Genomic DNA, 57,671 nt, shown 5'->3' with positions numbered 1-57,671 from the left:
CGTTTTTCATCCCTGAACTTCGTCTGGATCTGAAAGACCGTCAGCGGAAGTTTCTTATAGGATTTCACTTCATCCCGGATGAGTGAGGTAACCACTTCTTCATGAGTTGGGCCTAGAGCCAATTGACGATCATGTCGATCCTTAAGCCTGAAAAGTTCAGCTCCGTACGAAGACCATCGCCCTGACTCTTCCCAAAGCCCGGACGGCTGCAACGTCGGCATGAATATTTCAACTGCATCAATTGCCTCCATCTCTTCCCTTATGATGCTTTCAATCTTCCGAATCACTTTTTTTGCGAGCGGAAGAAAAGAATAAACACCACTCATATGTTGGCGGATATATCCTGCCCGGAGCAGAAGTTGATGGGAAATGATATCCGCATCCGTCGGTATTTCACGCATAGTCGGGATGAATGTCCGTGATTGTTTCATGAAGATTTCACCTCGAATTTCTATAATGAACTATATTATTAAAAAAAGAATCGTTGTATGTCATTCCAAGTAACGACGAGCATAAGAACCATCAGTAACATGATGCCAACAAAATGAACCATGCCCTCTTTCTGTTTGTCGATAGGTTTCCCTCGGACTCCTTCAAATAGGAAGAAGAGCAATCTTCCGCCGTCCAATGCAGGCAGCGGCAACAGATTCATGATTCCCAAGTTAATGCTTAACACGGCGGCCCAGTTCATAAGGGAAAACACACCCCATTGAGCGACCTCCTCTGTCGCTTTGTAAATGCCGACAGGTCCGCTTAATGCATCAATTGTAAACTTACCGGTGACGAGCATGCCGAGAAGTTCGAATATCCTTTTCATCCAGCTAAAGGTCTGCTCCGCGCCAAAAGCAAATGCTTTCAATGCATTCTTTTCAACTGGACTTTCATACATGACACCAATCTGACCGAATTCATCTCCATCTTTGACCACTTTCTCAGGAACGACCGCCATTGTCACCATTTCTCCGTTCCTCTCAACCTTCATTTGAAGGTTTTTGCCAGGATTTTTCTGAATGGTCTCGGTAAATTCCTGCCAGCTTTCAATCGATTTACCGTCCACTTCCTTGACGAAATCTCCAGCTTCCATACCCGCTGCGTAAGCAGCGCTATTACTGATAACTTCCTTAATGATCGGCTCATTTGTAGGGATGCCATGCAAAAGACCAATTGCCAAAAAGATGAAGAAAGCGAGGATGAAATTGAATAGAGGTCCTGCAAAAATAGCCATCGCCCGGCTGCCCAACGACTTCGAATCGAATTGGCGATCATAAGGCGCAATTAGCGTCTCCTGACCTTTTTCATAGATGACAGCATTTCGGGAAATTCTATATTTCACAAGATTCCCGTCCTCATCATATCCTTCGATGAAAAGTTCCTTACTTAAATCGGCAGCTTCCGTTTCCAAAAACAAGACATTCGGATTGGATACATCGCGGTTTAAATAAATCTTTTCGATTTCATCGTCATTATTCAGAATGACGCCTACCCGGTATCCGGGCTGTAATTCGACAGTGTCGAAATCCTCGCCAGCCATTCTTACATACCCGCCAAGCGGAAGGATACGGATCGTATAAAGAGTCTCCTTTTTCCGTATGGCAAGTATTTTCGGACCGAACCCAATTGCAAATTCACGTACCATGATGCCGGCTTTTTTCGCGAAAAGGAAATGCCCTAATTCATGAAAAAAAACAAGAGAGCCGAATATGATAATAAAAGCTATAACGGTTTCCATTAAAAACCACCTTAACTGGCCTCACCGGCCGATTTATGAAATACTTATTTCACCATATCATACACCATTTTACGGGTGCTTGAATCAGTTTCTAAAATCGTTTCCAAATCCGGAGATGAAATCGATTGATGATTGTCCATCATCCGTTCAACAATTTCCTCGATTTGAAGGAAAGGTATTCTGCCTTGCATGAACAGTTGGACAGCCACTTCATTTGCGGCATTCATCACTGTCGGCATCGTTCCGCCTTGCCTGCCTGCTTCGTAGGCGAGGGCGAGGGCTTTGAAACGGTTGAAATCCATCTTCTCAAAATGGAGTGTTCCAATTTCCTCTAGACGGAGCGGCTTGGCGTTTTGCATCGGAATCCGATCCGGATACGTCATCGCGTATTGGATCGGCACCCTCATGTCAGGAGAGCCGAGCTGTGCCATGACACTCGTGTCTTCGAATTCAACCATTGAATGGATAATGCTTTCCTTGTGTAATAAACATTCAATCCTGTCATACGGCATATTGAATAAATGATGAGCTTCAATCACTTCAAGCCCTTTGTTCATCATTGTAGCGGAATCGATCGTCAACTTATTGCCCATGGACCAATTCGGATGAGCCAACGCCTGCTGTACAGTAACGCCTTGCAATTGATCCCTTGACAGATCTCTGAAACTTCCGCCGGAAGCCGTCAGAATAAGCCGGGAAACCCGTTTGGGATTCTCGCCATTCATGGATTGGAATAGCGCTGAATGTTCACTGTCAACAGGTAGAAGCGCAACGTTCCTCTTTCTGGCTTCTTCCATGACAATGTCTCCCGCGGCTACGAGCGTCTCTTTGTTTGAAATGGCAATCGTGATGCCTTGCCGGATGGCTTCCATAGTCGGTTCCAGACCTACGCTCCCGATAACTGCATTGACGAGCATGTCTGCGCCAGTCTGCGCTGCTACAGCAACTAGACCTTCCTTGCCATGCACAAAACGCGTTTCCGGAAATTCCGATTGCAATGATTCTGCATCTTCTTTCCGCATCACAGATACGAGTTCCGGGCGGAATTGTGCCGTGATTTCCCTTACTTTCGGTATATTCATCCCGGCTGAAAAAGATACGAGTTTAAATTGCTCTTTGTTTGATTGAATAATATCGAGAGTCTGAGTGCCGATTGATCCCGTCGCACCGAGCAGACTAATTTTCTTCGTCATAATATGAATAACTTCCTTTCCATCAACCGACTAGGTGTAAAAAATGAATGAGCGGCAACACGAAAAGGAGACTATCGAAACGATCAAGAATTCCTCCATGTCCCGGCAACAGATTCCCGGAATCTTTCACATTGAAATGCCTCTTCAACGCTGACTCGACCAAATCCCCTAACTGTCCGACAATCGAAGCGATGATCGTTACGATGACCAACATTAAGAATGATGGCGCTAATGGATAAAAGATTTGGAAGACGCAAGCAAACAAGACGGCAAATGCGATGCCTCCGATAAACCCTTCAACTGTCTTATTCGGAGAGATATCCGGCCATAGTTTCCGTTTACCAATCTTCCTGCCAATAAAATATGCACCTGAGTCAGTTGTCCAAATTACTAGAAGTGCATAAAAAACATACTCAAACCCATAAAAACGGGTTTCAATCAAATAATAAAATCCGATGCCAACGTATAATGCACTAAATGCTGTAAACGCTGCATGATCGAATGTAAATCTATTTTTAGAGATGACTGTATAAATCAATAAAATAAGAATGAGTGCAAACATCATTTCAATTTTCGAATAGCCGATCCACTGCTCTACTTCAGCAGTCCATTTTGATGGCAGTAATAATATCGCGAGTGCAATCCAGACGGTAATACCTTCGAAAGAAAATATCCGAATATCTTTCATGCGCAGCAATTCATATAACCCGATTGAGGCAATAATATAAATGGCGATAGTAAATGGGAGCCCACCGATGATAACGAGCGGGAAAAATATGGCCAATGCGGCGATCGCTGTAATAATTCTCTGTTTCAATCTCCTTTATCCCCTTCCACACTTCCAAATCTTCGATTGCGCATTTGGAATTCTTCGATTGCGCTTAACATGCACGACTCATCGAAGTCCGGCCAGAGAACCTCTGTAAAGGAAAATTCCGAATAAGCTAGCTGCCAAAGCATGAAATTCGACAATCGCACTTCTCCACTCGTCCTGATGAGCAAGTCAGGTTCGGGCAAGTGTGATGTCATGAGATGTGATCCGATCAGTGATTCGTCAATCTCATTGACTGTTATTTGATTGTCGACAGCCATTTTGGCGATTTCTTTCACTGCCTCCACCATTTCCAGACGGCTGCCATAATTCATTGCGAAATTCAGGACAAGTCCATCATTGCTTGAAGTGGCTTCTATCGCTTTTACGATTGCCTCTTTGGTATGTGGCGGAAGGGCATCGAAATTCCCGATCATTTCAACCTTTACGTTCTGTTCGATCAGTTCAGGCAAGTACGTTGTCAGGAACTCACCGGGCAGTTTCATCAAAAAGTCGATCTCCATTTTTGGTCGCTTCCAGTTTTCAGTCGAAAATGCGTACAATGTCAAGACTTCGATACCAATTTCATTTGCAATCCGGGTAATTTTCCGGACGGTCTTCATTCCTTCATGATGGCCCGCAATCCGCGGTAAACTGCGTCGTCTTGCCCATCTGCCGTTTCCATCCATTATGATGGCGACGTGTGAAGGTATTGTTCTACTTTTGACTTTCGTAAGCCTGTCGGAAATTGATGGTTGGTTTTCTACAGTTTTTTTCCGTAACAGTTTATCTAGCATTCCGTTTCCTCCACTCGCCTGCTATTTGAGCAAGTACCTAGTCTATCGTATCAAATCGGCCGATAAATTTCATTTAAAACAGTTAAAAATTAGAGTTTGTGCTCTTTTAGATTATGCTTGTTGTGTAGTGAATTATTTATCATTCTGGAAAGTGAATGAAATACGGTCAGAAAAAAAGACGTCCTGAAAGTAGGACGCCCCAATGTATAGAAAGTTCTTCGATCAGATTTCCATGATTTCATTTTCTTTATCTTTTGCAAGCTCATCAATTTTAACGATGTAGGAATCAGTCAACTTCTGGATTTCTTCACCTTCACGGCGTAGTTCGTCCTCAGTGATGTCCCCATCTTTTTCAAGCTTTTTCAACTCATCATTAGCATCCCGGCGTACGTTGCGGATTGCAATCTTAGAGTCTTCTGCTTCTTTTTTGACTTCCTTCACCAATTCCTTGCGTCGCTCTTCCGTCAAAGCAGGTACTGCCAAACGGATGACAGATCCATCATTGGAAGGAGTGATACCGATATCCGATTTCAATATCGCCTTTTCAATATCACCTAAAGTCGTCTTATCATACGGCTGGATGACCATCAGTCTCGCCTCTGGCACAGAGATGCCTGCCATTTGGTTCAATGGCGTCGGAGCTCCGTAATAAAGTACTGAAATCCGATCAAGCAATGAAGCATTTGCACGTCCTGCCCGGATGGAAGCAAGCTGTCTCGAGAAAGACCCGATCGCTTTGTCCATTCTTTCCTTCGTTTGATCCATTACCGCTTTCGGCATTTACCCATTCCTCCTGACAACCGTACCGATTGGTTCACCAAGCACGGCCTTTTTAATATTTCCATTATCCATAATTGAGAATACTACGAGAGGGATATCATTGTCCATACATAGGGTTGAAGCAGTGGAATCCATGACTTCAAGGCCTTGGCTGATAACTTCCAAGTACGTCAATTCCGTGTATTTAACTGCGGTCTCATCTTTTAATGGATCCGCTGAATAGACGCCGTCAACATTGTTTTTCGCCATCAAGATGACGTCCGCTTCGATTTCAGCCGCTCTAAGTGCAGCTGTCGTATCCGTTGAGAAATAAGGATTCCCTGTTCCAGCGGCAAAAATGACGACCCGCTTTTTCTCAAGATGGCGAATCGCTTTCCTACGGATATATGGCTCAGCCACTTGCCGCATATCGATCGATGACGATACACGTGTTTCTACGTCTAACTTTTCAAGAGCGTCTTGAAGAGCCAATGAATTCATGACCGTGGCAAGCATACCCATATAATCCGCAGTTGTCCGGTCCATCCCCATCTCACTGCCAATTTTACCACGCCATATGTTTCCTCCACCAACTACGACCGCAACTTCCACACCAAGGTCAACAACTTCTTTCACTTGTACTGCGACTGTCTTGATGATTTCCGGTGATAGACCATAGCCTTTTTCACCCGCAAGTGCCTCGCCGCTAAGCTTCAAAACAATTCTTTTATATTTTGGGACGCCCATATGTACCCTCCGTCTACTGTGTTTTCTCGAAAAATAGGGAACACAATGTTGTGTCCCCTAATTGTTCTTTTATCTGATCAGTTGCCTTTTACTTGGCTCATGACTTCATCAGCAAAGTTGTCTTCGCGTTTTTCAATTCCTTCACCGACAGCATAACGGACGAATTCTTTCAGAGTTCCGCCAGTCGACTTAACGAAATCACGTACTTTTTGATCGGAGTTTTTAACGAATGCTTGGTCAAGAACACAAATATCTTCGAAATATTTTCCAAGACGTCCTTCAACCATTTTCGCAACGATGTTTTCTGGCTTGCCTTCATTCAATGCTTGTTCAGTAAGGACTTTACGCTCGCGCTCAACTTCGTCTTCTGAAACCTCATCACGTGAGATGTATTGTGGATTCATAGCTGCGATGTGCATTGCAACATCTTTAGCAGCTTCGGAGTCAGTAGTGCCTTCAAGGATTGTAAGAACCGCAATGCGGCCGCCCATATGAAGATAAGGACCGAATGCATCGTTGTCTGTTTTTGTTTTCAATTCAAAGCGGCGGAGAGTGATTTTCTCACCGATTTTAGCAACTGCATTGGAAATGTGGTCAGCGACTGAAAGGCCGTTTTCCATTTTCGATTCAGATGCTTCTTCTACAGTTGCCGGTTTTGTTGCTAAAAGGTGTTCGCCAAGTTCTTTTACAAGAGCTTGGAACGCTTCGTTTTTCGCAACGAAGTCCGTTTCAGCGTTCACTTCGAAAATGACAGCGTCGTTACCTTTCACGATGATGTCTGTTGTACCTTCAGCAGCGATGCGGTCAGCTTTTTTAGCTGCGCTTGATAGACCTTTTTCACGAAGGAAGTCTACCGCCGCGTCCATATCACCATTTACTTCAGTAAGTGCTTTTTTGCAGTCCATCATACCTGCGCCTGTTTTTTCGCGCAGTTCTTTTACCATTTGTGCTGTAATTGCCATTGTTAGTTCCTCCTGTATGAGTGATTTGAGACGACACCTTTAAAAAAGACGATAAGGGGTTGGCCGCTTATCGTCTGTTCTATTACTACTATTACTCTGCAGCTGCCGTTTCAGTCGCTTCTTCAGATACTTCTTCATCAGCGCCTTGTCTTGATTCGATCAATGCATCTGCCATTTTGCTAGTAAGTAGACGAACCGCACGGATTGCATCGTCATTCGCAGGAATGACATAGTCGATTTCGTCCGGATCACAGTTCGTATCAACAATACCGACGAGTGGAATGTTCAATTTGATTGCTTCCGCCACAGCGATGCGCTCTTTACGAGGGTCAACAACGAAGATGACGTCTGGCAATGATTTCATATCACGGATACCGCCTAGGAATTTCACAAGACGATCGTGTTCTTTTCGTAGTTCAGATACTTCTTTCTTAGGAAGTACATCGAATGTACCGTCTTCTTCCATCGTTTCGATCTTTTTCATACGTGCAACACGTTTTTGGATCGTACCGAAGTTTGTAAGTGTACCACCAAGCCAACGTTGGTTGATGTAGTACATTCCTGCGCGCTCAGCTTCTTCTTTGATTGCATCTTGTGCTTGCTTCTTAGTTCCAACGAAAAGAACTTTCCCGCCATCTGCACCTACTTGACGCATGAAGTCATAAGCTTCTTCAAGTTTTTTCACCGTCTTTTGAAGATCGATGATGTATATTCCGTTACGCTCTACGAAAATATACTTTTTCATTTTCGGGTTCCAACGACGAGTTTGGTGTCCGAAATGTACACCTGCTTCAAGCAGTTGTTTCATTGAGATTACTGACATTTGTTTTTCCTCCAATTTGGTTATATTCCTCCGTATGTCTCATGTGATGGAATGACCTGTCGGCACCTGTTCCCATCATCCACATACGTGTGTAGTAACACCATTTGATAATATACCATACTGATAATTCGATTGCAACTCACTTCACCTGAATTTAAGAAGCAATTCCACTTCAGTCTTCCCTTTGCCAAGCCTTTTTGCGATTTCCTCGATCGACTTTCCGTTATCATGCATACGGATCGCAAGCGTCCGATCATCCAATCCGGATTCTTCTATTACCTGTACGGCAAGACTGTCCTTGTTCAAAGTTGGCGCTGCCTGATAGGATTTCAACGCGGCTTTCAATGGGTAGCCCGGCGTCTTAATGGGAAACGTCTTCATATCAGGCGACTGGGTGGGATCTTCTGTTGGACGATCTACACGTGCAGTCTCCCTAAGACTCCTGCCTTCCTCCTGCTTGTCGATGATGTTGATGAGGCGATCATTTTCCTCTTTCAATTCGGATAAGTAAGCACCGATCGCATCGTCCATTTCCGCCATCAGTTTATGCTGTTTCTTTTCCAAGTTGTTGAATTTGGAAACTTTCATGTACAGCAACGCTATGAAATAAAAGCCAATCACTTGTAAGATGAATAAAAATAATAAAAATACCGTTTGCATACTAGTTATCCTGTAAAGTCGACAAACGAACCTTTATAAGGATGCGTAGTCTTCTTTTCCTCTGCATTATGTTGTTGTTCCTTATCAGTACGGTCATGCTCCTGATTTTTCCCTTTTGCGTCTTTATCCGCTTTGGCATACTTCTCGGAATGACGGACACTTTCCCTGTTCTTCAATGTCTCTTTTTCAGTTTGAAGCTGTGCCTGTTCCTGGTTAAGCTGTGATTGTTGCTGTTTTTGTTCTGCCATCTTTCCCGCATCGAACGTTTTAGGGATTGCTATTTGGAGTTCGATTCCTTTTAGGCTCATAAAATCCCTCCATCGACAATTTCCGGCAACAGCAATTTCCGTAGTTTGAAAAGTGCTTTTGAATGGATTTGCGAAATTCTTGATGTTGATAAGCTGAGGATTTCCCCAATTTCCGTCAACGTCATTTCATCTGTGTAAAACAGATTCAAAACCAGCTGTTCGTTATGATTGAGTTCTTTTATTTTCAATGCCAAATCACCGACAAGCTCTCCCATGACAATCTGCTGTTCAGGAGTACGTTCATGATCGTCCTTTATAATAAAGGATTTCTGTCCTTCCTCTTCATCATCATTCATACGCTCATCTATGGATAAAACATTAGAAAAATAGTGTTCCTGCACAGTCTGATAGACTTCATCGACAGAAACCCCTAGATGGTCCGCTATCTCTTCAGGCGTAGCATGGCGCTGCAGGTTCTGCTCCAATTTCGAGATCTCTTCCTCAAGCTTCTTCGATCTCTCACGGGAAGAACGCGGCAACCAGTCTTCTTTCCGCAAACCGTCGATGATCGATCCGCGGATCCTGAACGAAGCATACGTATCAAATTTCAAGTCCCTGCCCGGATCGAATTTCGTCAAAGCGTCAAATAGCCCTTGAAGTCCCAGGCTCATGATTTCATCCCGCGAAACATTGCGTGGCAAACCTGAGCCGATTCGCTGTACATGGTAATTTACGAGAGGCGTATACTTTCTGACCAGTTTGTCACCGGCATCGGGATCCCGATCATTCAACCATAGTTTCCAACATGCATCTTCTTCCGTCAGACCCTCTTTTGACATCGAATCCCTCACTTTCCATGATGTTTCCGTTAAAAATAAAGAATTTGTATGATTTCTATTATAGCAAATTTCGACAAAAAATAGCGACTGAATCGTTCAGTCGCCTCGCTGCCTCTATTCCCTTGAATAACATTTTAAATTTCTTTCGTTCCCAAATTGACTGTCCGGATGCTCAATGCGCTAGTCATCGGGTCGAACTCGATTGTCCGCCCGCTGGAACCGCCTGTATCCTCCGCTATGATCGGAATGGAAAGTCGGGCAAGCTCCTTTTTGACAGCTTCGACGTTCCGGGGACCGATGCGGATGGAATCACTGGAGCCGAACTGAAACATTTGGGAGCCTCCCGCAATTTTAGCCTTTAAGGATAGCGGGCGAACCCCTTCCGCTTTTAACAGTTCCATTAATGAATAAATGCCTGTGTCTGCAAACTTTGCCGCATTTAATCGGTCAGACCTTCCTAGACTCGAATCGGGAAGCATTACATGAAGTAGTCCTGCAATCTTCTTCGTTTCGTCATAAAGCACGACTCCGACGCACGATCCTAAACCGGATGTCCGGATTGAATTTGGCGCATGCACCAAATTCATATCGGCGATTCCGACCCTGATAATCGTTTTGCCTATGCCCATCTTACAGCACACCCAACGACCGGAAAATCGTTATATATGATTCTGGATCGGGAAGTAGAAAGAAATGTCCATCCACGCTCGAATTTCCGTTATCGCCTTGCTCTTCAATGCGCGTATCGATGACGATGACCTCATCGCTATAATGGGACACTTCAATAAGACCAAAGCTGACAATGGCTCCAACCATATCTACACTTAATGACGGAACTGTCGGATGGACTTTCAATCCTGTGAAATCCGATAATGCCGCTAAATAGGAACCTGATAAAATATTCCCAAGCTCTTGCATTGCCGATATGCCCATCTCAGGAATCGGTGTCTTAGAGAAGTCGAAATCTTCATCGCCGATCAATCTACGGATGAACTGGTTTGCGGAATCGATCGGCAGGACGAAGAACATGCTGCCGGATAGGTCACCTTGAATTCTGAGGTAGATGCCTGCCACGATTCGTTCGGCTCCGCCTGCCAAATCAAACATTTCATCAAAGGAGACGAGTGAAACTTTAGGAACATGCATTTCAATCTTCCTGCTGAGCAATTGCGAAAGGGAGGTTGCTGCATGAGCTGCACCAATATTGCCTATTTCCTTCAAGACGTCGAGATGCATATCTGTAATCTCGTGATCAGATTTCATCAGTAGTCACTCTTTTCACAGGATGGAGCACTTTTTCGAGATTCAGCATGACCAGTAGCCGCTTATCCATTTTGGCCACTCCCGAAATGAATTCCGATTCGATCGATCCGACGACATCGGGCTGAGGCTCAATCGAATTGACCGGAATATCGATCACATCGTTCGCAGCATCAACGATAAGCCCAACTTCAAATTCCTCTAATGAAACAATGATAATCCTGCTAGTGTCATCAAGTGGCTTCACTTCCATGCCGAAACGTTCCCGCAGATCGACAATCGGAGTGACAACTCCTCTTAAGTTAATGACGCCTTTAATATAGGATGGTGTTTTCGGAACTCTCGTAATCGATATAAGTTTCTCAATCGACTCGACAACGTCTACTCCAACGGCATATTCCTTATCCATCAACTGGAACACGATCACTTTCATTTCTTTAGTACTTTCACTTACTTCAGCCATTGCTTTCCCCTCCAGCCTACTTGATCAATGCATTGCAATCCACGATAAGCGCAACTTGTCCGTTCCCTAATATTGTAGCTCCAGAAATAGCGAATACGCTCTGAAGATAATTGCCAAGTGATTTCAATACGATCTCTTGCTGCCCGATAAATGAATCTACGACGAGGCCAGCCATCTTATCGCCTTTACGGACAATAACTACAGATTGGTATTCTTCCTTCTCCTGCGAACCATCCATTTCGAAAATCCCTTTTAAGTTGACGAGCGGAACGATGCTTCCCCTGAAATCAATCACTTTCTGATTATGCGCATTCAAGATGTCGGAAGTTTGAATGATCGCAGTTTCGATGATCGAGGAGAGCGGGATTGCATAAATATCCTTGTCCAAGTTGACAAGCATTACCGAAATAATGGACAACGTTAGTGGCAGCTGCACTTGGAAAAGAGAGCCTTGCCCTTCCTTGGAGTCGATCGTTATATAGCCGCCAAGTGATTCAATTGTACTTTTCACGACATCGAGACCGACACCGCGGCCAGATACATCGGTAATTTTTTCTGCAGTGGAAAACCCGGATGCCAAAACGAGTTCAGCAATCTGCCGATCCGTCAGCGTGGCAGCTATTTCTTCAGTTACAACGCCTCTTTCAAGTGCCTTTTGCAGAACCCGTTCCTTGTTGATGCCTGCACCATCATCTTCCAGCTCAATGAATACATGATTACCGGAATGATACGCCCTCAATGTGACAGTGCCTTCCTCAGGCTTGCCTTTAGCAAGTCGTTCTGCCGGACTCTCTATACCGTGATCCAATGCATTTCGGATCAAATGGACGAGAGGATCCCCGATTTCATCGATTACCGTTCTGTCCAGTTCAGTTTCGGCTCCGATGATTTCAAGATTAATCTTTTTATCTAGATCCCGTGCCAGCTGACGTACCATTTTCGGGAAGCGGTTGAATACAGTCTCTACGGGAATCATACGCATGTTCAGGATTATATTTTGAAGATCTCCGGAAACTCGGGTCATCCTCTCGACAGTTTCATTCAAGTCGGGATTATGTAATTCACTTGCAATCGATTGCAAACGTCCCCTGTCAATAACCAGCTCTTCGAAAAGATTCATGAGAATGTCCAACCGGTCAATATTGACCCGGATTGTCTTGTTCGCATTATGTGCATTCGTTGCTCGTCGTCCTTTTTGAGGGACGGCAATAGCTTTCCCAGTTTCCTTCGCGGTTTTCGCAACAGAAACGGCCTCAGTCTCAACAGGTGTCTCCTTAAGCAGGGATACGCCCATAACCGGATGGATATCGACCCGATCCACTTCAGAAACTTTCATCACTTTTGCTTCTAGTGAACTTGCTTCTTCTTTAGAGATTAGAACTATAGTGAATACTTCATCAAAATCCTCATTTTCCAACTGTTCAACAGAAGGTTTTGACTTAACGATTTCTCCTGATTTTTCAAGGATCTCGAAAACCATGAATACTCTTGCTGCCTTAAGTAAGCAGTCTTCCCGCAGTGTAACGGATATTTCATATGCATGGAAACCTTGTTCCTGCGATTGGCCGATCACCGTCATTTCATAATCATCGTAGTGAAGCGCCGGAGTATATTGTTGCAACGGCTCGATCGCCATTGTGGAGGCAGCCGTCTCCATTTCCGGTGCAATAACGGCTGATTGTCCAGTCTCTATGCGGTTCAATGCAGTGACAAGCTCTAGTACATCCTTCTTCCCTGTACCGCCTGCTTCTATATCCATCACCATTTCTTCCAAATAATCGACAGCTTTAAAAACGATGTCGAGAATTTCGGTCGAAACGCTGATTTTCGAGTTTCGGATTGCATCCAGAACATTTTCCATTTTATGTGTCAAGTCAGCGATGTCTTCGTATCCCATCGTTGCAGACATTCCTTTCAACGTATGTGCTGAACGGAATACTTCATTGACAATAGCCAGATCGTCGGGATTTTTTTCAAGTTCCAATAAGTGTTCATTGCAAGCTTGAAGATGTTCTTTACTCTCTTCAAGAAACATTTCAAGGTATTGATTTGTATCCATCATGACGCCCCCTCAAGAATGTAAGATTTCCGTAATTGCTGCCGCAATGCTCTGCACATCAACGATGCGATCGGCGAGACCGGCTTCTTTAATCGCTTTCGGCATTCCATAGACGACAGACGTCTTTTCGGATTCAGCAATCGTAATCGTAAAACAAGCCGATTTCAGTTGTTTCATCCCTTCCGTACCGTCTTGCCCCATCCCCGTCATGATGGCCGTTACATATTGCAGCTCCTGCATGGATGCAGCAGACTCCAACAGTATGTCTACAGACGGCCGATGACCCATTCGGGGTGAATCCGCGGCGTCGAGCCGGACGCAAAAACCAGCAGGGCACCTTTCAAATTTCAAATGCTTTCCGCCAGGTGCAATATAAGCAACACCTTTAAGAAGAGCTTCTCCATCCTCGGCTTCCTTCACCCTTATTTCGCTTAAGCCGTCCAATCGCTGGGCCAATGATTTCGTAAATCCAGGCGGCATATGCTGAACGACCAAAATTGGTGCATTTATATCAGACGGCAGTCGTGTAAGCACTTCCTGCAGTGCCCGTGGACCCCCTGTCGATGTACCTATTATAACAAAAGTCTCCATCCCTTTGTGAATCTTTTTGGCATGCAATGAATCTATTTGAGAGAGCATTGAATCAGAAGACCCGATTTTCTTTTCATTGATAGATTGTTTTTTCTTAAAATGCTTCTCGGCCTGTGGTACTGGTTGTTTTAGGAGATTGGAAATTCTGACTTTTGCAGCTGCAAATACTTTTTCGACAATCTCCTGTTCCACTTCATGCAAATTAAGTGAAATGGGTCCGCCAGGCTTGGCGACAAAATCCACGGCACCATAATCCATGGCGATCATCGTATTTTCTGCCCCAATTTCAGTCGTGCTTGAGAGCATTACAACGGGGGTAGGATGCTGTTCCATGATTTGCCTCAATGCCTCTAGCCCGTTCATGACCGGCATCTCAATATCCATCGTGATGACATCCGGTTGAAGTTCCACAGCTTTGGCAACGGCATCTTTCCCGTTGCGCGCTATTCCTATCACTTCAAGCAACGGATGCTTTGAAAGCATGTCTGTAATCAATTTTCGCATAAACGCGGAATCATCAACGACAAGCACTTTTTTCACAGTGCCGAATCCCAAATCATTCACGCCCTTTCAAGAAAATCCCCTTCAACTTTTGAAGGAATCCGGTTCCTTGTTTTTCCTCAGCCTGATCCACTTTTACAAATTCGTCGGCAATTGCTGCCATTCGCTTTGAAATAAGAGCATTGGGATAGAGCAATATAAAGGGTTTTTGCGCGACCACCGCTTTATGAACAGCCGCGTCTTCCGGTAAAAACCCTAAAATGAATGTGTCTTTATCAAGGAATTTCCTCATTGCATATTGCAGTCGTGTCACCGCGTCATTGCCGTCATCGAGCTTTGACACCCGATTACTAACAATGCTGAATTTCTTATCCGGGTCCTGTAGACAGATGAACTTCATCATCGAATAGGCATCAGTAATTGAAGTGGGTTCTGTTGTGGAAATGACGATCACTTCATCCACCGCAATGATCAGTTCGATTGAGCGCTGTGTCGCACCCGCCCCCATATCAAAAAGGATGAAGTCATACTCTTTTTGAAGCTGTTCGAAAGCGGCCAGCAATCGTTCAAACATATCCTCGGACCAATCGAGAACAGAATCCAATCCCGATCCTCCTGAAATGAATGTAAGCCCATCCTCATCTGAGTTTATGACATTTTCCAATCGTTGTTGGCCCGTCAAATAATCCTTCAAACTGTGTTGGGGAGCAGCGCCGAGTAAAATATGGATGTTTCCCATGCCGATATCCATATCGACGACGATGACTTTCTTTCCTTTCAAACGTAAAGAATGGGCGAAATTCGTGGAGAAGTTCGACTTGCCCACCCCACCTTTTCCACTGACAATCGCAACCGATTTTGCCAATTCACCCTGCACCTTCAACATCTTCATTCGAAGTGCTTCCGCTTGGTCACGCATGTTCAGCACCTGCCAATAACAATGTGAGCATTCTTTCGAGATCTGCCTCAGTAAGATCTTCCGGCACTTCCTGTCCATCTGTGTAATAAGCAGTGCCGATGCCGTATTCTTTCATTAGATTGAACATCGGGCCAATCGATCCCGTTTCATCCACTTTCGTAAAGATGAATTTCTTAATCGGAAAAGAAGTAAATTTGTCGATAATTGTCCTCATATCCTCTTCCTTTGAAGTCACAGACAAGACGAGGAATGATTCCATGTCCAACGTGAAATCGATCAGACGTTTCAAATCATCTACAAATTTGATTTCTTTATAATTACGGCCAGCTGTATCGATAAAGATCAAGTCACGATCTTGCATTTTTCTGATGGCTTCTTCAAAGTCCTTGCTATTATAGGCGATTTCAACTGGCGCCTGTAATAGATTCGCATACGTGCGCAATTGTTCTATTGCAGCAATCCGATAGGTGTCAGTTGTTATGAAGCCAATCTTCTTTTTATCTTCCAAAAGGGCCCTAGCCGCAATCTTAGCAATCGTTGTCGTCTTTCCAACCCCGGTCGGACCAAGTACATTAATATATTTTTTGGTAGTTGAAATGCCGCCGAAAGGTAAGTCTGAGAATTCTTTCGTTAAGAACGTCTTTGCTAGTTCCACTTGTTCCTCTGTTGAAAAATCTTTCTTTTCCTCTTTCATCAACGTGAAAATTTCATTTCCAATTTGAAGAGTCAGCTGTTCCGACAACTCCTGTTTCTCTAAAAAAGTGAGCAACGGTTTGAGCTCATCCGGGAAATTGGCGAATGAAGCAGACTGTTTCATTTCCTGAAGAAGTCTTTTCATCTCATTCATTTCTTTCCTTATTTCTGCGTCCTGCTTGAGGTCTACAACCTCGGCAGTCTGTTTCGGTATAAATGATGTTGTTGACTGAGTGAAGGAAGGTTCATCAAAACCGGCAACGACTTCAACCGACTTCTTTTGAAAAAAGCCGAGAAACCCTTTGGAGGTGACGACATTTGAGCTAAGGATGACAGCTTCATCCCCGAAATCAGCTCTCACCTTCTTCATCGCCTCCACCATCGTATCGGCTGTATATTTCTTCATTTTCATCAGATTTCCACCACCCCGACACTTTGGACTTCAATTGAAGCTTCAAGCTCATTGTAAGATAATACAGGTATTTGCGGGAAGTACCGCTCCGTAATTTGCCTTAAGTACATCCTGATTGCCGGCGAGCAGAGAATGACAGGTGATTGGTCCATCAGCGCCACCCTTTCGACCTCTCTTGCGATCGATTCCAATATTTCTTGGGAATGGGACGGGTCAATCGACAAATAATTGCCTTGCTCGGTCTGCTGGATATGATCCGCTATCAATTTCTCGACTTTACCTGATACGGTCAATACTTTCAAAGCTTCTACCCCGGTCGAGTATTGACCGGTGATTTGTCTTGCAAGCGATTGCCTTACATATTCCGTCAGCAAATCGACATCCGATGAGTACTTCGAATAATCGGCAAGCGTCTCGAAAATAATCGGCAAGTTGCGGATCGAGACATTTTCATTCAATAATTTCGCCAACACTTTTTGGATTTCACCTATTGAGAGAGGCGTAGGTGTAAGTTCATCGACCAGGATTGGATACGTCTCACGAACATGATCGACGAGCTGTTTCGTTTCTTGGCGTCCAATCAGGTCGGCTGCATTCGCACGGATCACTTCAGTGAGATGGGTCGAGACAACGCTTGGTGGATCGACGACTGTATAGCCCATAATTTCGGCATCTTCTTTAACGTCTTCAGTAATCCACTTCGCGGGAAGGCCGAATGACGGCTCAATCGTATCGATTCCAACAATCGAATCATCACCCCCCGGACTCATTGCGAGATAATGGTCAAGAAGCAGTTCGCCTCTTGCCAGCTCATTTCCCTTTATCTTGATACGATATTCATTCGGTTGCAGCTGGATATTGTCCCGGATCCGGACGACCGGAATGACGAGCCCCAACTCAAGTGCAAGCTGCCTTCTGATCATGACGACCCTGTCCAGTAAATCCCCGCCTTGCTGGGCGTCGACTAAAGGGATGAGCCCGTAGCCGAATTCGAACTCGATCGGATCGACATTCAATAGGTTGACTACATTTTCCGGACTCTTCATCCCTTCCGTTTCAACTTCTTCTTCCATTTCCAGCAATTCGGTAGGGTCTTCCTCAGGTTGACGTGACATGATGTATGCACCTAAAACCAGAAGTGCTGCAATTGGAATCGTAAGGATGTCATTGATTGGCGTAAACAGCCCTAACAGGAAGACGGTTATTGCTGCAATATAGAGCAACTTCGGTTGGCCTAACAGCTGTCTCGTTATATCCGTACCAAGATTCCCTTCGGATGCTGCACGCGTTACGACAATCCCTGTAGCTGTCGAGATGAGTAAAGCCGGTATTTGGGAAACGATTCCATCTCCGACGGTCAATTTGGAGAATTTCGTCGCAGCCTCGGCAAATGGCAAATCCATCTGTGCGACACCGATAATCATCCCTACAAGTAGGTTGATGATGACGATGATGATTCCGGCGATGGCATCTCCTTTAACAAATTTCGTTGCTCCATCCATCGCGCCATAGAAGTCAGCTTCATTGCTCACCTTTTCACGGCGCATCCTTGCTTCTGTCTCAGAAATCATTCCTGCGTTCAAATCGGCATCGATACTCATCTGCTTACCTGGCATTGCATCTAACGTAAAACGGGCTGCCACTTCAGAAACCCGCTCCGATCCCTTCGTTATGACGATGAACTGGATGATGATTAAAATGACAAAGACAACAAGACCGACGACGATATTTCCGCCGGTTACAAATGTACCGAATGTGTCGACAACCCCGCCTGCATCCCCTTGTGAAAGAATTGCACGGGTCGTTGAAACGTTCAAACCTAGACGGAAAAGCGTCAGTAATAAAAGCAACGAAGGAAATATCGAAAATTGCAATGCTTCCTGCATATTCATCGATGTCAAAAGGACCATTAATGCAAGTGTTATATTGATAATGATAAGAAAGCTTAAAAGCCAAGGCGGTAATGGGATGACGAGCATGGCAACAATCATAATGACCGCTGCCAATACTCCGATATCTCTAAATTGCATGCCATCCCCTCTTTCTCTAATTGTAATCATGCCAAGGCGTGGGTACGCCCGCAGATTTACCTTGCATTAGCAAGTTATATTTTCCGTTGTATTCGATAAACGTATGCCAATATTTCAGCGACCGTCTTAAAGAACTGATCAGGAATACGATCCCCGATCTCTACATCGTCGTACAGTGACCTTGCCAATGGACGATTTTCAACCATGACAATATTGTGCTCCTTCGCAATCAGCTTTATCTTTTGTGCGATGAAGTCTGCCCCCTTCGCAATAACGACGGGTGCGTCCATCTTTTCATCGTCATATTTCAAGGCGATGGCAAAGTGGGTCGGATTCGTGATAACGACATCCGCCTGCGGCACTTCCTGCATCATCCTTCGCATCGCCATTTCTCTTTGGCGCTGTTTGATGCGCGACTTGATGATCGGATCACCTTCCGTATTTTTATATTCATCTTTAATATCCTGTTTGGACATCCGCAAGTTTTTCTCGTAATCAAACTTTTGATAAAAATAGTCCAATACCGAAATGAATAACAGAACGAAGGAGGCGACGATGCCCATTAAAGCTACCAATTGTCCGACTGTCACCAATGTGTCATGGGGTGTCTTGAAAGCTAGACCTAACACTTTTTCGATGTTCGTCATGAGAAGGAATGTCGTCACTGAACCGATAAAAGATATTTTCAACAAAGATTTCAATAATTCAACGATTGCACGAATGGAGAATATCCTTTTCAACCCTTTAATTGGATCTATCTTTTTCAAGTCGAATTTCAAAGGTTCCGCAGTAAACAGCAATCCGAACTGCATCAGGTTTCCCACTATACCCGCAATGACTGCAACGGCCATTATCGGCAAGAGGATATATGCCATTTGAACAATCATATTTATGTAAAGAATCATCGTTTGATCGATATCCAATGCCTTGATTGAAACGGATTCTGTAAATGAATGTGTAAAGAACACAAAAAATCGATCACGCATGAAGCCGGCTGCGACAAAAAGGAACAGGAATACGAAGAGAAGGACAACTGCAGTTGTAACATCCTGGCTCTTTAATACCTGTCCTTTCTTGCGGGAGTCGAGTCGTTTCTTCGGAGTGGCCTTTTCTGTCTTTTCGCCTGCAAAGAACTGTAAATCTAAACGAATCATCCGTCAGCCACCTCCTAAGATGATCATCAAATCCCTCATTGCCGACATCATCAGTTCAAACAATTTTCTCATCATCGCAATCATGACCGTGAACATCGTCACAAGGACGAGGAAACTGACACCGATTTTAATGGGAAATCCGACAACGAAAATATTTAGTTGCGGAACCGTCCTCGCTGTTATACCTAAAGCTAGATCAACAAGAAACAAGGTTGCTACAATCGGTACGGACATTTGGAATGCAATGGCAAACGTCATTGCAAATGTCCTTATGACGAAATCGATTAGCCGTTCATCACCAAATGCCGGCCAAAGCATGTCAAGCGGTATGAAGCGATAACTGTAAAAGATGCCGTCAAGGAGCATATGATGGCCATTCAATGTCAATAACAGTAAAATGGCGAGGGCATTAAAAAATTGACCTAGCAAAGGCGACTGGGCCCCAGTTTGCGGGTCGATGACGTTTGCAATGGCAAAGCCCATCTGGAAATCGATAAAGCCGCCGGCAATCTGGATTGCCGACATGACGATATAGGCGATGATACCGATGAAGATGCCTGTAAGAGCTTCCTTTATCACAAGAAGTATGTATGTGCCATCAATTTCAATTCCTGGAGCATCGACTGTATACACCATCATCCATGCCAATAATGCGGCAAAGACAATCCTATGCGTTGTCGGGATCGCACGGTAAGAAAACAAAGGGACAGTTACGATAAAGGCGGTCACTCTTGTCAAAATGAGCAAGTACGCAGCCAAGGAAGGAATCAGTTCTTCCATTCCATCACCCTATATACCGAACTAGATTATCGAAAATGTCTGTCGCGAACGCCGTGACCCTGGCCAACATCCAAGGACCGAAAAAGATAAGCGCTACAAGGACGGCAATAATTTTCGGCACAAATGCCAATGTCTGCTCCTGGATTTGTGTCGTCGCCTGGAAAATACTGACGACCAAGCCGGAAACCAATGCTACAATCAACAGCGGACCGGAAGTTAATAAAATGACCCAAACCGCCCGCTCAGCTATCGCTATGACTACTTCGCCTGTCATTACTTATCACTCCTAAACTGTTAAATTGCCGATTTCCGAAAGGGAGATGACAGGTTACGTTTATTACTTACTAGCTAAAAACTCTGCAATAATGACTTGACGATAAGATACCATCCATCGACTAGGACGAATAATAGAATCTTAAATGGCAGAGAAATCATGACCGGCGGCAACATCATCATCCCCATGGACATGAGAATACTCGCAACGATCATGTCAATGACAAGAAACGGGATGAAAATCATGAAACCCATTTGGAATGCGGTCTTAATCTCACTTAACGCGAAAGCCGGCACTAACATTGTCAACGGAATATCTTCCAACGTTTCAGGACGCTCCGCTTGGTTGTACCGCAGGAATAACTCCAAATCTTTCTGCCGTGTGTGTTTGCTCATGAACTCTTTGAATGGCAAACTTGCCTGTTCATATGCTTCCTCGAGTGTAATTTCTTCAGCAAATAGAGGTGTAAGGGCTGTTTCATTCACCTGTTGGAAAGTAGGTGCCATGACAAAGAATGTCAAAAACAGAGCAAGCCCGACAATAACCTGGTTTGGTGGCATTTGCTGCGTTGCTAGTGCAGTCCTGACAAAAGATAAAACAATGACAATCCGGGCAAATGACGTCATAAGAATGAGGATTGCCGGTGCTAGCGATAGGACTGTTAGGAGGAGAAGCATTTTGATGGATGTCGATACATTTGTCGGGTTGCTGTCCGAAAAAAACTGGACGAAATCATTCATCTTTTCTGCTCTCCTTTTCTGCCAATCGGTTCAAATGCTTTTTCCTCTCCGCCTTCAATTCATCTAATCTGGAAGTGAACATTTTTTTAAAATCGGCGGGTTGCTCGCTATCTTCCGATGAGTCCCCTTTGCCTAGAGGAAGCATCGTCAGCAATTTATTCAAAGCGCTTGGAGGTGAAGGATGATCATCATCATCGAAATAACTTTCCAATGCTGCGATCTCTTCCGGGTCTGTAATCTCTTTCAGCAGCCTAACTTCGTCCCCTACGCCTATTAAATAATAAGATTCTCCGATAACGACCAATTGAATGGATTTCTGCTGTCCTAACGAAAGACCCCCGACATTTTTCATTAATCGATGCTGGTTAAACATTCGGTTCTTCCGGTTAATGAACTTTAATAAGGCGAGTAGAAGGCCGGCTACAAAGAGCAACGCCAAAAGTGTTTTTACATAATCCCACCAAGACAAGCCGACAGCTGCCCCGTCTTGCGTACGGTCGGCAGCTGGCTCGTCTTCCTCAATTACATTTGTAATCTCTTCACCACTGTCCTTATCTTTTCCATACCAATCAGATACAGATTTGGTTGGATTGTCTTCTGCATACGTCACTATAGGCAAAGAGCTGATAAGGACGACTGCCAGCAGGAAAATTGATGAAAACTTTTGCAAAACTGATAAATTCATAAGTCAACCTATTGCTTTTGTGATCGCTTCAACAACACGATCAGCCTGGAACGGCTTCACAATGAAGTCCTTTGCTCCAGCTTGAATTGCATCGATGACCATCGCTTGCTGTCCCATTGCCGAGCACATAATGATTGTAGCTGACGGGTCCTTTTCTTTAATGGCTTTCAACGCCGCAATACCGTCCATTTCTGGCATCGTAATATCCATCGTTACGAGATCCGGTTTTAATTCCATATACTTTTCAACAGCTTGCGCACCATCGGCAGCTTCACCGACTACTTCAAAATTGTTCTTTGTCAAAATATCTTTGATCATCATGCGCATGAAAGCTGCATCATCCACTATTAAAATACGTTTACCCATTCTCATGACCTCCCGGATCTTATCTTAAATTATTCAATCGTTCTGTCTGGCTCAAAATATCCGTTATCCGTACGCCGAAGTTCTCATCAATTACGACGACTTCCCCTTTAGCGATATGGCGGTTATTTACTAAAATATCGACCGGCTCTCCCGCCAGCTTATCCAATTCTATGATGGACCCGCTAGACATTTCAAGGATTTCTTTAACCGAACGTTTCGTCCTTCCAAGTTCCACAGTCACTTGCAAAGGGATATCCAGCAACATATTCAAGTTGTTCGTCTCGGCTTGATTTAAGGAAGGACCTTCAAAGTTCGCGAAACGGGCTTGCTGTACGTGTACAGGTGGTTGTTGCTGCCTTTGTGGCATCTGCTGCTGAACCGGCTGTTCGTAATGAGGCTGTTCATAAGCAGGAGGGGCAAACTGTTGGGATGCACTATCCCCATAGCTGTAACTAGAATGGTCCTCTTGCGGAAATTCAGGCTGCCGCATTTCCTGTTTGGATGGTGCCGGTCTGGCCGGCGCTTCCATTGTAACAGCAGCTTCCTCCTCTGCCCCCATGCCCATAAGCGACGCAACAAGGTTTTTTCCGAATTGAAGCGGGAACAACTGCATAATGTTTGAATCGATTAAATTTCCTACTTTTAACTCAAAGGAAACTTTAATCATCATTTCATCTTTCGGAATCTTATCGATGCTTTCCTCATTTTCCATATTCATCAAGTCTATTGATGGAGGGGAGATATCGACTTTCTTATTGAAAACAGTGGACATCGACGTAGCCGCCGATCCCATCATTTGATTCATCGCTTCCTGTACAGCACTTAGATGGATCTCATTCAATTCTTCATTTGGGGCCATTCCATCCCCGCCCAACATAAGATCAGCGATGATTGCGGCATCACTTTGTTTAATGACGAGGAGATTGGTGCCATTTAAGCCTTCCGTATATTCCACTTGGATTGCTACATACGGATGAACGAATTCTGTCTCCAGCATACTACGGTCCACTACAGAGATTGCGGGAGTGGTAATTTCCACTTTCTGTCCAAGCAATGAGGAGAGGGCTGTTGCAGAGCTGCCGAAGGAAATGTTCCCGACTTCTCCTAATGCATCTTTTTCCATTTCACTTAATTGGTCGTCAAAATTCTGATGTTCAGAGGACGATGTTGCTGTTTCTTCCGTACGAATCGGTTCTCCGCGCAGCAACGCTTCGATTTCTTCCTGTGAAAGCACATTATCACTCATCATCTTCATCCCCTCCGTTCAATATATCGATTATTTGTACAGCCATCCTGTTTCGAAGATGACCAGGCTGTGCTGTGAATTTTGGTATGTCTCCCACTTTGACAATCAATGGGTCTTCGATTTTCCGGTCAAGGGAAATGACATCCCCTACTTGAAGATACAAGAAATCCTCGACCGACATGGAACCTTTCCCCAACTCAGTTGTAAGCGGCAAACTTGCTTGTTTCAGCCGCTTTTCCAAAATGATGCTTTGTTCAGGCGTCGGCTCCTTTTTATTGGTCTGCATCCAATAACGGACCGATAAATTCGGAACAATCGGCTCCAGAACGACATGCGGAATGCATATGTTGATCATGCCGCTGGATTCCCCGATCACGATGTTGAATGAAATGACGACGACTGTCTCATTCGGTGAAATCATTTGAAGGAATTGCGGGTTCACTTCCATTTCTGATAGGAACGGATCGATTTCAATGATCCCCGACCAAGCCTCCCGTAGATTATCAAATGACCGTTCGAATAGATTCGTCAATATCTTCGTTTCGATTTCGGTCATATTATCCACTTTTCCGGGACCTTCACCTACTCCGCCCATCATTCGGTCAAGCATTGAATACGCGACGTTCGGATTGACTTCCATAATGATATTCCCTTCAAGCGGCGGCACTTCGAAAATATTTAGCAATGTCATATTCGGAATGGATCTGATGAACTCCTCGAATGGGATTTGATCGACCGAAGCGACATTTATGTGGATGTACGTGCGCAATTGTGCGGAAAAATAAGTCGTCAATAATCTCGCAAAATTTTCATGGATCCGCGTCAAGCTACGGATCTGATCTTTTGAGAAGCGGAGAGCACGTTTGAAGTCATATACTTTGACCTTCCGGGTCTCGTCTTCCTTCTTCATCTCTTCCGCCGACATTTCACCTGTCGATAATGCCGATAATAAAGCATCAATTTCATTTTGGGATAAAATATCTCCCGGCATAAGGCCACCTCCCGGCATTGTATATGTCCATCAATTTGTTATTGGATAATGTATGAAACGATGTAAACTTTTTCGATTTCACCCTCTTGCATAAGTGGATTCAATTGTGATTTGATGGAATCCTCGAATGCCTGCTTTCCTGCTTTTCCTTCAAAATCCTTTGATGTCATTTCTGAAAGTTCCTGTATGACGATGTTCTGGATTTGAAAGTCCCTTTTCGCCAGTTCAGCAGCTGCTTTTTTATCTGTCGTTTGGATTTTTAATGAAATCCGGATAAATTGGCGGCCGGATAAATTTGTCATGATTTCAGGCACGTCCACGGATGCTTCGATGATGTCATCGATTGTGGGCTCTTTTGGAGCGGAATCCCCTTTTAGTTGCAAGGTGAGGATTAGGCCGATGATCCCGACAAGCGTCAAGGTTACTACAATGATAAGTGCGATTGTCAATGCTTTATTTTTCATCTTCTTCACCCCGGATATGCGGATTCGCTAGTAGTTGGACCGATTGATAAAATTCGATGATGCGGCGATTTACTTCGTCGATCGGGTCCAGGACGACGTATTTGGTGCCGGTTGTTAATGTGATGGTTGTGTCGGGAAACGATTCGATTGTTTCTATGTATAAAGCGTTCAGTGTGAACGCTTTGCCATTGAGGCGAGTTACCTTGATCATATGTAAGGGGCCGGGCACAGGGCCGGCCCGACCCTCCTTTGCTAATAACGCATAAAGTTGTGCAAACACGCATAAACTCGTCGAATTACGCATAATTCTTTTGAAAAGCTCATAAATGTGTGTAGAAACGCATAAAGCAGTGTACTGTACCGGATTTCCGCTGCAGGCGGACGCTTTCCGCGGGCACGGCTTCAGCCGCTTCCCTCGCTGTGCTCAGTCCAGGGTCTTCAGCTCGCGCTGTTCCCGCTGGAGTCGCCGCCTTTCGCTTCAATCCTACAAATGTAACACTACTAGGCTAGATTAGTAGACTTATCGTTTCAAGTTAACGAGCTCTTGAAGGATTTCATCAGAAGTTGTGATGATACGAGTATTCGCTTGGAAACCACGTTGTGCGACGATCATTTCAGTGAATTCCTCAGCAAGGTCTACGTTGGACATTTCCAAGAAACCAGATTGTATCTCACCTAATCCGTTTGTAGTTCCAGTACCTAAATGTGGTTCACCCGAATTGGAAGTCACTTCAAAGGTATTACCGCCTAATTTATTTAACCCACCTGGATTCGAAAACTTTGCCATCTCCAGTTGACCAGCCCATCGCAGCTTGCCATCAGCAGCAACAAATGTTACAACTCCGTCTTGGCTAACTGACATACTTTGAGCATCTGTCGGTATTTGAATTGGTTGGAAAGCTGTGTTTGTTGGTAACGTTCCAGTTGGACGATTTCCAGCTGCAGTATAAGGTGGAATTGTTTGTGGAGCCTCAGGATATACCGCTGGTGTACCTGACGCACGTGCACCAATTCCTACTAGATACTTTCCATCTGAATTTACTAAAAAGCCTTTGCTGTCCATATAGAAATTTCCGGCCCTAGTGTATTGTATTGATCCGCTGAAACCAGTTGGATTTGCATTATTTCCATCTTGTACTTGGAAGAAGCCATCTCCTGAAATAGCTAGGTCCAAAGTGTTTCCTGTAAATTGCGTCGAACCGCCAGTATGCATCGTGTCAATTGCCGCAATTTGAGAACCAAGTCCAACTTGTTTTGGATTGACACCTCCACGTGCTGCACTTCCACCTGAAGCACCAGCAACCGTCTGCGAAATCAAATCCTTAAAAATTGTTCTACCCTTCTTAAACCCATAAGTATTAACATTCGATATATTATTCCCGATAACGTCTAATTTTGTTTGGAAGTTCCGTAAACCTGAGATTCCTGAGTACATTGATCGTAACATATTAATTTTTCCCCTCTCGGATTGTGAGTGTACTTGCCTCTGTCAGTCGGCAGTACGTTGGCATCCTCTGTCTGAGGTCCTGCCAAGTGTTAGCTGAGCACGATTGTGCCGTCGATGTTTGTAAATAGTTGATCTTTCGCTTCCTTGCGATCCATCGCTGTAATGACTGTGGAATTTTTCGCGCTGATGATCAGTGCTGCTTGATCCATCAGTACAAGGGATTCTTTGATTCCTTTCACTTTTGCTTCATTCACCTTGTCTGTGATGTGCGCCCATTCAGTTTCTGTAATATGAATGTTCCGCTCTTTCAGCCTGTCATTTGCGTGTTTGCTGATTTTTAAAGCTTGCGGCTGGATTGCCTTATTCAGCTGTTCGATAAATGACTGTTTCGGCTGTTGGGGTGCTTTCATAGGTTGTCCATGGCGTATGAGTGGCTGCGATGGAACGTGGTGGATGTTCAACTTGTCCATACACTCGCTCCTTTTTTGTTATTGACTGATGGATGTGAATGAATTGCCATCGATTCTTGTACCGTCGCCCAATATATATTGGAGTTTTCCTTCCTTATTGGATACGGATACGACTAGACCTGACTTTCCCTCTTCACCGTCCATGTAGCCGACTGTTTTCCCGATTAAAAGACTAGCTTCTACTAAACTATTCGTATTTCCTGAGCCTGCTAGTACTTCAGAAATATTGCCGGGTGTCAGTTCTTTTCCGTCCGCCATTGTGAATACGACAGATCCGTTTACGAATTTAGCGGATTGGATTATACCCGTCCCTTCATTGACTATCGGTTTGCCTGCTTCGTCCTTCTTATCCGTCATTTCATGCCAACGAACATTCTTTCCGACGAATTGATTGTATTGGATCAATTGGGATTGGTTTTGTGCCTCAGCGAACTTTTCAAATGCACTTGCCAAGTTCATCGTTTGTTCTAATGATGAAAACTGTGCCATCTGTGCGATGAATTCATTGTCTTTCATCGGGTTTGTCGGATCCTGGTTTTGCAGCTGTGCAATAAGGATTTTCATAAATGCATCCTTGCCCATCGTATCCGGTCCCGTTTTTCGTTGATCCCGCTGATTGTTTATAAGAAACATCGATTCTGTTATCGATTTTTGTCCCTCTATCATTCACTACACCTCCAGTTCAATCATATATTCTTCAAACGAAAGTTCATCTTCGGGTGATTGGTTCTGTTTGTTATCATCCTTCTGTTGCTCACGCTTGAATTGTTCATTAAAAGATTGTTCACGTTCATTTCTATGCGATTCTTGGATTGTTTGCGCAATGTCAACACGGTCGACTTGCAAGTTCTGCTGATTAAATGCGTGTTTCAGTTGATGCAACTGACTATCAAGCATTCCTTTGGCAAGTGCCGTTGATGCAAGAATTCTTGCTGTCATGACTCCATTCGTTTCAAGCAGCTCGATACGGATTTGGCCGAGATGTTCAGGATATAACTTGATGAGCATCCGATTGGTTCCGCCGACTTGTCCGAAATTGGAACGTTTCATTAGCGCCTGCATTTCCCTAAGTAGTGTTTCGCTTCGGTTCGCAGGATTCGATTCAGCCTGCTGTAATGGCATTTCCGATCTGACTACCGTTGTAGTTGCATGAACAGCACCAGATTGCGGTGTTGGATCGGCTTGTTTCTGCCCAGAACCTTCTGCATTTGCAGAAGTTGAAGAATTCGTTTCAAGGACGATTCTGAATTCATTTTTCTGATTGAGAAACGGCAATTGTTCCTGCCTCCCTGCCGTTGCCATCCGCTGTTCGAATTGGCCAGCAGCCGCGGTGATCATTTGACGGAAACTATCGACCTTCTGCTCCATCCACAAATCCATATCTGATTTTGGAGCCAACAATTCTATCGTTTTTAGTAAGGATAGAAGTTGGGTAGCCTCATTCCTTGTTCCAGGCTTTTGAAGTTCCTCATTCAAATTTTTGAAAAATCGGATTCCAGCTTCATCGATCATGTTCAACAATGTCCACATATCGGCGGAGATGTTCAATTCCTCAGTTTCGCCTTTAGATATGCCGGCTTCCTCCAATAATTGTTGTAGCTTTTTGAGCATTTCTTCAGGATTGATTGATAACCAACTTGCTATTTCTTCTAAGCTTTCAGTGCTTCCAATAGCAACAATCTCGTTACCTTGAATCGTTTTTACAGCACTCTCCAAACCTTCGACAGTTGAAGCATTAAATAGATTTGGAATCGATTCAATTGGAATTTCTCCGTTAGTCGGACTCTCCGCTTTAGGCGTTTTTGAAGAAACGCCGGCGAATATCGCGCCGAACTTGGAATTGGCCTGACTGCCATTTTGCATGTTTGTTGACGACACTTGATGCATGCCCATCATGGATTGCAATGCTCCGATGTTCACTCTAATTTTCACCTCCCCTCAACGTTTGCCACCTTCAGCTTCCGCTTACTTTGTCATTAGACTCGTGTACTTTGCGGCATCTTCAGGCGACATCTTTTCTAATATCGGTGCGAGAACTTCAGGTTTTAGGTTGCTAAGTAATTGGATTGCTTCCGCATCGCTCATTTTTGTTATGACGGGGGCTGCGGACTTTGCCGACATTTTCTCGAATGTTGAAATGATCTCTTTCATGTCGCGTTTATAATCATCTTTCTCCGTTTTCAACGCTTCAATTTGACCCAACAAGCTTTTTTGTTCATCGAGCAAGGACTTTTTTTCGTCTGCTGATTTCGAAAGATCTTCTTGGAGTTTGAACAGTTGGGCTTCCTTCTCTTGGATTTCCGCCTGCAATTCGACGACACGCTCTTCGATAATCAAGTCGCTGCCTTTTTCATCATCAACCTGCTTTTCTTCTGTGAATGGAAGGGATTGTGTCCATTCCTTCGCTTTGTCAAAAACGTTCACATCGGCGACATATGCGATGATCAATAGCACCATCGTCGTGAAAAGAAGCGGAATGAGAGTCCAAAGCAACACTTCCTGGAAGAGGCGGGTGCCTTTTTTCTTTTCAACGATTTTCTCGTCAGTTTGCAGTTTTGAGTTCCTTGTCAAATTACCACCCTGTTTCTCTTCTATGGAACTTCAATGTTGATAATTCATCCAACAGACTTGCTTCCGCTTGTTCCATTTCAGTACGATAATGTTCTTTATCTTTTTCCTTCATCTTTTCAAACTTTTTCACTTCGATCGTCTTCTCCAACAATTTATCTTCGAACCAATTCATTTTGGAACGGGCTTTAAAGACCGATTGCTGCAGACCCTCGATCCGTTTATCGAGGCTATCGATAAATCGTGCATAGTGATGGATTTCATTAATGGAAAAGCCTGTCGTCATTTTTTCCTGGTGTTCGGCAATGACGGCTTCCTTCCGTTTCAATACCTCATATAATTCGGTTGCGACCGTTTCGAAAGACTCGACTGCTTTCTTGAACTCTATCTCGGTCTCCGTTTTTTCCTGTTCCCGGTATGTGAGCACCTTTTCAAATCGGTATTCATAAGGTTTCATCGTGTACCTCCTCCTGGAGCAAGCGATATCAATTCTTCAATGCTGTCTTCCATCTTCACATTCTCTTGATAACTTTGCTTCAAAAAGTTGGTGATATGCGCTTCGTATTCGATGGCTTCATCGATTTCCCTTGAAGTGCCCCGTTTATACGCTCCAATATTGATAAGATCTTCCGACTTGTCATATGTGTAATACAATTCACGGAGCTTTTCAGCGGCTTTAACATGTTCCGGACTAGCAATATGATTCATGAGACGGCTTACGCTTTTCAAGACATTTATGGCTGGGTATTGCCCTTTATTGGCAAGTGTCCTATCCAAGACAATATGGCCATCAAGTATACCTCGCACCGCGTCCGCAATCGGTTCGTTCATGTCATCGCCATCGACAAGCACTGTGTAAAATGCCGTAATCGCGCCGACATCGTTCGTACCGGTCCGTTCCAAAAGCTTCGGTAAAATCGAAAATACGGATGGCGTGTAGCCGCGCGTTGCCGGGGGCTCTCCTACCGCGAGCCCGATTTCCCTTTGCGCCATTGCGACGCGAGTGACGGAATCCATCATGAGCATCACGTTCAGCCCTTTATCCCGGAAATACTCTGCAATCGCCGTTGCTGTGAAGGCGCCTTTAATCCTCATAAGGGCAGGTTGGTCGGAAGTTGCTGCAACAACGATTGTCTTGCTTAATCCTTCAGGGCCTAAATCCCGCTCGATGAACTCCCGGACTTCACGGCCACGTTCTCCGATCAGACCGATGACGTTCAAATCAGCCGTTGTATTTCTAGCAATCATCCCGAGCAAAGTACTTTTCCCAACGCCGGACCCCGCGAAAATTCCGACCCTTTGGCCATTTCCGACGGTCAACATACCATCAATAGCTTTGACACCGACAGCCAGTTTTTCACTAATAGGCATTCTTGTCATGACGTTCGGCGGATCCTGTTCCGTTCGCACTGTCGACAAACCTTTCGGAAGTGGACTGCCGTCAATCGGGTTCCCCATGGAATCAAGGACTTTTCCGATCAGGTTCATTCCGATTTTCACCTCAAGCGGCTTCCCTGTACATTCGACAAGGCAACCACTCGAAATATCAGTGATATTCGAGTAAGGCATCAAGATGACAACTTCTTCTCTGAAGCCAACAACTTCCGCCAAAATGACAGAGTCTACTTTGCCTCCATTATTTAGATGTATACGGCATACATCCCCCACTGAGCTTTCAGGACCTTGTGATTCAATCATGAGACCGACTACCCGTACGACCCGTCCAAACTTCGGAAATGAATTCATTTTTGGAATGATTTCAACCAGTTCCTTCGCTTTCTTCATCGTTAGTCACCACTCTCTAACAGTTCAACGAGTTTCTCTTTGAGTTCGTTCAATTGTTCATCGACGCTGACAACTATACGGCCCTGGTTCGTTTCGATAATGCAATCGTTCGTGTCGAAGTCGTCATTTGCAAAAATGAGGAATGGGACATCAGGCGGGAAGATGGAAGCAAGTTCAGCGCGATTCGACGAGACAAGTTCAAATTGGAAGACCGATACGTATAGTTTGATCTCCTTCATTTCCCTCGCTTCCTTCAATCCTCTTTTCACGATTGAAAGGAAAACCTCCTCATCCTCTTCTAATTTCTTCCCAAGAATGCGTTCCGCCGTCCTCATCGCAATTTCTAATATGATTCTTTCTTGTTCTTCCAGATATTTCAGCGCATTTTCCTTCGAATGAAGAGTGACTTCATTTGCCACTTTCAAAGATTCGCTCATATCGGATATCGACTTGCTCCTGCCTTCTTCGTATCCGACTTGGAACCCCTCTTCGTATGCTTGCTGCTGCAACGCCGTCTTCTCCTGCTCCCAAGCAGCTTGCATAGCAGCAATATCCTCTTGCGCCATTTGTCTCATATGCTCTGCATCCGCTTTTTCCAGTTCAATCTGCCGTCTCGCATCGTTCAGCATTCGGTCACGTTCTAAATAGAGGGATTCTTTTGAAATCACTTCCTCTTTTCCGTCAACCGTCGGCATATGCAAATTCCGGATTGTTATTTCCTTGATGTTGCCTTCTTCAGATATCGTTCGGGAAGAACGAAAAATGTTAGACAATGATGTCATCCCCTCCACCGCGGGCTATGATGATCTCCCCTGAATCTTCCAACCTTCGGATGATGGATACAATTCGTGCCTGCGCTTCTTCAACATCCCGCAAACGAACTGGCCCCATGACTTCCATCTCTTCCTGGAATGATTCAGCCATCCGTTGAGACATGTTTTTAAAGAGGATTTCCCTCACTTCTTCACTGGACACCTTCATTGACAAGATGAGATCCTCATTTTCACATTCACGCACAATGCGCTGAATGGAACGATTGTCCAATGTAACGATGTCCTCGAAAACGAACATCCTTTTCCGAATTTCCTCCGCAAGCTCCGGATCCTGGATTTCGAGCGCATCCAAAATGGTCTTTTCAGTAGCTCTGTCGACTCCGTTCAACACTTGTACAACCGCGTCGACTCCGCCCGTCTCCGTGAAATCCTGTGTGACTGTGGAAGATAGCTTCCTCTCCAAAACAGCTTCGATCTCGCTGATGACTTCGGGGGAAGTGGAATCCATGGTCGCTATTCGTTTTGCGATATCCGCTTGCATTTCCTGTGGTAGAGATGACAGGATCATTCCCGCCTGCTCTGCCTCGAGATATGACAAAATCAATGCAATTGTCTGCGGATGTTCATTTTGAATGAAATTCAGAATTTGACCAGGCTCTGCCCTTCTTGCAAAATCGAATGGTCTCACTTGTAAAGAAGATGTCAGGCGATTAATGATTGCTTGAGCGTGTTCTTTCCCAAGTGCTTTTTCCAATACGGTTTTCGCATATCCGATTCCGCCTTGGGATATATAATCCTGTGCAAGTGCAATATTATGAAATTCCTCGATGATTTCCTCCTTGACGTTGGAGTCGACTTTCTTTACACCGGAAATTTCAAGCGTCAACCGTTCGATTTCCTCTTCTGTTAAATGCTTATAGACAGCTGCCGAAACCTCCGGACCGAGCGATATGAGCAGAAGTGCGGCCTTTTGCTTACCCGTCATTCCTTTATCCTTCTTTACCACTGTTCATCCCTCCGTCAATCTTCGGCAATCCATGTTCTCAGCAACTTGGCAAATTCTTCAGGCTTATCCTTCGCCATCTTTTCAAGTTGCTTTTTGCGAAGGGTCGCTTCCGTTTCGTTTTGTTCCATATTGATATCTTCGACATGCAATGCTTCGCGCTGCTCTTCGAGTATCATCGCTTCTTCCAATTCGCTTTCCTGTCTGCGTTTTCGGAAGTAGGCAACGACCAGGATGGCTATGACTGCTAGTAAAGCTGCACCAATTGCATATACCCACCATGGAATCGCACCTTTTGAAGATTGAGGTACGGTAACGAGCTTGCCATCAAAGTTTTGAGTAGTGATCGCGATCTTACTTCCCCAGTAATCTCCAGGAAGTTCTGCTGGCAAGTAGGTTTTATCAATGGAAGTACTGATAATCGTCTCTAGAATATTCCTAATATCACCTTCCACGTTATTCCCTTCCGAGGGCTCCATCATAACTTGAATACCGATATCGCGAATTTTATAAGGGCTTTCTACAATATCTTTCCTGATCCGGTTCACTTCATTGTTAATTGTCTCTTCCAAGCGCTCATAATCACCGTTAGCGTTGTTGCCTTCGACAAAGTTAGTCCGGTTATCTGTTGGATCTTCGCCTTCAGGAACGCCCCCTGCAAGAGCACCATCCCCTGAGAATGACTCTGTGATTCTTTGGACACTGATTGCTAGGCTATCAAGATCCTCATCTATACGATCAACAAGATTTTCTTGTCTGTTCTCCTGTTTGAAGTCAATATCTGTAGTTACGGAGACGACGACCTTATCCTGTCCTAACATCGTGCCAAGCATCATCTGCACTTTTCGTTGCAGATCGCGTTCAATTGTCTTTTTCAAATCCATTTGATTTACAACATTCGTGCCAATTGATTGATCGGATGATTTCAAATCAAAGTATTCGGAATACTGGTTCATGATAACGATATCGTCTGTAGATAAATTCGGTAAACTTTTTGATACTAAATTATATAAGGCCTTAATTTGAGGTTCCGTAAACTGATGCCCAGGTTCCGTCTTCAACATGATTGCAGCACTTGCACTTTGTACAGTTTCATTTAAAAAGACACTTTGTGTAGGCAATGTGAGCATTACATTTGCATCTTGCACACCTTGGATCCCTTTAATAAGATTCGCCAACTCGGTTTGCATAGATGCAAGCTTGATCATATTGAATTCATTGTCTGTCGTTCCAAAACCGGCATTCTGAGAGAAGAACGAATAATCGATAGTTCCTGTATTCGGGTACCCTTCCGCAGCCAGGGTGACGAGGAGGTCATCAACCCGTTCTTTCGGAACGAGGATTGAAGTGCCACCTGGTGCAATTTGGCTCGGGATGCCCTGCACATCGAGCTCTTCTTTGATTCTGCCAATTTCCGCGCGCGAGACGTCACTGTAAAGAGGGACGAATTCCGTCCTCGACAAGAAGTAAGTCAGAAATGCAGCAAGAACAATAACAGCAGCCGCGGACCCTATATATGTTGTTTTTTGTCGTTTTGTGCGACTCGACCAGAACTGCTTCAAGTCAGTCCCAATTTTCGTCAATCTTTCTTTCATTCTGATCCCCCGGTCTGCTTACATAGTCAACGCCGTCACGAAGAACGGCGTTTGCGAGTAAAAGCAAAGCGTTACGAGCACATCTTTGCTCTGCCGTCACGAATTTTAAACTGGCATTCTTATTATTTCCTGATACGCTTCAATTACCTTATTTCGCACTTCCATCGTCGCACTCAATGCTATTGATGCTTTTTGAGCGGTGATCATGACGTTATGCAAATCGACATCTTCCCCTAAAACTAGTTTTTGGGTCATTTTATCTGATTCGATCTGTTTGACGTTCACATCCTGTATGGCATCCTTTAAAAACGTACCGAAGTTCTTCTGCGATTCAAATGGCGTGGGCTTGAGAGCATCATTTATTTTCAACAGTCCCGGCATATTTCCCGCGCCTTGAATAGATTGTATAGGCATTAGTCATCTCCTCCATTTCCGGTTATTATTTCCCTATCTCGAGTGCTTTCATTAACATCGCTTTATTTGCGTTCAACACTGTCACATTCGCTTCATAGGATCTTGTTGCGGACATGAGGTCAATCATTTCTCTTAGCGGATCCACATTCGGCATTTGAACATACCCTTCGTCATTAGCATCCGGATGGCTTGGATCATAGACAAGCTTGAAGGGTGTTTCCCTATCTTCTTGAATTCGGGAAACCGTCACGCCGTACCCCGCCGCCCCTCTATCTTTGCTTCCCATTGCAGCTTGCAGCATCGAAGAGAAGCGTCCTTCCATCGGTTGGAAGCTGACGCTCTTTCGGCGATACGGCTGCCATTCGCCGTTTACCATCTTTCCTCTCGTCGTTTCAACATTCGCCATATTGGACGAGATGACATCCATCCTTAGCCGTTGGGCAGTGAGAGCCGAGGCGGAAGTGTTGAGACTATGGAAAATAGACATGATTATCTGCCTCCTTTAATGACATTTTGAAGGGAGTTGAATTTGCTGTTCAGACGATCGACTAATGCATTATAGTAAATCTGGTTTGCCGCAAGATCTGCCTGCTCCTTATCCATATCCACTCCATTTCCATCCTGCCGATAATTATAATCCGCATATTTGGCTATACCCGGTTTTGATACTTTCGAAGAAAAATCAAAATGCAGTTCGTTCGTCCGATATGCATTGATAGGTTTACTTTGGGCTTCTTGCATCATTTGCTTGAAGTCGACATGTTTCGACTTGTAATTCGGCGTGTCGACATTTGCAATATTTTGCGAAATAACTTTCCCTTTGGAAGAAGAAAAGTTCAAACCTTGCTCCAACAGTGAAATTGTTGATCCATAAATGTTCATTAATCTATTTCACCTCTAGTTGTTTTATCGTTATATATGAAAGATAATCTTTTCTATTAAACTTTCAATTAAAACACATATCTTATTGTATCGGATTTTGGCGAACTTTGTCCATCAAATTAATCAAAATAGATTAGGTCGAAACAACCCTTTTAAATCACTCTACTCGCATCATTTGTAGTTCTTAGGACTAATATCATAACCCGGAAGTATAGTCGCACTTCCTATTTCTTTCTCCTTCAAGTTCTTCACAAAAAAATAACACTCCGGGATGTTCACCCGGAGTGTAATAATTTGTTAATTTTTTTGGTTTTCGAGTTCTTCAAGGAATTTGTTGTTCAATACTTTAATGTAAGTTCCTTTCATACCAAGTGAACGAGATTCGATTACACCAGCACTTTCAAGTTTACGCAAAGCATTGACGATAACGGATCGTGTAATCCCTACACGGTCTGCAATTTTAGAAGCGACAAGAAGGCCTTCATTGCCATTCAGTTCTTTAAAGATATGTTCAATCGCTTCGTGTTCACTGTAAGACAATGAGTTGATAGCCATTTGAACGACAGCTTTGCTGCGAGCTTCAATTTCAATTTCCTCGGATTTCTCACGTAAGATTTCCATACCGACTACTGTTGCGCCATATTCAGCAAGAATTAGGTCATCTTCAGTAAATTTCTCTTTCAGACGCGCAAGGATAAGTGTTCCAAGACGCTCGCCGCCACCGATGATCGGAACAACAGTCGTCAAGCCATCCTTGAATAATTCGCGCTCCTCTTCCGGGAAGACCGAGTAATCGCTATACACATCAATATTCGAAGACGTTTCATTTACTTCGAAAAGTTTTTGCGTATACTCTTCAGGGAATTTACGTTCTTGGAACATTTGCTTCATACGTTCATTGTCGATTTGGTGGTGAATTTCCAGACCAAGTAATTTTCCTTTTCTGCTGACGATGAACGCATTGCATTCGATGACAACGCTTAATTTCTCAGCCATTTCTTTGAAGTTTACAGGTTTTCCAGCTGTTTCCTGAAGCATTGCGTTGATGTTTCTTGTTTTTGTTAGTAAAGACATAATTATTTTTCCTCCTATTAGTACCTTTTGGGGTTTAAGAATATTCTAAAGCTTTTCAATCATTAAATAAACTAAAACGTTTCATTATAAGATGAAATGTGACAAATCTTTATTTTTTACGATATCTTTCAGCTTTTCATCGACATATGCCACAGTAATCTTGATTGAAGATGGTCCGATTTCCGCAGCTTCATACGATAACTCTTCAAGCAATTTTTCCAATATCGTATGCAGCCTTCTTGCACCGATGTTTTCTGTATTATCATTCACATCAAACGCAATTTCAGCAACCCTCTCGACGGCATCTTCCGAGAACTCGATTTCGACATTTTCCGTCGCCAAGAGTTTTTCGTATTGCTTGATCAATGAAAAGTCAGGTTCTTTTAAGATCCGGACAAAATCCTCTTTTGTGAGCTTTTCAAGTTCCACGCGAATTGGAAAACGACCTTGGAGTTCCGGAATGATATCCGAAGGCTTCGACATATGGAATGCACCAGCAGCGATGAAAAGTATGAAGTCCGTTTTTACCGGCCCATATTTAGTGGTGACTGTCGAGCCTTCCACAATGGGTAGTATATCCCTTTGGACACCTTCCCTTGATACATCTGCAGATGACCCGCCGCCGTTGCCGCGACTTGCGATCTTATCCATTTCGTCGATGAAAATAATGCCGGATTGCTCAGTGAGCTCAACCGACCTTCTTGCAATCTCATCATGATCGATCAATTTATCCGCTTCTTCGGCTTGAAGGATTTTTCTTGCGTCCTTCACCTTCATTTTGCGTTTCGTCATCTTTTTTGGCATTAAAGACGATAAAGCATCTTGCATGCTTGCACCCATTTGCTCCATTCCCGAACCTTGGAGTGCATCAAACATGGAAGGTTGTTGGGAGGAGACTTCGACAGTAATCGATTGATCTTCCATTTCACCAGCGGCAAGACGACGGGCGATTTCTGACCGCTTCCTGCTTATATCATCCGCTTCCTCGTGATTCTTCTCATCCTCATCGTCCTTTTGTCCAAAAAGCATTTCAAAAGGGTTCTGCATATTGACTTTGCGCTTTTTTTCCGGTACGAGCAATTCGACGAGTCGTTCTTCAGCAAGCTTTTCCGCCTGACCTTTAACGGACTCCCGCATTTCCTCCCGGACGATGCGGACGGCCGACTCGGTCAAGTCCCTTACCATCGATTCGACATCTCTTCCTACATATCCGACTTCCGTGAACTTCGTCGCTTCCACTTTAACGAACGGGGCATTCACGAGCCGCGCAATCCTTCTCGCTATTTCCGTCTTTCCGACGCCTGTCGGTCCGATCATTAAAATATTCTTAGGGATGATTTCCCTTTTTTCCTCATCTGACAAAAGGCTTCTTCTATACCTGTTCCGGATTGCGACGGAAACCGCTTTCTTCGCAGCATCCTGTCCTACAATATATCGATCCAGATACGCAGTAAGCTCCCGTGGGGTCAATTCCTGCTTTGTATTCATTTGAGTACCTCCACAATAATCCGATCATTTGTGTAGACACATATTTCGGCAGCCGTCTCAAGTGCAGCCTTGGCTATTTGCTCAGCGTCGAGTGTATCACCGCTATATTTTTTCAGAGCGCGTCCGGCCGCCAATGCATAATTCCCACCCGATCCGATTGCAAGCACACCATCATCCGGTTCGATTACTTCACCGGTTCCCGAAACGAGCAGAAGCTTGTCTTTGTCAGCGACGAGCAGCATCGCCTCCAACTTCCTCAAGACGCGATCACCCCGCCACTCTTTCGCCAATTCGACAGAGGCACGCTCCAAATTGCCATTGAATTCGCCAAGCTTGCCTTCAAACAATTCGAAGAGGGTGAAAGCATCAGCGACAGAACCTGCAAATCCTGCAATTATTTTACCGCCAAAAAGCCTTCTCACCTTTTTAGCAGTATTTTTCATGACAACGGATTCTCCCATCGTCACTTGTCCGTCACCTGACATCGCACAAACACCTTTGTGCCGGACGGCAAAGATTGTTGTAGAATGAAATTCCATCAGCTCATCCTCCTAAGCCCGCGGATGTGTTTTCATATACGTTTTCCGCAGATGCTCTTTCGTGATATGCGTATATACCTGAGTTGAAGATAAATGACTATGACCGAGCAATTCCTGTACTGTTCTCATGTCTGCACCATTTGACAGCAAATGCGTCGCAAAGGAATGGCGAATCATATGCGGATAAATCTTTCCGGGAATGGATGCCTTTTCCATCATTGCATTCAGTACATGGCGTACGCCCCTGTCCGTAATCGGGTCACCACGCAAATTGACAAACAACGAATGATGACTTTTCTTCTTCATAAGCATAGGACGACTTTTTTCCATATAGGATTCAAGAGAGTCTTGAGCGAAGCTTCCAAATGGGACGTAACGCTCTTTCCTGCCTTTTCCCATCACTTTGACGATGCCGAGAGAATTATCGATATCGCCCAATTCGATGGATGTGAGCTCACTAACCCGGATTCCGGTAGCATAAAGCAGTTCTAGAAGCGCGCTATTGCGTAATGATTTCGGATCTTCACCAACACATGTTTCAAAGAGTGATTCCAATTCCTTTTCATAAAAAAAAGCCGGAAGCCGCTCTTCCTTCTTTGGATGGTGCAATAAACGGAATGCATTATCATTTATCCCGAATCGAGCATTGCCAAACTTATAAAAAGAACGAATCGATGAAATCTTCCTTGAGATCGTTTTCCTTGCGAAACCTTTGTCATACAAAGTTGTTATATACAATCTTGCTTCAGGATATTCGACATTGTCCAGATCAGAAATTCCTTCTTGGGATAAAAAGGAGAGGAACTCGTGAATATCATTGCTATATTCCGAAACTGTCCGTGATGAATAGTTCTTTTCGAGGCGTATATAGGATATGTAATCGTCAAGAACAGCCTTTGGACTATTTCGTTGCAAGTGTTTCACCCCCATATGAATCACTCTGTCAATTATAACAAAATTGGAACATGTTTGAATAGTGGTTATTTTTTCTTTTTTAGACCCGTTCGTTTTGCACTATTAACCAAATAGGAGAACTAATTCGGAAATTCAAAAGTCATCCACGATTCACTATAACGTAAACTATATTGTTCCGGCAACATAATCGTCTTAGGTTGTCTGACATCTACTGTATTTTTAGACACAGTTTGTTCAATTTTTAGGTGATATACACATTAAAAAGCTGCACTAGGCGGATTTTTTCCGTCATGTGCAGCTTGCACTCGCTCAAACATCTCTGGCTTATTCTTGTGCATCCTCTTTATAATCACATTCCGTACATTGGATTTGCACACCTTTTTTAAGCCTTTTCTCAACTAATGTGTTTTGACATTTCGGGCACGGCCTGGCAATAGGTTTATCCCATGATACATATTCACATTCAGGATATCGATCGCAGCCGAAGAAAATCCTTTTCGTTTTGCTCTTCCTCTCGACAACTTGCCCTTCTTTACATGACGGGCATGTGACACCGATCGGTTTGATGATCGCTTTTGTATTTCTGCAATCGGGGAAATTCGAGCAAGCCATGAATTTTCCATATCGGCCCATTTTGAATACCATTGGAGAACCGCATTTCTCGCAATCCTCACCGGCGGGCTCGTCTTTGATTTCAATTTTCTCCATTTCTTCGTCGGCAACTTTGACGTGCTTCTCGAATTCTTTGTAAAATTCATCAATGACTTGCTTCCATTGGATTTCTCCATCTTCAACATCATCGAGGTTCTTCTCCATATCGGCAGTGAACTTGATGTTAATAATATCAGGGAAATATTGATTCACCGCTTGGTGGACGATTTCTCCAAGTTCTGTCGGAACGAACCGTTTGGCGTCCAACGTTACGTAGCCCCGTTTCTGGATTGTATCGAGTGTAGGCGCATAAGTCGATGGCCGGCCTATTCCAAGCTCCTCCAACGTCTTGACGAGACGTGCTTCCGAAAATCTCGGAGGTGGCTGCGTGAAATGCTGCTTCGGATCGATTTCGCTACCCTTCACGCGTTCCCCTTTTTCAAGCGGAGGCAGTATGCGGTCCTTTTCCTCTTCCTGATCGTCTTCCCCTTCAATATAAACCTTCATAAAGCCTGGGAACTTCACTTCCGAACCTGTCGCCCTAAATTTAACATCGCCATTCATCAGATCCGCAGTGACCGTGTCAAGCACGGCTGGCGCCATCTGACTAGCCACGAAGCGTTCCCAGATCAATTTATAAAGCCTGTGCTGATCTCGGGATAAATACTGTTTCATCGCTTCAGGCGGCCTCATGACCGAGGTCGGTCGTACAGCTTCATGTGCATCTTGTGTGTTGGCTGATTCTTTAGCCTTCGCTTTCGACGTGGCGACGAAATCCTTGCCGTACATCGTCTCGATGAAGGAGATTGCTTCTCCTTTTGCACTTTCTGATATTCGAGTGGAGTCCGTTCTCATATACGTAATGAGACCGACGATGCCTTCTTTGCCGGTATTGATCCCTTCATAGAGCTGTTGGGCAAGCATCATTGTTTTTCTTGCTCTGAAATTCAATTTACGTGCCGCTTCCTGTTGCAAGGAAGATGTTGTGAATGGAGGAGCTGGATTCCTTTTTCTCTCCTTTTTGACAACGTTGACAATCTCGAATTCATCGCCAGACATTCTGGAAAAAACTTCATCGACTTGCTTTTTATTTTCCAACTTCATTTTCTTCTGCGCATCACCGTAGAAGGAAGCCTCGAACGTTTTTCCATCTTTACTGAACTTCCCGCTGATGCTCCAGTATTCTTCAGGGATGAATGCCTTTATTTCATTCTCCCGGTCGATAATCAATCGTAATGCGACCGATTGCACACGCCCAGCTGACAATCCCTTCTTCACTTTCTTCCAAAGGATCGGGCTAATATTATAGCCTACTAGTCTATCCAATATCCTTCTGGCCTGTTGGGCATCCACCCGGTTCATATCAATTGGGCGAGGACTTTTGAAAGACTCCTTTATGGCATCTTTTGTGATTTCATTGAATACTACGCGGCAATCCGAGTTGATATCCACACCTAGTTGGTGTGCCAAATGCCATGCAATCGCTTCCCCTTCCCTGTCGGGGTCAGCCGCGAGAAATATTTTCTTCGCTTTTTTAGCATCTTTTTTCAACTCTTGCAATATAGGGCCTTTCCCGCGAATCGTGATGTATTTCGGTTCATAATTATTTTCAGTATCCACGCCCATCTGACTGCGGGGCAAATCCCGCAAATGCCCGATGGAAGCACGAACCTTATACTTCTTGCCTAAGTAACGTTCAATTGTTTTCGCCTTGGCGGGCGACTCAACAATTACTAAGTAATCTGCCATTTATCATGTTCCTCCTCATAGAGGTTCCCTTTTTGTACATCCGCAGGGCTGTCTATTTATTCCTGCCCATTCCGGTTCTCGGTGATTCCGGATGTAAAAGAATATCTGTTGCAAAATGTATAACAGATTTGAATTAAAATCAACCTTTTCAATAAAAGGAATGTTTTACCCGTCATTGATAAGAGCAGCTCTCAAGCGCTTGAAAGCCGTTCCATATAGGCTTTGCACCTTGTTCAATCAATTTATTCGGCCCAAGAGATAAAGCAGAGGTAATTGGCCCGGGAACCGCGTAAATAGCCTTCCCGTGCTCTAGCGCATGATCTACGGTGCTCATCGTTCCGCTCTTTTCCTCAGATTCAGTGATGATGACGGACTCTGATAAGCCGCTGATAATTCTGTTTCTCATCGGAAATGTCCATTTTGCAGGTCTCATATAAGGAGGATATTCCGTCAGCAGTAAATGGCGTTCAGCAAGCAATTCTGCAAGCTCCTTGTTTTCACGAGGATACAGGTGGAATAATCCATGTCCTAGTACCGCAATTGTCTTTCCGCCGAATTGTATTGCAGATTTATGCGCCATTGTATCCGCCCCTTTAGCTAGGCCGGAAACGATGACGGCTCCACGATCGACAAGCGGAGGAACAATGAATGAGAGCGCTTTCATCGAGTAGTCGGTTGCTTTACGTGATCCGATGATTGCCACTTTCATAGATGCTTCCAAAATCGTTGGATCACCTTTCACATAGAGGACTGTTGGAGGGTCGACAAGCCACTTCAACGGCTTCGGATACGCCAGATTCGTAATTGGAATAGGGATGATTTTCTCTTGTTGATAAAGAAGGGGGAAAGGAGTTTGCTCATGCCGTTTCAACTGTTCATTCAGCTGGACTGCTTTTGCTTTGGGGATTTTCAGCAATGTCGCGAGTTCGTCAGTGCGATATGTGAACAGATGACGAAGATCGGGGTCCATCTTCAAGATTTCCGCTACTTTGTTAAGTGGGACGGGGTAGACATAATGCAAAGCAAGCAACTTACGGTCGACGTCTGTGAGTAACACACAATTCCTCCTTCAGATTCCGGATATGTAAAAGAACAGCATGCAGTTATCCTGCATGCCGTACTGTCCATCAATGTGTTTTACATTTTTCGTAAAGCCCTTTTTCTTTAAGTACTTTAATTAATGTTTCTCCGATCACGGAAGGCGTGTCAGCCGTTTCAACTCCAGCAGCGTTAAGTGCTTTAATTTTCTCTGCAGCTGTTCCTTTACCACCGGAAATGATCGCCCCAGCATGACCCATACGCTTACCTTCTGGCGCTGTTTGTCCGCCGATGAAGCCGACAACAGGTTTTGTCATGTTCGCTTTCACCCACTCTGCAGCTTCTTCTTCAGCTGTACCGCCGATTTCACCGATCATGACGACCGCGTATGTTTCTGGGTCTTCGTTGAACTCTTTCAGTACGTCGATGAAGTTTGTGCCGTTTACAGGGTCTCCGCCGATACCGACAGCAGTTGTCTGGCCAATGCCTGCTTGCGAAAGCTGATGAACAGCTTCGTACGTCAATGTCCCAGAGCGGGATACGACGCCAACGTGGCCTTTCGTATGGATGTAGCCTGGCATGATACCAATCTTACACTCATCGGATGTAATGACACCCGGGCAGTTCGGTCCGACAAGACGTGTTTTCTTGCCTTCCATGTAACGCTTCACTTTTACCATATCAAGAACCGGGATATGTTCTGTAATACAGATGGCCATATCCAATTCTGCGTCAACAGCTTCAAGAATCGCGTCTGCCGCAAACGGAGCCGGAACGTAAATGACAGATACATTGGCACCTGTAGCTTTGACAGCTTCTTCAACTGTATTGAAGACAGGTACTCCTTCAACTTCCGTTCCGCCTTTGCCCGGTGTTACACCGCCGACGATTTTCGTACCATACTCGAGCATCTGCTTCGTATGGAAAAGTGCTGTTGAGCCTGTAATACCTTGTACAATCACTTTTGTATCTTTATTAATATAAATTGCCATCGTTTGTCCCTGCCTTTCTTAGCCTACGAGTTCAACAATCTTTTGTGCACCGTCCGCCATTGTGTCAGCAGCGATGATATTTAATCCTGATTCATTCAATAGCGCTTTACCTTTGTCAACGTTCGTACCTTCCAAACGTACAACAAGCGGCACTTCAAGGCCGACTTCTTTCGCAGCCGTAATAACACCTTCCGCGATTACGTCACATTTCATGATGCCTCCGAAAATATTGACGAAGATTCCTTTGACATGTTTGTCAGAAAGGATGATTTTGAATGCTTCCGTAACTTTTTCAGCTGTAGCGCCGCCCCCAACGTCAAGGAAGTTGGCCGGTGATCCGCCGTAGTAATTGATTGTATCCATCGTAGCCATCGCAAGACCTGCACCGTTTACCATGCAGCCGATGTTGCCATCTAGGGATATGTAGCTAAGGTCGTACTTGGAAGCTTCGATTTCTTTCGGATCTTCCTCGTCGAAATCGCGTAATTCGACAATATCTTTATGACGGTATAATGCATTGTCATCGAAATTGAATTTTGCATCCAATGCCAATACATTGTCATCGCCTGTAACGACAAGTGGATTGATTTCAACGATCGATGCATCTTTTTCTTCAAATACTTGGTAGAGTCCTAGCATGAATTTCGCAGCTTTGTTGACAAGATGTGTAGGGATGTTCATATTGAATGCCATGCGGCGCGCTTGGAACCCTGTAAGGCCGACGACTGGATCAATGACTTCTTTGAAGATTTTTTCAGGAGTCTCTTCAGCGACTTCTTCAATGTCCATTCCGCCTTCTTCAGAGCCCATGAGAGTAACGCGATCTGTAGCGCGGTCAAGTACAAGACCTAAATAATATTCTTTTTTGATATCTGATCCTTCTTCGACAAGAAGTCGTTTAACTTCTTTTCCTTCAGGGCCTGTTTGATGGGTTACAAGGGTTTTGCCGAGAAGCTCTTTTGCATACTCGCGCACTTCATCAAGATTTTTGGCGATCTTAACGCCACCCGCCTTACCACGCCCGCCGGCATGGATTTGCGCCTTGACTACGATTACGTCCGTACCGAGTTCCTTTGCCGCCTTTACAGCTTCATCGGGAGAAAAAGCTACCCGACCACTTGAAACAGCAACGCCATAATCTCTGAGCAGCTGCTTACCTTGATATTCATGGATATTCATCTTACATCCTCCATTCGAACTTGTAGCTCATAATTTACTGCCGTATCCATTGTAGTAAAGATGTAAAATAATGTCCACACTTGTTGTTGCCATATAAGCATTTTTTGATATCTTTTGATAGTTTCCGTCATTTTACCCTATTATTCTTCCGTGAACCATGCTCCCGGTCCACCTGGTAGATATATGCAAACACCTCTGCTACCGCTTGGTACAGTTGTTCAGGAATCGTTTCATCCACTTCGAGCTGCCCTAGCAATTCTACAAGAGTCGGATCTTCCTGGATCGGAACATCGTGTTCTTTCGCCTTCTCCAAAATGTTTTCGGCAATCTTCCCTTTACCTTTGGCGACAACCTTCGGGGCATCTCCTGCCTTTGGATCATAGGAAAGCGCAATTGCCTCTTTACGGGAATGTTTCTGTTCTGTCATATCCGGAAGTCAACTCCACCCTGTTCCGACATTTTATCATTCCGCCTTTTGGTTTCCCTGTTTCCTTCTTCTTCAAATTGTTTAAAGGTAACTCCTGACAATCTATAATCTACCGATTCAAGGCCATCTTTCAATTTCATTTGCAATAGACCGCCAATTTCCCGCAGTTGATAATTCTCGTTGAAAACCGTTATCGCGACGACCCGGTTTTGAACTTGCATATCCACGACCGTCTTGTCGATCGATTCCAATTCCAAGTAAAACAGGATCCTGGCGAAATCCGCATCGATTTTTCCATCCGCCTTCTTCCTCCCATTCCACTGAATTGTTGCATCGACCCGTTTACCGAGGAATTCCAGGGGCAGCTGCATGACAATCTGTTGGTTTACCCCCGTGTCACCGGACTGTATGAGCGAGCCATTCATTCTCGCAACCATTGTTTCTGCCGCATCACGCAATGCAGGAGATACTGCACTGTCATGTAACAGCGCCACCAATTGAGGTTTCAACATATCCATCGTCTTTGCGATATCATGATTCCCGCTCAACAGTCCCGCTTCATAATTGAAGCCCAGGGATTTAAAAAGGCTTTGCATTGCTTCTTTCATAACCTTTCCGTCAATCGCTTGTTCAACTATAGTTTGAGCTCCTTGCATTAACTCCTTCGCTACTGGCATCGATGATTGCTCCATCATACGGTACAGTTCCGGAATTCTCGCGCGAGCATTATCGGGCAACAATAACTTGAGGACAGCTGAGGCTTCGTCATCCGAAAAAAAAGGCATGGATTGGATATGTTCAGCAACTAGACGCATGATTTTTCCGGCTTGTTCACCCGCTTGAAAGCTCCTTGTTTCGACCGATCGATTAGGTTCCATTTCGTCTAGTAAGCCGATCAACTGCAACTTATACGCCTGTTGTAAGACAGGGTCGTTTTGAATCAAATCTTTTATTTGTCCTGCTCCTGCCACCCGCTCCGCCATTGTCGTATCAATTATTGTTTGTAAATTGTCAAGTGTCGTGCTTGCAGGCATGATTCCGGAGCTTTTTAGCAATTGCAATACTTGGAATCGTTCCTCACGGGGGATACTTTCGTCTAGCAATTTTAGCACAGCCCCGCTTACCAATGCCTTTTCCGCAGCAGAAACGGCAATCCTGCCTGCATCACCCACCGTTGCAAGAATTCTTTCCTTTGATTGCATTGGTATGCCTGTATCAGTGAGTAGCGCATTTCTTAAAGCAGTCAAGCCATCGTGCAAGCCTTCCTTTTTCTCCACCCCTAAAAGTGAATTGAAGTTAAACTCATTTAACGGAAGTTTCAACTCCACCAATTTCTGGATAGCATCAAGAGCCTCATTTTGCAATGATGGTGGGACGGTTTTCAAAAGTTCTACAGCATTCAACAAAATATCCTTGGAAACAGGAAGTCTATCCTTCAAAAAATGGTTCAATACAGTAACCATTTCCGGTGATTTCGGAAGTTGCATCGAGTCTATCAAGTTGGTCATTTGCTTCGCTTGTCCTTCCGTTGCTTGTAAAGGGCCGGATACGACTATGATTTGCAGTTCAGGGGTGACCGATTTCACTTGAAAATAATAGGCGTCGCCCGCCTTCATGGGAACTTCCAGTTTGGCCATCAATTTTTGGCCTCCGATTTGCACTTCAGCCATCTGTCCCGGGAAAAGCTGTTTTATCTGCCCGTGGAACATTTGGCCTTCCCGCATTGTCAACGGCAGTTGTGAGACAGGGATGGACTGGTTGCTCAAGCGAGGAATCGATGAATTGTTCAACACACGTCACCTTCCTTCCAAAATCGATTTGACAGGCTCGAACGTTTTTCTATGGTGGTGGCACGGTCCATGGAGATGGAGGGCTTCCACGTGCTCCGCAGTGCCGTAGCCGACGTTCTTGTTGAAGTTGTACACCGGGAACTCCTCATGAATTAGATTCATCAATTGATCCCGCGTCGTCTTCGCGAGGATGGAGGCTGCGGCTATCGCAAGACTTTGAGCATCCCCTTTGATAATGGATTCAGACCTGCAGACCACTTGAAGCTTCATGGCATCCGCCAAGACGATTTCCGGACGGGTTTCTAATGCGCTTACTGCCTTTTCCATTGATTCCCGAGTTGCGGCATAAATGTTCATTTCATCGATTCTTTCTGCTGATTGAATATGTATTGAATAGCTGATTGCGACCTCTTTAATAATCGCAGATAATCGATCTCTTTCTTGGATGGATATTTTTTTTGAATCATTGAGTCCTAGCAGACCAGGTACTTCTTCAGGTAATATGACGGCGGCACAAACAACAGGTCCTGCCAATGGGCCTCTTCCTGCTTCATCTACTCCTGCGACGAGTGCTCCATCGTATGTTTTAAAACTGTTGTCGAACTGGATTTTGTCTTGCAGCATTTGTTCCAACAGCTGTTTCTTTTCGTACTGGCGATACCATTTTCGCAGTTCTGTTTTGACGCCTGCGCGATGATCGTCCTCTAGTTTATTCATCCACGGCTCTGGATCGGAAGTCTGTTGCAGCAGATTAGAGATTTCTTTGATTGTTTTCATCTTTTCACCTTCTATTATGTATAACATATTTTGCAGTTTCTTTTTATATCGGACAGTATTCCTGATTGTGATTGCTATTCAATAAGAAAAGGCCGATTGTCACGGGATTATTCCGTGACTTCATCGACCTGTTTTAATAAATCAGACGTAAAATCGAAAGTCAGCTTGCCAAGCAGCTCACTGCGGATGTCTTGGATAATCAGTTCAGCCACTTTGTCATAATCGATTTCGCCACCTTGTGTATACGCCTTTCGGGACTCCCCGATCACATCAAAGACCTTTTGTATATCTTCACCTACAGAGGTGATGCCATAACGCTTTTCAAGACGCTCAGGATAATGCTCCTCCAGAAAGCGGAGTCCATAGACTGCCAGGTTTTCCATATTGACGATCGTGTCCTTGATTGCACCTGTCAACGCAAGTTTATACCCTACGGCTTGGTCTTCAAATTTCGGCCAAAGGATTCCCGGCGTATCAAGCAATTCAAGTTCCTTCTCGAATTTGATCCATTGCTGGGCTTTCGTGACACCCGGCTTATTACCTGTTTTTGCAATATTTTTCTTTGCGAGCCGGTTGATCAACGTCGACTTCCCGACGTTAGGAATTCCAACAATCATGGCGCGGATCGCCCCAGGTCGAATACCCCTCTTTTTCAAGCGTTCAATTTTCGGTGCCAGTATTTCCTTTGCTGCCTTTGTTACGGTTTGCAGCCCTTTTCCTTCAAAGGAATTTATGGCGACTGCCCGGATACCTTCTGATTCGAAGTGTCTGATCCATCGCTCCGTCTCCTTCTCATCAGCTAGGTCCATCTTATTCAAAATAAGCAGTCTCGGTTTTTGCTGGATGACTTCATCAATCATCGGGTTTCTCGATGAAAGGGGCAATCGGGCGTCGATTAACTCGAATACGATGTCGACGAGTTTCAATTGTTCCGTCACTTCACGTCTAGCTTTGGCCATATGGCCCGGAAACCATTGTATGGTCATAGTTTCATCCCCTTCCTTCAGTCCACCTTGCCGAAATCACTGATCGGCCAGAATATGAATTTTGTGCTTCCTATGATTTCATCAATCGGCACTGCTCCGATATGTCTTGAATCTTTACTCTTTCGGCGATTATCGCCCATAACGAAGACATGGCCTTCAGGGACCGTCTGCATACCGATCTTCTCTTCCAGCGTGAAATCTTCGGTCAAAGTTCCATCGGGAATTTCTTCTTTATATTGATCAAGATAGGTTTCTTCGTACGGTTGATCATTAATGTATAGAATATCGTCCTTATATTCCACTTTATCGCCCGGAAGACCGATGACCCTCTTAATATAATCCTTCTTTTCGGGTGCATGGAAGACGACAATATCAAAACGATCTGGTTTTCCGAGTGTGTAACCGATTTTATTGACAATCATTTTATCGCCGTGTTCAAGTGTGGGCATCATTGAAATACCATCCACAACAATCGGTGTGAATAAAAATATACGGATGATTGCCGCCAGTCCAAACGCAATTAAAAGCGCTTTGATCCATTCCCAAGTTTCATTTTTCTTCTTCTCTTCATTCATCACAAAGCCTCCCGCCAAGTCACTATCCTTATTGTACAGTCTATTCATTTTTGAGGCAAAAACAAAAGCGCAGTGCGCCTGAATAGAGACGATAGGCATAAGGCAGATCTGCGAAACGGCGCACTTTGCCGTGTAGCAGAGCTGACTTATGACCGAGTCTCTGGCGCACGGAGCTGGAGGAAAAAAGAAAGGAGACCAACTTTTTGGTCTCCTCATGAATAGGAAACAGCGGAGATGCAATCCCCGCTGTTTGAATTTTATCGGATTTCTTTGATACGTGCAGCTTTTCCGCGAAGGTTGCGAAGGTAGTACAATTTCGCACGACGGACTTTACCGCGACGAGTAACTTCAAGTTTAGCGATTTTCGGTGTGTGTACAGGGAATGTACGCTCAACACCTACACCGTTGGAGATTTTACGGACTGTGAAAGTTTCACTGATTCCGCCTCCACGACGCTTGATGACAACTCCTTCGAAGAGCTGGATACGCTCGCGCGTGCCCTCAACGATTTTCACGTGCAAGCGGACAGTGTCCCCAGGACGGAAATCAGGATGGTCTGAACGAAGTTGGTCTTTTGTTACTTCTGCAATAATGTTTTGCATTTTTTTCTCTCCTTATCCACAGATGCTCTTGCACCTCTTGCGTTTGCAGCGGAACACCAGTCAGTATGTACTCCCTATAGAAGTACAAAGTAGATATTATCATAAAGCGACAGTGTGTGCAAGTGTGAAAAGTTGATTTCCGCTGCAGGCGGACGCTTTCCGCGGGCACGGCTTCAGCCGCTTCCCTCGCTTCCCTCGCTTCGCTCAGTCCAGGGTCTTCAGCTCGCGCTGTTCCCGCTGGAGTCGCCGCCTTTCGCTACAATCAACGGAGCTTCCTATCAATTGGACTCCTCACTTATTAGCTGCTTTAACACTTTCTGTTGATGTTCTGTTAATGGAGCGTCTTCCAGTAGGTCTCTTCTGCGTTCGAATGTGCGTCTTAGTGATTGTTCTTGACGCCATTTTTCGATTTCGCCGTGGTTTCCTGATAATAGGACATCAGGAACTTTCATTCCATTGAATTCAGCAGGTCTTGTGTATTGGGGATGCTCGAGGAGACCTGTCGAGAATGAATCATGGACAGGGGAATCTGTATTACCCAAAACATTCGGCAAGAGTCTGACGACGCTGTCGATGATGGCCATGGATGCTATCTCCCCGCCGGTCAGAACGAAGTCGCCGAGGGATATCTCATCTGTTACGAGATGTTCACGTATACGCTCGTCATAGCCCTCATAATGCCCGCAAAGGAATACAAGATGTTCTTCCTTGGAAAGTTCTTCTGCCTGTTTCTGATTGAATCTGACGCCTTGTGGGCACATGAGGATGACTCGCGGTTTCTTCGACGTATCGAGGGCGAGCGATTCGACCGCTGCAAATAGCGGTTCGGGCTTCAAAACCATCCCCGCGCCGCCACCATATGGATAGTCGTCCACTTTATGATGCTTGTTCCCAGAGAAGTCCCTGAAATCCGTCACTTTAAAAGAAACGGCTTCATTCTCCTGTGCCTTCTTCATGATGGAGGAGTGGAGAACTCCTTCGAACATTTCGGGAAACAACGAGAGAACGTCTATTTTCATCATGACAGTAGTCCTTCCATCGGTTCGATGATGATTTGTTTCTTCTCAATATCAATTTCTTTGACGACATCTTCAATATAAGGGATGTAATGCGGTTTTCCAGTCTTCGGTGTGACAGTCCATACATCATTGGCGCCTGTCGCCAGTATATCCGTCACTTCACCGAGCTCTTCACCAACATCCGTATAAACAGTACATCCGATGATTTCGTGGTAGTAAAACTCCCCTTCATCAAGATCACCAAGTTGCTTCTCGGACACCTTTAATAATCCGTCCCGATATTTCTCAACATCGTTGATATTGATATGGCCTTCAAAAGTGAGAAGGTCGAAGTTCTTATGGCGGCGGTGGCTTGCTACAATCAACTTAATCGGCTTTTTTTCATTCGGCATGAATAAAGTGAGTTCATTTCCGACCGCATACCTTTCATCCGGGAAATCAGTACGCGAGATGACACGCACTTCCCCTTGTATTCCATGTGTGTTGACAATTTTACCAACGTTGAACCATTGCATACAATACACCTTCCTTTTCATTAGGGACATGGATGCATTCCTTAAGCTTAAGTAGACAAAAAAGGAAGGAACATGAGCTCCCTCCTTTTTTGTGTTGGTTTCCCGGGTACGGCATTAGCCAATCCGCGTAAACCTGTTGTTCAAGACTGATTTCCATCATTCGATGATATCAAGGTAAACTTTCTTACCGTGGCGACTTCCTGCTGCTGAATAAACAATAGTTCGTATCGCCTTGGCGACACGCCCCTGCTTTCCGATCACTTTCCCCATATCTTCGGGATTAACGGAAAGTTTGTAAGTGACACGATGATGTTGCTCATCTTTGTCGACCTGAACATCTCCGGGATGATCGACCAAAGGTTTGACAATCGTTTCAATCAGCTGCTTCATGTCCACCCCTCCTGATTACTTACCGTATTTAGCGTTGTGGAATTTCTCCATGATGCCTTGTTCTGAGAACAGGTTACGAACTGTATCAGATGGTTTAGCACCGTTTTGAAGCCATTTAAGAGCCAATTCTTCATCGATTTTCACTTCAGCAGGTTTTGTAAGCGGGTTGTAAGTACCTACTGTTTCGATTTGACGGCCATCACGTGGTGAACGTGAATCTGCTACAACAATACGATAGAAAGGAGTTTTCTTTGCTCCCATACGTTTAAGACGAATTTTTACTGACATTTTTTCTTGCACCTCCGAATAGTTTCACACAAGATAGTATATTATCAAGGTTTTTCATGTTTGTAAAGTGTTTTTTCTTAACACCTTAAAATTACGCTGAAGTTCAGCATTTTCACCTGAATAAAGAGTCGAATCCAGGCATTTTCATCTTCTTTTTACCCTTTTGTTGCATGTTGGTCATCTGCTTGACCATCTTCTTCATATCTTCAAATTGCTTTAGGAGTCGGTTCACTTCCTGTATTGAAGTACCGGAACCCTTCGCAATCCTCTTACGTCTGCTCGCATTGATAATTTCAGGTGTCGTGCGTTCTGCTGTTGTCATCGATCGGATGACCGCTTCGACGCGGCCCATCTGACTCTCGTCAACTTGAGCGTTTTCAAGCCCTTTAATTTTATTCATACCAGGCATCATCTTCAAGATTTCATCCAAAGGGCCCATCTTTTTCACTTGCTGAAGTTGATCCAAAAAGTCGTCGAGCGTGAATGTTTGCGTACGGAATTTCTGTTCAAGCTCTTTCGCCTTTTCTTCGTCGACATTTTCCTGCGCTTTTTCGATAAGTGACATGACATCGCCCATCCCTAAAATCCGGGAGGCCATACGTTCTGGATGGAACGGCTCCAAGGCATCCATCTTTTCACCCATACCGACGAACTTGATCGGCTTTTGAGTAACAGAGCGGATAGATAATGCAGCACCGCCTCGTGTGTCACCGTCCAGTTTCGTCAAAACGACTCCTGTTATACCGATCGCTTCGTCAAATGACTTTGCTACATTGACGGCATCCTGTCCCGTCATTGCATCCACTACAAGGAATACTTCATCTGGCTTGCTTAATTCCCTGATATCCTTCAATTCCTGCATTAGATTTTCATCGACATGCAAACGTCCCGCCGTATCGATGATGACGACGTCGTGATGTTCCTTTTCCGCTTCTGCAATCGCTTGGCGTGCAATTTCAACCGGGGAGACATCCGTGCCCAACGAAAAGACAGGCAACGTCAATTGTTTTCCGAGCGTCTCCAATTGCTGGATTGCTGCCGGACGATACACGTCTGCTGCCACCAGTAACGGCTTTTTATTATGGCGTTTACGAAGGACTGTCGCGAGCTTTCCTGTCGTAGTCGTTTTCCCCGCCCCTTGCAAGCCGACCATCATAATGACAGTTGGTGCTTTCCTTGCGAATTGGATCGGATTCTGCTCTCCGCCCATCAAGTTCGTCAATTCGTCCTTGACAATTTTCACGACTTGTTGGCCGGGTGTCAGGCTCTTCATGACGTCCTGGCCGACAGCCCGCTCACTGACCGTCTTGACGAATTCTTTTACGACCTTCAAGTTGACGTCTGCTTCAATAAGCGCAAATCGCACTTCGCGCATCATTTCCTTGACGTCGACTTCACTAATCTTACCTTTGCCCTTTATTTTCTGAAGCGTCCCTTGCAGGCGCTGGGCCAAACCTTCAAATGCCATGCATAGACCCCCTATTCATGATCTTTCAATGTGTTCAACAGCATCCGTACTTCCTTGGATGCATCATCATTCCCGAGCACAAGCTGTTCAAGCCTCTCGATGATCTCCATCCGGTTCCGGAACTTGGAGAAAAGTTTCAATTTTTCTTCGTAGTCTTCCAGCATCGCTTCTGTTCTTCGGACATTGTCGTAGACAGCTTGTCTCGACACTCCGTATTCTTCGGCAATTTCACCGAGTGACAGGTCGTCGAGGTAATAGAGTTGCATGTAAATCCGTTGTTTTTCGGTCAACAGTGTCTGATAGAAGTCATAGAGGAAGTTGACGCGTGTCGTTTTTTCAAGCATAGCGCTTCGCCCCCTCTGCTAATCTTAGTATGCCGGAATTGAACTGTCAAGTAAATTTACTTGATGCAAAAGGAGAGCGCTTAGCTAAAACGCCTTATTCTTCAGCTTCTTTTTCAAGTCCATCTGCAAAGAGTCCATATACGTATTTTTCCGGATCGAATGGTTGCAGGTCATCCATACCTTCTCCAAGACCAACAAATTTTACCGGGATATTAAGTTTATTGCGGATCGCTAAAACAATTCCGCCTTTAGCAGTCCCGTCAAGCTTCGTAAGGACGATACCAGTGACATTCGTCGCCTCTTTGAACGTCTGCGCCTGGATTAAGGCATTTTGGCCCGTCGTAGCGTCAAGTGCAAGAAGGACTTCATGCGGGGCCCCTTCAATTTCCTTGCCGATTACACGGTGGACTTTCTCGAGTTCATTCATCAAGTTCACTTTGTTTTGCAATCTGCCAGCAGTATCGCAGATCAATACATCCACCTTTCGGCTTTTCGCAGCGTGAATCGCGTCATACATGACTGCAGCGGGATCTGAGCCTTCCGACTGTCTGATTACTTCGACGCCGACACGCTCGCCCCAAACGACTAGCTGATCGATCGCTCCTGCTCGGAATGTATCTCCGGCCGCAAGCATGACGGTCTTTCCTTCTTCTTTGAGACGTGCTGCAAGCTTCCCAATTGTCGTCGTCTTTCCTACCCCGTTGACACCTACCATCAAAATGACAGTCAAATCCTCTTGCATATTCAGATCGGTGTCCAGTTCCTCACCAGCCTTATATATTTCCACGAGTTTTTCGGAAATGACCGATTGGATTCCTTCTGTGTTTTTGATGTTTTTCCTTTGAACTTCCCATCGTAATTGATCGACAAGTTCCATGACCGTTTCGACGCCTACATCCGCCTGCAATAGCAGTTCCTCGAGTTCTTCGAAAAACTCTTCATCGACTTCACGGAAACGTGCTACAAGGTCATTCACTTTAGAGGTGAATGAATTCCTGGTCTTTGAAAGACCGTCCTTGAATTTCTCAGTTACCGTTTCATTAGTGCCTGTAATTTTCTCTTTCAGTTTCTTAAAAAAAGTCAATCCGACTCTCTCCTTTTCCTATTCCTGTCAATGATTATCCCAACACTTCAGCGGGAACTTCGGAGAGCTTCACGGAAATCAGCTTCGATACTCCCGATTCCTGCATTGTAATTCCATACAAAACATCGGCCCCTTCCATCGTCCCTTTCCGATGGGTGATGACGATGAATTGGGTGTCGTCCGAAAACTTCTTTAAATATTTACTGTAACGGATGACATTCGCTTCGTCGAGCGCCGCTTCGACTTCATCCAAAATGCAGAATGGTACCGGCCGCACTTCGATGATTGAAAACAGCAATGTAATCGCCGTGAGCGCCCTCTCACCGCCGGATAACAGGCTCAAGTTCTGCAACTTTTTGCCTGGAGGCCTTGCGACGATTTCAACCCCCGTTTCCAGCAAGTTGTCAGGCTGTGTAAGGATCAAATCCGCATCCCCGCCGCCGAACATTTCTTTAAAGACGACATGGAATCGATTTCTTACCGCATTGAATGTCGTACCGAATCGCATTTCCATTTCACGGTCCATTTCGGACATCGCTTCATTGAGTGTGCTTTTCGCTTCCAGTAAATCGTTCCGTTGTTCAGTTAAAAATGCATGGCGCTCAGACACTTCTTTGAATTCCTGGATTGCACTCGGATTGACGGAACCGAGCGACTCGATTTCGCTCTTTAATTCGTCGACCCTACTTCTTGTTGCTTCCACATCAAAATCGCTTCCTGCTTCGAAATCAGGATAAAGTCCATATTCATCCAAAAGGCGATCTGTGATGGATTCGTATTTCACTTCAAGACGTGAAACGGCAACATTGATTTCATTTAGAGAAGAAACTGCCTTCCCTTCATCGAGGCGAATACATTTTAATGATTCCGCCTGTTTTTCTAGGGCAGATGCAATTTGACTCCTACTGTTTCGTTCATCAGACAGGGATTGTTCAATCGTGGATTTCTCCGTCGCGGATCTATCTATATGAGCCGCGATTTCCTCCGGCGTTAGATCGATGCCCAATTCATGTTCGGTGTAAATATCCCGATCGACTTCCAGGGCAGACATTTTCTGCTCTAGTTGACTCAGTGTTTGCTCCATATCCGAAATTGTTGTCTGTTGGTGCCCTTTCTGTTCCCGTAGGATGGCCGCCTGCTCACGAAGCTCACTATTTTTGGTCATCAATGCCGCTTCCTCGTTCCGTCGATTCGCAGCCAACCGCTCCAGTGTTTCAACTTCTTTTTGAGTGGAATCCAGTGAGGATCTGATCCATTCATGCCGTTCGAGCAATGCCTTTTTCCTGTTCGAAAGTTCCGCGCCCACGTTTTCCGAGCCGGCGATCCCTCTTTCGGCTAATGAGATTTCAGATTCGATCGCCCTGATTTCCAAATCCAGTTCACGTAGAGCTGATTCTTTTGAAACCAATTCCTGCCTTACAGAATCCCGTAGTTGACGATATTTTTCCGTGTCATGCATATGCTGGGCGACGGACATTTTCGAATCACCGATTTTGCTGTTTGCAATCTCGATGGAAGCAGTCATTTTTGAAAGTTGTGCACTTAACGTCTCCAACTCCGCTTTTCTTGAAAATACGGTCGACTGCCCTTTCGCTCCACCCCCGGTAAGGGAACCACCGGCATTCACGACATCTCCGTCAAGTGTTAC

The 57,671-nt window shown here is 44.7% G+C and carries 64 protein-coding genes and 1 pseudogene (2 of these 65 running past the window's edge); all 65 read right to left on the bottom strand.

Annotation, left to right across the window (positions count from 1 at the left end; all coding sequences use genetic code 11):
* On the bottom strand, positions 1-431 hold the 5' end (the start) of the coding sequence (locus tag OC538_RS01155; protein ID WP_262172949.1) for a proline--tRNA ligase. 1,270 nt of this gene lie to the left of the window's left edge; only the first 431 of its 1,701 coding nucleotides appear in the window; the start codon lies at positions 429-431; its stop codon lies beyond the left edge, outside the window.
* 38 nt (positions 432-469) lie between these two features.
* Positions 470-1,729, bottom strand: coding sequence for an RIP metalloprotease RseP (rseP, locus tag OC538_RS01150; protein ID WP_262172947.1), 1,260 nt, complete (start codon positions 1,727-1,729; stop codon positions 470-472).
* 44 nt (positions 1,730-1,773) lie between these two features.
* Positions 1,774-2,922 carry a 1-deoxy-D-xylulose-5-phosphate reductoisomerase gene (gene dxr, locus OC538_RS01145; RefSeq protein WP_251694790.1) on the bottom strand — a complete coding sequence of 383 codons (1,149 nt, stop codon included), beginning with the start codon at positions 2,920-2,922 and terminating at the stop codon, positions 1,774-1,776.
* A gap of 22 nt (positions 2,923-2,944) precedes the next feature.
* The gene (locus OC538_RS01140; protein WP_251694791.1) at positions 2,945-3,739 is read right to left on the bottom strand and encodes a phosphatidate cytidylyltransferase; all 795 of its coding nucleotides are present in this window, start codon (positions 3,737-3,739) and stop codon (positions 2,945-2,947) included.
* The gene (locus tag OC538_RS01135; RefSeq protein ID WP_251694792.1) at positions 3,736-4,530 is read right to left on the bottom strand and encodes an isoprenyl transferase; all 795 of its coding nucleotides are present in this window, start codon (positions 4,528-4,530) and stop codon (positions 3,736-3,738) included. Before OC538_RS01135 ends, OC538_RS01140 begins: the two co-directional genes overlap by 4 nt.
* A gap of 222 nt (positions 4,531-4,752) precedes the next feature.
* Positions 4,753-5,310 carry a ribosome recycling factor gene (gene frr, locus OC538_RS01130; RefSeq protein ID WP_251694793.1) on the bottom strand — a complete coding sequence of 186 codons (558 nt, stop codon included), beginning with the start codon at positions 5,308-5,310 and terminating at the stop codon, positions 4,753-4,755.
* The gene (gene pyrH / locus OC538_RS01125) at positions 5,311-6,036 is read right to left on the bottom strand and encodes a UMP kinase (protein WP_251624027.1); all 726 of its coding nucleotides are present in this window, start codon (positions 6,034-6,036) and stop codon (positions 5,311-5,313) included.
* Between the two features lie 77 nt (positions 6,037-6,113).
* The gene (gene tsf / locus OC538_RS01120; protein ID WP_251694794.1) at positions 6,114-6,998 is read right to left on the bottom strand and encodes a translation elongation factor Ts; all 885 of its coding nucleotides are present in this window, start codon (positions 6,996-6,998) and stop codon (positions 6,114-6,116) included.
* Positions 6,999-7,089: 91 nt separating this feature from the next.
* Positions 7,090-7,821, bottom strand: coding sequence for a 30S ribosomal protein S2 (gene rpsB / locus OC538_RS01115; protein WP_251624024.1), 732 nt, complete (start codon positions 7,819-7,821; stop codon positions 7,090-7,092).
* Between the two features lie 144 nt (positions 7,822-7,965).
* Entirely contained in the window at positions 7,966-8,481 is a 516-nt protein-coding gene (locus tag OC538_RS01110; RefSeq protein ID WP_262172941.1) for a hypothetical protein, read from the bottom strand.
* A gap of 5 nt (positions 8,482-8,486) precedes the next feature.
* Complete coding sequence (locus tag OC538_RS01105) at positions 8,487-8,789, bottom strand: hypothetical protein (protein WP_262172939.1); 303 nt, start codon at positions 8,787-8,789, stop codon at positions 8,487-8,489.
* A complete protein-coding gene (locus tag OC538_RS01100) occupies positions 8,786-9,568 on the bottom strand; it encodes a FliA/WhiG family RNA polymerase sigma factor (RefSeq protein ID WP_262172938.1) in 783 nt (260 codons plus the stop codon). The genes OC538_RS01105 and OC538_RS01100 overlap by 4 nt, the downstream gene beginning before the upstream one ends.
* 221 nt (positions 9,569-9,789) lie before the next feature.
* Positions 9,790-10,047: pseudogene (locus OC538_RS17945) on the bottom strand (chemotaxis protein CheD); the annotation flags it as partial.
* Between the two features lie 151 nt (positions 10,048-10,198).
* Complete coding sequence (locus tag OC538_RS01090) at positions 10,199-10,831, bottom strand: chemotaxis protein CheC (protein WP_262172935.1); 633 nt, start codon at positions 10,829-10,831, stop codon at positions 10,199-10,201.
* On the bottom strand, positions 10,821-11,291 hold the full coding sequence (locus OC538_RS01085; RefSeq protein ID WP_262172934.1) for a chemotaxis protein CheW: 471 nt from the start codon (positions 11,289-11,291) through the stop codon (positions 10,821-10,823). Before OC538_RS01085 ends, OC538_RS01090 begins: the two co-directional genes overlap by 11 nt.
* A gap of 16 nt (positions 11,292-11,307) precedes the next feature.
* Complete coding sequence (locus OC538_RS01080) at positions 11,308-13,350, bottom strand: chemotaxis protein CheA (RefSeq protein ID WP_262172933.1); 2,043 nt, start codon at positions 13,348-13,350, stop codon at positions 11,308-11,310.
* Positions 13,351-13,362: 12 nt separating this feature from the next.
* Positions 13,363-14,445 (bottom strand): chemotaxis response regulator protein-glutamate methylesterase, encoded by a 1,083-nt coding sequence (locus OC538_RS01075; RefSeq protein ID WP_410055857.1) that lies wholly within the window; start codon positions 14,443-14,445, stop codon positions 13,363-13,365.
* 52 nt (positions 14,446-14,497) lie between these two features.
* On the bottom strand, positions 14,498-15,361 hold the full coding sequence (locus OC538_RS01070) for a MinD/ParA family protein (RefSeq protein ID WP_262172930.1): 864 nt from the start codon (positions 15,359-15,361) through the stop codon (positions 14,498-14,500).
* On the bottom strand, positions 15,354-16,466 hold the full coding sequence (flhF, locus tag OC538_RS01065; protein WP_262172929.1) for a flagellar biosynthesis protein FlhF: 1,113 nt from the start codon (positions 16,464-16,466) through the stop codon (positions 15,354-15,356). Before flhF ends, OC538_RS01070 begins: the two co-directional genes overlap by 8 nt.
* A complete protein-coding gene (flhA, locus tag OC538_RS01060; protein WP_251694804.1) occupies positions 16,466-18,496 on the bottom strand; it encodes a flagellar biosynthesis protein FlhA in 2,031 nt (676 codons plus the stop codon). The genes flhF and flhA overlap by 1 nt, the downstream gene beginning before the upstream one ends.
* A gap of 74 nt (positions 18,497-18,570) precedes the next feature.
* On the bottom strand, positions 18,571-19,650 hold the full coding sequence (gene flhB / locus OC538_RS01055) for a flagellar biosynthesis protein FlhB (protein ID WP_262172928.1): 1,080 nt from the start codon (positions 19,648-19,650) through the stop codon (positions 18,571-18,573).
* Between the two features lie 3 nt (positions 19,651-19,653).
* Positions 19,654-20,430, bottom strand: a complete 777-nt coding sequence (fliR, locus tag OC538_RS01050; protein WP_251694806.1) for a flagellar biosynthetic protein FliR — start codon at positions 20,428-20,430, stop codon at positions 19,654-19,656.
* A 4-nt stretch (positions 20,431-20,434) separates the two neighbouring features.
* Positions 20,435-20,704 (bottom strand): flagellar biosynthesis protein FliQ, encoded by a 270-nt coding sequence (gene fliQ, locus OC538_RS01045; protein WP_251694807.1) that lies wholly within the window; start codon positions 20,702-20,704, stop codon positions 20,435-20,437.
* Between the two features lie 74 nt (positions 20,705-20,778).
* Positions 20,779-21,444, bottom strand: a complete 666-nt coding sequence (gene fliP, locus OC538_RS01040; protein WP_251694808.1) for a flagellar type III secretion system pore protein FliP — start codon at positions 21,442-21,444, stop codon at positions 20,779-20,781.
* Entirely contained in the window at positions 21,437-22,129 is a 693-nt protein-coding gene (locus OC538_RS01035) for a flagellar biosynthetic protein FliO (RefSeq protein WP_251694809.1), read from the bottom strand. Before OC538_RS01035 ends, fliP begins: the two co-directional genes overlap by 8 nt.
* 3 nt (positions 22,130-22,132) lie before the next feature.
* A complete protein-coding gene (locus tag OC538_RS01030) occupies positions 22,133-22,495 on the bottom strand; it encodes a response regulator (RefSeq protein WP_251694810.1) in 363 nt (120 codons plus the stop codon).
* 19 nt (positions 22,496-22,514) lie between these two features.
* Positions 22,515-23,741: a flagellar motor switch phosphatase FliY gene (gene fliY, locus OC538_RS01025; protein ID WP_251695296.1), complete on the bottom strand. Its 1,227-nt coding sequence runs from the start codon at positions 23,739-23,741 to the stop codon at positions 22,515-22,517.
* Positions 23,734-24,732, bottom strand: coding sequence for a flagellar motor switch protein FliM (gene fliM / locus OC538_RS01020; protein ID WP_251694811.1), 999 nt, complete (start codon positions 24,730-24,732; stop codon positions 23,734-23,736). The genes fliY and fliM overlap by 8 nt, the downstream gene beginning before the upstream one ends.
* 38 nt (positions 24,733-24,770) lie before the next feature.
* Entirely contained in the window at positions 24,771-25,196 is a 426-nt protein-coding gene (fliL, locus tag OC538_RS01015; RefSeq protein WP_251694812.1) for a flagellar basal body-associated protein FliL, read from the bottom strand.
* Positions 25,186-25,407: a flagellar FlbD family protein gene (locus tag OC538_RS01010; protein WP_262172922.1), complete on the bottom strand. Its 222-nt coding sequence runs from the start codon at positions 25,405-25,407 to the stop codon at positions 25,186-25,188. The genes fliL and OC538_RS01010 overlap by 11 nt, the downstream gene beginning before the upstream one ends.
* Before the next feature lie 309 nt (positions 25,408-25,716).
* The gene (gene flgG, locus OC538_RS01005; RefSeq protein ID WP_262172919.1) at positions 25,717-26,643 is read right to left on the bottom strand and encodes a flagellar basal body rod protein FlgG; all 927 of its coding nucleotides are present in this window, start codon (positions 26,641-26,643) and stop codon (positions 25,717-25,719) included.
* A gap of 89 nt (positions 26,644-26,732) precedes the next feature.
* Positions 26,733-27,113: a TIGR02530 family flagellar biosynthesis protein gene (locus OC538_RS01000; RefSeq protein WP_251694815.1), complete on the bottom strand. Its 381-nt coding sequence runs from the start codon at positions 27,111-27,113 to the stop codon at positions 26,733-26,735.
* A gap of 18 nt (positions 27,114-27,131) precedes the next feature.
* Positions 27,132-27,779, bottom strand: coding sequence for a flagellar hook assembly protein FlgD (gene flgD, locus OC538_RS00995; protein WP_262172915.1), 648 nt, complete (start codon positions 27,777-27,779; stop codon positions 27,132-27,134).
* Between the two features lie 3 nt (positions 27,780-27,782).
* Positions 27,783-29,033, bottom strand: coding sequence for a flagellar hook-length control protein FliK (locus OC538_RS00990; RefSeq protein WP_262172912.1), 1,251 nt, complete (start codon positions 29,031-29,033; stop codon positions 27,783-27,785).
* Positions 29,034-29,078: 45 nt separating this feature from the next.
* Positions 29,079-29,684: a MotE family protein gene (locus OC538_RS00985; protein WP_251694818.1), complete on the bottom strand. Its 606-nt coding sequence runs from the start codon at positions 29,682-29,684 to the stop codon at positions 29,079-29,081.
* A 1-nt stretch (position 29,685) separates the two neighbouring features.
* Entirely contained in the window at positions 29,686-30,138 is a 453-nt protein-coding gene (gene fliJ / locus OC538_RS00980) for a flagellar export protein FliJ (RefSeq protein ID WP_251694819.1), read from the bottom strand.
* On the bottom strand, positions 30,135-31,466 hold the full coding sequence (gene fliI, locus OC538_RS00975) for a flagellar protein export ATPase FliI (protein ID WP_251694820.1): 1,332 nt from the start codon (positions 31,464-31,466) through the stop codon (positions 30,135-30,137). Before fliI ends, fliJ begins: the two co-directional genes overlap by 4 nt.
* A 2-nt stretch (positions 31,467-31,468) precedes the next feature.
* Positions 31,469-32,248, bottom strand: a complete 780-nt coding sequence (gene fliH / locus OC538_RS00970) for a flagellar assembly protein FliH (RefSeq protein WP_251694821.1) — start codon at positions 32,246-32,248, stop codon at positions 31,469-31,471.
* Entirely contained in the window at positions 32,232-33,245 is a 1,014-nt protein-coding gene (gene fliG, locus OC538_RS00965) for a flagellar motor switch protein FliG (protein WP_251694822.1), read from the bottom strand. Before fliG ends, fliH begins: the two co-directional genes overlap by 17 nt.
* Before the next feature lie 14 nt (positions 33,246-33,259).
* Positions 33,260-34,837 carry a flagellar basal-body MS-ring/collar protein FliF gene (gene fliF / locus OC538_RS00960; RefSeq protein ID WP_251694823.1) on the bottom strand — a complete coding sequence of 526 codons (1,578 nt, stop codon included), beginning with the start codon at positions 34,835-34,837 and terminating at the stop codon, positions 33,260-33,262.
* Between the two features lie 105 nt (positions 34,838-34,942).
* Positions 34,943-35,218 carry a flagellar hook-basal body complex protein FliE gene (fliE, locus tag OC538_RS00955; RefSeq protein WP_251695297.1) on the bottom strand — a complete coding sequence of 92 codons (276 nt, stop codon included), beginning with the start codon at positions 35,216-35,218 and terminating at the stop codon, positions 34,943-34,945.
* A gap of 58 nt (positions 35,219-35,276) precedes the next feature.
* Positions 35,277-35,738 carry a flagellar basal body rod protein FlgC gene (gene flgC / locus OC538_RS00950; protein ID WP_251694824.1) on the bottom strand — a complete coding sequence of 154 codons (462 nt, stop codon included), beginning with the start codon at positions 35,736-35,738 and terminating at the stop codon, positions 35,277-35,279.
* 2 nt (positions 35,739-35,740) lie between these two features.
* Positions 35,741-36,133 carry a flagellar basal body rod protein FlgB gene (gene flgB, locus OC538_RS00945; protein WP_251694825.1) on the bottom strand — a complete coding sequence of 131 codons (393 nt, stop codon included), beginning with the start codon at positions 36,131-36,133 and terminating at the stop codon, positions 35,741-35,743.
* A gap of 297 nt (positions 36,134-36,430) precedes the next feature.
* A complete protein-coding gene (gene codY, locus OC538_RS00940) occupies positions 36,431-37,207 on the bottom strand; it encodes a GTP-sensing pleiotropic transcriptional regulator CodY (RefSeq protein ID WP_251694826.1) in 777 nt (258 codons plus the stop codon).
* 84 nt (positions 37,208-37,291) lie between these two features.
* Complete coding sequence (gene hslU / locus OC538_RS00935) at positions 37,292-38,695, bottom strand: ATP-dependent protease ATPase subunit HslU (protein WP_262172907.1); 1,404 nt, start codon at positions 38,693-38,695, stop codon at positions 37,292-37,294.
* Positions 38,692-39,237, bottom strand: a complete 546-nt coding sequence (gene hslV / locus OC538_RS00930; RefSeq protein WP_251695298.1) for an ATP-dependent protease subunit HslV — start codon at positions 39,235-39,237, stop codon at positions 38,692-38,694. Before hslV ends, hslU begins: the two co-directional genes overlap by 4 nt.
* Positions 39,238-39,246: 9 nt before the next feature.
* Positions 39,247-40,164 (bottom strand): tyrosine recombinase XerC, encoded by a 918-nt coding sequence (gene xerC, locus OC538_RS00925; RefSeq protein ID WP_410055839.1) that lies wholly within the window; start codon positions 40,162-40,164, stop codon positions 39,247-39,249.
* A gap of 309 nt (positions 40,165-40,473) precedes the next feature.
* Complete coding sequence (topA, locus tag OC538_RS00920; protein WP_251694829.1) at positions 40,474-42,549, bottom strand: type I DNA topoisomerase; 2,076 nt, start codon at positions 42,547-42,549, stop codon at positions 40,474-40,476.
* A gap of 172 nt (positions 42,550-42,721) precedes the next feature.
* Positions 42,722-43,606, bottom strand: coding sequence for a DNA-processing protein DprA (dprA, locus tag OC538_RS00915; RefSeq protein WP_251694830.1), 885 nt, complete (start codon positions 43,604-43,606; stop codon positions 42,722-42,724).
* 70 nt (positions 43,607-43,676) lie between these two features.
* Positions 43,677-44,579: a succinate--CoA ligase subunit alpha gene (sucD, locus tag OC538_RS00910; protein ID WP_251623962.1), complete on the bottom strand. Its 903-nt coding sequence runs from the start codon at positions 44,577-44,579 to the stop codon at positions 43,677-43,679.
* An 18-nt stretch (positions 44,580-44,597) separates the two neighbouring features.
* Positions 44,598-45,758 (bottom strand): ADP-forming succinate--CoA ligase subunit beta, encoded by a 1,161-nt coding sequence (gene sucC, locus OC538_RS00905; RefSeq protein ID WP_262172903.1) that lies wholly within the window; start codon positions 45,756-45,758, stop codon positions 44,598-44,600.
* Positions 45,759-45,885: 127 nt separating this feature from the next.
* Positions 45,886-46,185 (bottom strand): EscU/YscU/HrcU family type III secretion system export apparatus switch protein, encoded by a 300-nt coding sequence (locus OC538_RS00900; protein WP_251694832.1) that lies wholly within the window; start codon positions 46,183-46,185, stop codon positions 45,886-45,888.
* Entirely contained in the window at positions 46,182-47,978 is a 1,797-nt protein-coding gene (locus OC538_RS00895; protein WP_262172900.1) for a hypothetical protein, read from the bottom strand. The genes OC538_RS00900 and OC538_RS00895 overlap by 4 nt, the downstream gene beginning before the upstream one ends.
* A 3-nt stretch (positions 47,979-47,981) precedes the next feature.
* Positions 47,982-48,752: a ribonuclease HII gene (locus OC538_RS00890; RefSeq protein WP_251694834.1), complete on the bottom strand. Its 771-nt coding sequence runs from the start codon at positions 48,750-48,752 to the stop codon at positions 47,982-47,984.
* Between the two features lie 107 nt (positions 48,753-48,859).
* Complete coding sequence (ylqF, locus tag OC538_RS00885) at positions 48,860-49,738, bottom strand: ribosome biogenesis GTPase YlqF (RefSeq protein ID WP_251694835.1); 879 nt, start codon at positions 49,736-49,738, stop codon at positions 48,860-48,862.
* A gap of 17 nt (positions 49,739-49,755) precedes the next feature.
* The gene (gene lepB, locus OC538_RS00880; protein WP_251694836.1) at positions 49,756-50,313 is read right to left on the bottom strand and encodes a signal peptidase I; all 558 of its coding nucleotides are present in this window, start codon (positions 50,311-50,313) and stop codon (positions 49,756-49,758) included.
* 257 nt (positions 50,314-50,570) lie between these two features.
* Entirely contained in the window at positions 50,571-50,915 is a 345-nt protein-coding gene (gene rplS / locus OC538_RS00875) for a 50S ribosomal protein L19 (protein ID WP_251623953.1), read from the bottom strand.
* A 278-nt stretch (positions 50,916-51,193) separates the two neighbouring features.
* Positions 51,194-51,937, bottom strand: a complete 744-nt coding sequence (gene trmD / locus OC538_RS00870; RefSeq protein ID WP_251694837.1) for a tRNA (guanosine(37)-N1)-methyltransferase TrmD — start codon at positions 51,935-51,937, stop codon at positions 51,194-51,196.
* Entirely contained in the window at positions 51,934-52,449 is a 516-nt protein-coding gene (gene rimM, locus OC538_RS00865) for a ribosome maturation factor RimM (protein WP_251694838.1), read from the bottom strand. The genes trmD and rimM overlap by 4 nt, the downstream gene beginning before the upstream one ends.
* A gap of 156 nt (positions 52,450-52,605) precedes the next feature.
* Positions 52,606-52,839 carry a KH domain-containing protein gene (locus OC538_RS00860; protein ID WP_251623949.1) on the bottom strand — a complete coding sequence of 78 codons (234 nt, stop codon included), beginning with the start codon at positions 52,837-52,839 and terminating at the stop codon, positions 52,606-52,608.
* 15 nt (positions 52,840-52,854) lie between these two features.
* Entirely contained in the window at positions 52,855-53,127 is a 273-nt protein-coding gene (rpsP, locus tag OC538_RS00855) for a 30S ribosomal protein S16 (protein WP_060209070.1), read from the bottom strand.
* 112 nt (positions 53,128-53,239) lie between these two features.
* Complete coding sequence (gene ffh / locus OC538_RS00850) at positions 53,240-54,595, bottom strand: signal recognition particle protein (RefSeq protein ID WP_251694839.1); 1,356 nt, start codon at positions 54,593-54,595, stop codon at positions 53,240-53,242.
* Between the two features lie 11 nt (positions 54,596-54,606).
* Positions 54,607-54,939, bottom strand: coding sequence for a putative DNA-binding protein (locus OC538_RS00845; protein WP_251694840.1), 333 nt, complete (start codon positions 54,937-54,939; stop codon positions 54,607-54,609).
* A 94-nt stretch (positions 54,940-55,033) separates the two neighbouring features.
* Positions 55,034-56,023, bottom strand: coding sequence for a signal recognition particle-docking protein FtsY (ftsY, locus tag OC538_RS00840; RefSeq protein ID WP_251694841.1), 990 nt, complete (start codon positions 56,021-56,023; stop codon positions 55,034-55,036).
* 34 nt (positions 56,024-56,057) lie between these two features.
* Positions 56,058-57,671: the 3' portion of a chromosome segregation protein SMC gene (gene smc / locus OC538_RS00835; protein ID WP_262172897.1), read on the bottom strand. 1,944 nt of this gene lie beyond the right edge of the window; the window shows 1,614 of its 3,558 coding nt (coding positions 1,945-3,558); the start codon falls outside the window, past its right edge; it ends in the stop codon at positions 56,058-56,060.

This window comes from Saccharococcus sp. Marseille-Q5394, from assembly GCF_946901335.1.
Lineage (GTDB): Bacteria > Bacillota > Bacilli > Bacillales_A > Planococcaceae > Sporosarcina > Sporosarcina luteola_C.
The sequence above is the reverse complement of the archived record's forward strand: the minus strand, read 5'-3'. Positions and strand labels throughout refer to the sequence as shown.

Bases quoted from the DNA above. Each gene is read 5' to 3' on its own strand.
- OC538_RS01105 (WP_262172939.1), bottom strand. From the start codon at position 8,789: ATGAGCCTAAAAGGAATCGAACTCCAAATAGCAATCCCTAAAACGTTC.
- OC538_RS01085 (WP_262172934.1), bottom strand. From the start codon at position 11,291: ATGGCTGAAGTAAGTGAAAGTACTAAAGAAATGAAAGTGATCGTGTTC.
- trmD (WP_251694837.1), bottom strand. From the start codon at position 51,937: ATGATGAAAATAGACGTTCTCTCGTTGTTTCCCGAAATGTTCGAAGGA.
- xerC (WP_410055839.1), bottom strand. From the start codon at position 40,164: ATGGGGGTGAAACACTTGCAACGAAATAGTCCAAAGGCTGTTCTTGAC.
- fliL (WP_251694812.1), bottom strand. From the start codon at position 25,196: ATGAAAAATAAAGCATTGACAATCGCACTTATCATTGTAGTAACCTTG.
- rpsB (WP_251624024.1), bottom strand. From the start codon at position 7,821: ATGTCAGTAATCTCAATGAAACAACTGCTTGAAGCAGGTGTACATTTC.
- OC538_RS01135 (WP_251694792.1), bottom strand. From the start codon at position 4,530: ATGCTAGATAAACTGTTACGGAAAAAAACTGTAGAAAACCAACCATCA.
- fliJ (WP_251694819.1), bottom strand. From the start codon at position 30,138: ATGAAACCTTATGAATACCGATTTGAAAAGGTGCTCACATACCGGGAA.
- OC538_RS00860 (WP_251623949.1), bottom strand. From the start codon at position 52,839: ATGAAGCAGCTGATTGAAACGATTGTCAAACCTTTGGTCGATCATCCC.
- OC538_RS01080 (WP_262172933.1), bottom strand. From the start codon at position 13,350: ATGGATACAAATCAATACCTTGAAATGTTTCTTGAAGAGAGTAAAGAA.
- OC538_RS01070 (WP_262172930.1), bottom strand. From the start codon at position 15,361: ATGCGTGACCAAGCGGAAGCACTTCGAATGAAGATGTTGAAGGTGCAG.
- OC538_RS00845 (WP_251694840.1), bottom strand. From the start codon at position 54,939: ATGCTTGAAAAAACGACACGCGTCAACTTCCTCTATGACTTCTATCAG.
- OC538_RS01100 (WP_262172938.1), bottom strand. From the start codon at position 9,568: ATGTCAAAAGAGGGTCTGACGGAAGAAGATGCATGTTGGAAACTATGG.
- flhF (WP_262172929.1), bottom strand. From the start codon at position 16,466: ATGAAAATGAAGAAATATACAGCCGATACGATGGTGGAGGCGATGAAG.
- rimM (WP_251694838.1), bottom strand. From the start codon at position 52,449: ATGCAATGGTTCAACGTTGGTAAAATTGTCAACACACATGGAATACAA.
- fliI (WP_251694820.1), bottom strand. From the start codon at position 31,466: ATGAAGAAAGCGAAGGAACTGGTTGAAATCATTCCAAAAATGAATTCA.
- ylqF (WP_251694835.1), bottom strand. From the start codon at position 49,738: ATGACCATACAATGGTTTCCGGGCCATATGGCCAAAGCTAGACGTGAA.
- fliH (WP_251694821.1), bottom strand. From the start codon at position 32,248: ATGACATCATTGTCTAACATTTTTCGTTCTTCCCGAACGATATCTGAA.
- dxr (WP_251694790.1), bottom strand. From the start codon at position 2,922: ATGACGAAGAAAATTAGTCTGCTCGGTGCGACGGGATCAATCGGCACT.
- fliR (WP_251694806.1), bottom strand. From the start codon at position 20,430: ATGGAAGAACTGATTCCTTCCTTGGCTGCGTACTTGCTCATTTTGACA.
- flgB (WP_251694825.1), bottom strand. From the start codon at position 36,133: ATGAACATTTATGGATCAACAATTTCACTGTTGGAGCAAGGTTTGAAC.
- OC538_RS01000 (WP_251694815.1), bottom strand. From the start codon at position 27,113: ATGGACAAGTTGAACATCCACCACGTTCCATCGCAGCCACTCATACGC.
- flhA (WP_251694804.1), bottom strand. From the start codon at position 18,496: ATGCAATTTAGAGATATCGGAGTATTGGCAGCGGTCATTATGATTGTT.
- flgC (WP_251694824.1), bottom strand. From the start codon at position 35,738: ATGTCTATTTTCCATAGTCTCAACACTTCCGCCTCGGCTCTCACTGCC.
- codY (WP_251694826.1), bottom strand. From the start codon at position 37,207: ATGTCTTTACTAACAAAAACAAGAAACATCAACGCAATGCTTCAGGAA.
- hslU (WP_262172907.1), bottom strand. From the start codon at position 38,695: ATGAATACAAAGCAGGAATTGACCCCACGGGAGCTTACTGCGTATCTG.
- frr (WP_251694793.1), bottom strand. From the start codon at position 5,310: ATGCCGAAAGCGGTAATGGATCAAACGAAGGAAAGAATGGACAAAGCG.
- fliF (WP_251694823.1), bottom strand. From the start codon at position 34,837: ATGAAAGAAAGATTGACGAAAATTGGGACTGACTTGAAGCAGTTCTGG.
- lepB (WP_251694836.1), bottom strand. From the start codon at position 50,313: ATGAATGAAGAGAAGAAGAAAAATGAAACTTGGGAATGGATCAAAGCG.
- OC538_RS01090 (WP_262172935.1), bottom strand. From the start codon at position 10,831: ATGAAATCTGATCACGAGATTACAGATATGCATCTCGACGTCTTGAAG.
- fliE (WP_251695297.1), bottom strand. From the start codon at position 35,218: ATGCCGGGACTGTTGAAAATAAATGATGCTCTCAAGCCCACGCCATTT.
- OC538_RS00900 (WP_251694832.1), bottom strand. From the start codon at position 46,185: ATGACAGAACAGAAACATTCCCGTAAAGAGGCAATTGCGCTTTCCTAT.
- fliM (WP_251694811.1), bottom strand. From the start codon at position 24,732: ATGCCGGGAGATATTTTATCCCAAAATGAAATTGATGCTTTATTATCG.
- sucD (WP_251623962.1), bottom strand. From the start codon at position 44,579: ATGGCAATTTATATTAATAAAGATACAAAAGTGATTGTACAAGGTATT.
- rplS (WP_251623953.1), bottom strand. From the start codon at position 50,915: ATGCAAAACATTATTGCAGAAGTAACAAAAGACCAACTTCGTTCAGAC.
- OC538_RS01035 (WP_251694809.1), bottom strand. From the start codon at position 22,129: ATGAATTTATCAGTTTTGCAAAAGTTTTCATCAATTTTCCTGCTGGCA.
- OC538_RS01030 (WP_251694810.1), bottom strand. From the start codon at position 22,495: ATGGGTAAACGTATTTTAATAGTGGATGATGCAGCTTTCATGCGCATG.
- rseP (WP_262172947.1), bottom strand. From the start codon at position 1,729: ATGGAAACCGTTATAGCTTTTATTATCATATTCGGCTCTCTTGTTTTT.
- tsf (WP_251694794.1), bottom strand. From the start codon at position 6,998: ATGGCAATTACAGCACAAATGGTAAAAGAACTGCGCGAAAAAACAGGC.
- topA (WP_251694829.1), bottom strand. From the start codon at position 42,549: ATGGCAGATTACTTAGTAATTGTTGAGTCGCCCGCCAAGGCGAAAACA.
- ffh (WP_251694839.1), bottom strand. From the start codon at position 54,595: ATGGCATTTGAAGGTTTGGCCCAGCGCCTGCAAGGGACGCTTCAGAAA.
- fliP (WP_251694808.1), bottom strand. From the start codon at position 21,444: ATGAATGATTTCGTCCAGTTTTTTTCGGACAGCAACCCGACAAATGTA.
- fliQ (WP_251694807.1), bottom strand. From the start codon at position 20,704: ATGACAGGCGAAGTAGTCATAGCGATAGCTGAGCGGGCGGTTTGGGTC.
- pyrH (WP_251624027.1), bottom strand. From the start codon at position 6,036: ATGGGCGTCCCAAAATATAAAAGAATTGTTTTGAAGCTTAGCGGCGAG.
- flhB (WP_262172928.1), bottom strand. From the start codon at position 19,650: ATGATTCGTTTAGATTTACAGTTCTTTGCAGGCGAAAAGACAGAAAAG.
- OC538_RS01075 (WP_410055857.1), bottom strand. From the start codon at position 14,445: ATGCGAAAATTGATTACAGACATGCTTTCAAAGCATCCGTTGCTTGAA.
- fliY (WP_251695296.1), bottom strand. From the start codon at position 23,741: ATGAGTGATAATGTGCTTTCACAGGAAGAAATCGAAGCGTTGCTGCGC.
- OC538_RS00890 (WP_251694834.1), bottom strand. From the start codon at position 48,752: ATGAAAACAATCAAAGAAATCTCTAATCTGCTGCAACAGACTTCCGAT.
- sucC (WP_262172903.1), bottom strand. From the start codon at position 45,758: ATGAATATCCATGAATATCAAGGTAAGCAGCTGCTCAGAGATTATGGC.
- flgG (WP_262172919.1), bottom strand. From the start codon at position 26,643: ATGTTACGATCAATGTACTCAGGAATCTCAGGTTTACGGAACTTCCAA.
- OC538_RS01110 (WP_262172941.1), bottom strand. From the start codon at position 8,481: ATGCAAACGGTATTTTTATTATTTTTATTCATCTTACAAGTGATTGGC.
- flgD (WP_262172915.1), bottom strand. From the start codon at position 27,779: ATGATAGAGGGACAAAAATCGATAACAGAATCGATGTTTCTTATAAAC.
- rpsP (WP_060209070.1), bottom strand. From the start codon at position 53,127: ATGTCAGTAAAAATTCGTCTTAAACGTATGGGAGCAAAGAAAACTCCT.
- OC538_RS01010 (WP_262172922.1), bottom strand. From the start codon at position 25,407: ATGATCAAGGTAACTCGCCTCAATGGCAAAGCGTTCACACTGAACGCT.